This window comes from Promicromonospora thailandica (assembly GCF_024171955.1).
GTDB lineage: Bacteria > Actinomycetota > Actinomycetes > Actinomycetales > Cellulomonadaceae > Promicromonospora > Promicromonospora thailandica.
In genome coordinates this window covers 459,558-512,562 of the sequence record NZ_JAMTCS010000002.1, presented here as the reverse complement: position 1 = coordinate 512,562, position 53,005 = coordinate 459,558, and the positions used below count along the sequence as shown (strand labels likewise).

General features: G+C 73.6%; 33 protein-coding genes (1 of these 33 running past the window's edge). 5 read left to right on the top strand and 28 right to left on the bottom strand.

Features of this window, described 5'->3' with window-relative positions; translation table 11 throughout:
- From APR03_RS05360 to APR03_RS05265, 20 genes are all read right to left on the bottom strand, one after another.
- The coding region (locus APR03_RS05360) for an Ig-like domain-containing protein (protein ID WP_253833438.1) at positions 1 to 4,902 on the bottom strand (4,902 nt) is incomplete at its 3' end.
- A gap of 179 nt (positions 4,903 to 5,081) precedes the next feature.
- Entirely contained in the window at positions 5,082 to 11,153 is a 6,072-nt protein-coding gene (locus APR03_RS05355; protein WP_253833436.1) for an Ig-like domain-containing protein, read from the bottom strand.
- A 103-nt stretch (positions 11,154 to 11,256) separates the two neighbouring features.
- On the bottom strand, positions 11,257 to 17,385 hold the full coding sequence (locus APR03_RS05350; protein ID WP_253833434.1) for an Ig-like domain-containing protein: 6,129 nt from the start codon (positions 17,383 to 17,385) through the stop codon (positions 11,257 to 11,259).
- 171 nt (positions 17,386 to 17,556) lie between these two features.
- Complete coding sequence (locus tag APR03_RS05345) at positions 17,557 to 18,645, bottom strand: polyprenyl synthetase family protein (RefSeq protein WP_372494764.1); 1,089 nt, start codon at positions 18,643 to 18,645, stop codon at positions 17,557 to 17,559.
- Complete coding sequence (gene nuoN / locus APR03_RS05340) at positions 18,642 to 20,399, bottom strand: NADH-quinone oxidoreductase subunit NuoN (RefSeq protein ID WP_253833432.1); 1,758 nt, start codon at positions 20,397 to 20,399, stop codon at positions 18,642 to 18,644. The genes APR03_RS05345 and nuoN overlap by 4 nt, the downstream gene beginning before the upstream one ends.
- On the bottom strand, positions 20,396 to 21,982 hold the full coding sequence (locus APR03_RS05335) for an NADH-quinone oxidoreductase subunit M (RefSeq protein ID WP_253833429.1): 1,587 nt from the start codon (positions 21,980 to 21,982) through the stop codon (positions 20,396 to 20,398). Before APR03_RS05335 ends, nuoN begins: the two co-directional genes overlap by 4 nt.
- Before the next feature lie 11 nt (positions 21,983 to 21,993).
- Positions 21,994 to 23,925, bottom strand: a complete 1,932-nt coding sequence (nuoL, locus tag APR03_RS05330; protein WP_253833480.1) for an NADH-quinone oxidoreductase subunit L — start codon at positions 23,923 to 23,925, stop codon at positions 21,994 to 21,996.
- 69 nt (positions 23,926 to 23,994) lie between these two features.
- Positions 23,995 to 24,294 carry an NADH-quinone oxidoreductase subunit NuoK gene (gene nuoK, locus APR03_RS05325; protein WP_253833428.1) on the bottom strand — a complete coding sequence of 100 codons (300 nt, stop codon included), beginning with the start codon at positions 24,292 to 24,294 and terminating at the stop codon, positions 23,995 to 23,997.
- The gene (locus tag APR03_RS05320; protein WP_253833426.1) at positions 24,294 to 25,094 is read right to left on the bottom strand and encodes an NADH-quinone oxidoreductase subunit J; all 801 of its coding nucleotides are present in this window, start codon (positions 25,092 to 25,094) and stop codon (positions 24,294 to 24,296) included. The genes nuoK and APR03_RS05320 overlap by 1 nt, the downstream gene beginning before the upstream one ends.
- The gene (gene nuoI, locus APR03_RS05315; protein ID WP_275977168.1) at positions 25,091 to 25,951 is read right to left on the bottom strand and encodes an NADH-quinone oxidoreductase subunit NuoI; all 861 of its coding nucleotides are present in this window, start codon (positions 25,949 to 25,951) and stop codon (positions 25,091 to 25,093) included. Before nuoI ends, APR03_RS05320 begins: the two co-directional genes overlap by 4 nt.
- 25 nt (positions 25,952 to 25,976) lie before the next feature.
- Positions 25,977 to 27,272: an NADH-quinone oxidoreductase subunit NuoH gene (gene nuoH / locus APR03_RS05310; RefSeq protein ID WP_253833423.1), complete on the bottom strand. Its 1,296-nt coding sequence runs from the start codon at positions 27,270 to 27,272 to the stop codon at positions 25,977 to 25,979.
- A complete protein-coding gene (locus APR03_RS05305; protein ID WP_253833422.1) occupies positions 27,272 to 29,848 on the bottom strand; it encodes an NADH-quinone oxidoreductase subunit G in 2,577 nt (858 codons plus the stop codon). Before APR03_RS05305 ends, nuoH begins: the two co-directional genes overlap by 1 nt.
- The gene (gene nuoF, locus APR03_RS05300; protein ID WP_253833421.1) at positions 29,848 to 31,191 is read right to left on the bottom strand and encodes an NADH-quinone oxidoreductase subunit NuoF; all 1,344 of its coding nucleotides are present in this window, start codon (positions 31,189 to 31,191) and stop codon (positions 29,848 to 29,850) included. Before nuoF ends, APR03_RS05305 begins: the two co-directional genes overlap by 1 nt.
- On the bottom strand, positions 31,188 to 32,021 hold the full coding sequence (gene nuoE, locus APR03_RS05295; protein WP_253833420.1) for an NADH-quinone oxidoreductase subunit NuoE: 834 nt from the start codon (positions 32,019 to 32,021) through the stop codon (positions 31,188 to 31,190). The genes nuoF and nuoE overlap by 4 nt, the downstream gene beginning before the upstream one ends.
- Positions 32,018 to 33,367: an NADH-quinone oxidoreductase subunit D gene (locus APR03_RS05290; protein WP_253833419.1), complete on the bottom strand. Its 1,350-nt coding sequence runs from the start codon at positions 33,365 to 33,367 to the stop codon at positions 32,018 to 32,020. Before APR03_RS05290 ends, nuoE begins: the two co-directional genes overlap by 4 nt.
- On the bottom strand, positions 33,367 to 34,131 hold the full coding sequence (locus APR03_RS05285) for an NADH-quinone oxidoreductase subunit C (RefSeq protein ID WP_253833418.1): 765 nt from the start codon (positions 34,129 to 34,131) through the stop codon (positions 33,367 to 33,369). Before APR03_RS05285 ends, APR03_RS05290 begins: the two co-directional genes overlap by 1 nt.
- Positions 34,128 to 34,679 (bottom strand): NuoB/complex I 20 kDa subunit family protein, encoded by a 552-nt coding sequence (locus APR03_RS05280; protein ID WP_253833416.1) that lies wholly within the window; start codon positions 34,677 to 34,679, stop codon positions 34,128 to 34,130. The genes APR03_RS05285 and APR03_RS05280 overlap by 4 nt, the downstream gene beginning before the upstream one ends.
- Positions 34,680 to 34,762: 83 nt before the next feature.
- The gene (locus APR03_RS05275) at positions 34,763 to 35,122 is read right to left on the bottom strand and encodes an NADH-quinone oxidoreductase subunit A (protein WP_020016036.1); all 360 of its coding nucleotides are present in this window, start codon (positions 35,120 to 35,122) and stop codon (positions 34,763 to 34,765) included.
- Positions 35,123 to 35,161: 39 nt separating this feature from the next.
- Positions 35,162 to 36,466 (bottom strand): geranylgeranyl reductase family protein, encoded by a 1,305-nt coding sequence (locus tag APR03_RS05270; RefSeq protein ID WP_253833414.1) that lies wholly within the window; start codon positions 36,464 to 36,466, stop codon positions 35,162 to 35,164.
- A 175-nt stretch (positions 36,467 to 36,641) separates the two neighbouring features.
- A complete protein-coding gene (locus tag APR03_RS05265) occupies positions 36,642 to 37,337 on the bottom strand; it encodes a demethylmenaquinone methyltransferase (RefSeq protein ID WP_253833413.1) in 696 nt (231 codons plus the stop codon).
- Between the two features lie 106 nt (positions 37,338 to 37,443).
- On the opposite strand from APR03_RS05265, the gene APR03_RS05260 reads away from it, so the two are divergent.
- On the top strand, positions 37,444 to 38,898 hold the full coding sequence (locus APR03_RS05260) for an isochorismate synthase (protein ID WP_253833412.1): 1,455 nt from the start codon (positions 37,444 to 37,446) through the stop codon (positions 38,896 to 38,898).
- 60 nt (positions 38,899 to 38,958) lie between these two features.
- Here the strand turns inward: APR03_RS05260 and APR03_RS05255 are convergent, their stop codons facing one another.
- Together APR03_RS05255 and APR03_RS05250 are read right to left on the bottom strand one after the other, a co-directional pair.
- Positions 38,959 to 40,788, bottom strand: coding sequence for a DUF6114 domain-containing protein (locus APR03_RS05255; RefSeq protein ID WP_253833411.1), 1,830 nt, complete (start codon positions 40,786 to 40,788; stop codon positions 38,959 to 38,961).
- A complete protein-coding gene (locus tag APR03_RS05250) occupies positions 40,779 to 41,372 on the bottom strand; it encodes a DUF6230 family protein (RefSeq protein WP_253833410.1) in 594 nt (197 codons plus the stop codon). Before APR03_RS05250 ends, APR03_RS05255 begins: the two co-directional genes overlap by 10 nt.
- A gap of 125 nt (positions 41,373 to 41,497) precedes the next feature.
- Here APR03_RS05250 and APR03_RS05245 point away from each other — a divergent pair, with 125 nt between their 5' ends.
- A complete protein-coding gene (locus APR03_RS05245) occupies positions 41,498 to 42,127 on the top strand; it encodes a TetR/AcrR family transcriptional regulator (protein ID WP_253833409.1) in 630 nt (209 codons plus the stop codon).
- Positions 42,128 to 42,158: 31 nt separating this feature from the next.
- Here APR03_RS05245 and APR03_RS05240 read toward each other — a convergent pair whose 3' ends face one another.
- From APR03_RS05240 to APR03_RS05225, 4 genes are all read right to left on the bottom strand, one after another.
- Positions 42,159 to 42,671, bottom strand: a complete 513-nt coding sequence (locus APR03_RS05240; RefSeq protein WP_253833408.1) for a GNAT family N-acetyltransferase — start codon at positions 42,669 to 42,671, stop codon at positions 42,159 to 42,161.
- Between the two features lie 122 nt (positions 42,672 to 42,793).
- A complete protein-coding gene (locus tag APR03_RS05235; protein ID WP_253833406.1) occupies positions 42,794 to 44,470 on the bottom strand; it encodes a trypsin-like peptidase domain-containing protein in 1,677 nt (558 codons plus the stop codon).
- Positions 44,471 to 44,594: 124 nt separating this feature from the next.
- Positions 44,595 to 46,331, bottom strand: coding sequence for a 2-succinyl-5-enolpyruvyl-6-hydroxy-3-cyclohexene-1-carboxylic-acid synthase (gene menD / locus APR03_RS05230; protein WP_253833404.1), 1,737 nt, complete (start codon positions 46,329 to 46,331; stop codon positions 44,595 to 44,597).
- Complete coding sequence (locus tag APR03_RS05225) at positions 46,328 to 47,305, bottom strand: o-succinylbenzoate synthase (RefSeq protein WP_253833402.1); 978 nt, start codon at positions 47,303 to 47,305, stop codon at positions 46,328 to 46,330. Before APR03_RS05225 ends, menD begins: the two co-directional genes overlap by 4 nt.
- A 205-nt stretch (positions 47,306 to 47,510) precedes the next feature.
- Here APR03_RS05225 and APR03_RS05220 point away from each other — a divergent pair, with 205 nt between their 5' ends.
- Positions 47,511 to 48,479 (top strand): 1,4-dihydroxy-2-naphthoyl-CoA synthase, encoded by a 969-nt coding sequence (locus APR03_RS05220; protein ID WP_253833399.1) that lies wholly within the window; start codon positions 47,511 to 47,513, stop codon positions 48,477 to 48,479.
- A 10-nt stretch (positions 48,480 to 48,489) separates the two neighbouring features.
- Here APR03_RS05220 and APR03_RS05215 read toward each other — a convergent pair whose 3' ends face one another.
- Positions 48,490 to 49,587 carry a DUF3048 domain-containing protein gene (locus tag APR03_RS05215; protein WP_253833397.1) on the bottom strand — a complete coding sequence of 366 codons (1,098 nt, stop codon included), beginning with the start codon at positions 49,585 to 49,587 and terminating at the stop codon, positions 48,490 to 48,492.
- Positions 49,588 to 49,692: 105 nt separating this feature from the next.
- On the opposite strand from APR03_RS05215, the gene APR03_RS05210 reads away from it, so the two are divergent.
- Positions 49,693 to 50,901 (top strand): AMP-binding protein, encoded by a 1,209-nt coding sequence (locus tag APR03_RS05210; RefSeq protein WP_253833395.1) that lies wholly within the window; start codon positions 49,693 to 49,695, stop codon positions 50,899 to 50,901.
- Between the two features lie 64 nt (positions 50,902 to 50,965).
- Complete coding sequence (locus APR03_RS05205) at positions 50,966 to 51,835, top strand: 1,4-dihydroxy-2-naphthoate polyprenyltransferase (RefSeq protein WP_253833393.1); 870 nt, start codon at positions 50,966 to 50,968, stop codon at positions 51,833 to 51,835.
- 13 nt (positions 51,836 to 51,848) lie between these two features.
- On the opposite strand, the gene APR03_RS05200 is transcribed toward APR03_RS05205, so the two are convergent.
- A protein-coding gene (locus APR03_RS05200) for a SpoIIE family protein phosphatase (protein WP_253833391.1) crosses the window boundary here: on the bottom strand, positions 51,849 to 53,005 show its 3' portion. Its footprint extends 469 nt past the window's final position; the window shows 1,157 of its 1,626 coding nt (coding positions 470-1,626); its start codon lies off the right edge, out of view — the gene reads right to left on this strand; it ends in the stop codon at positions 51,849 to 51,851.

The window sequence follows — 53,005 nt, the reverse complement described above, 5'->3', positions numbered from 1 at the left end:
CTCCGGTGCGGACGGGTCGCTCCAGTCGGACGGGTCGGGCGCCTTGTTCTTGGCCTGCACGCTCACCGTGTACGCGGTGCCGTTCTCCAGCCCGGTCCAGGTGATCCGGCCACCGGTCTGGCACGTCTTCTGGGTCACGCCGTCGGTCGGGGCAGGGCTGATCTCCAGGTTGACGCACTCGATGGGCGAGCGGTCCGTGTAGCTCCGGTTGGTCCAGCTCACGATCAGCGCGCTGTCGTCGAAGTCGAGCGTCGGCGGCTCGGGCTTGTCCGGCTTCTCGTCCGGGCGCGCCTCACGGGACCGGGGCGACGGCTCGGAGTCGCCCACCTCGTTGGTCGCCACCACCGTGAAGGTGTACTTCACGTTGTTCTTCAGGCCGTCGAACGTGCACGTCGTGGTCGCGCAGGCGTGCTCCTGACCGGTGTTGGTCCGCAGCGTGTAGCCGGTGATGTCCGCGCCGTTGTTGTTCGGCTGGTCCCAGCTCAGCACCACCGTCTCCGAGCGCACCTCCTCCACCCGCGGCGCACGCGGCGCCTCGGGCCGCCCCAGCACGGTCAGCTTGAGCACGCCGTCGACCTGGCGGTCCGGGTCCTTCGTCGCGTCCTGCACCGTGTAGCGCACCATCATGACGCCGTGGAACTCGGCACCCGGGGTGACCACGACCTCGGAGTCGGTGAACGTGACGCCGTCGGCCACACCCGTCTCGACCACGGCACCGGTGAGGGTCCGCTCCTTGCCGGGGAACGGGTTGGTGTCGTTCTCGAGCACCGGCACCGACACCGACCTGCCCTGGTGGGCGTCCGGTACCTCGTCGGGCGTGGTCTGGATGAGCGGACGGGTCGAGCCCACCACCTTCACCGTGAGCTGGGCCTCCACGGGCGGGTTCCAGCCGTCGGCCACCGTGAACGGGATCGTCTGGGTGGTGCCCTTCGGCACCGACGGCTCCGCCTGGGCCGTGACGGCGCTGCCCGACGCGGTCGCCGTGACGCCTTCGCCGCGGGCGACCTCGTAGGTCAGGTCGTCCTTGTCCGGGTCCTTGACGTACCGGGACAGGTCGACCGTCGCCTCCTCGCCCGCCGCGACCTCGAGCACCGCGGTGCCCGTGATCTTCGGCGGCATGTTCTTGGCCGGGGTCACGTCGATCAGGAGGGTCAGCACGGCGGTCAGGCCCTCGGGGTCGTCCGGGCCGGAGCCGTCGGTGACCTCGAAGGTGACCGAGGCCGCGCCCGCGTAGTCCGCGGCCGAGGTGTACACGACCGTGTCGGCGTCGGTGACCGAGACGCTGCCCTCCAGCGCCTTGACCGTCTTCTCCTCGGTGATGCGCGGCTCGCGGTCCTCGCGGACCACCACGTAGTCGGCCAGGTCGATGGTCAGCGGCTCGCCCGTCGTGGCCTTGAGCGGCTTCAGGCCCGGCTTGACGTGCGGGCGCGACTGGTCGCCCGGCACCCGCACGAACGCCTTGGCCTCCAGGCCGTCCATGTCGGTCACGGTGTACGTGATCACCTGCGCCGAGGACCCCAGCTCGATCACGAGCTGCTTCTCCTCGGTCACGGTCACGCCCTCGAGGCCCTCGGCGACGGAGACGTCGAGCTCCGCGGCCACGCCGTCCGGGTCCACGTCGTTGGCCAGCACGTTCACGGTCACGCTCGACGAACCCTGGACGTCGTCCGCCGTCACCACGTCGTCCGTGGCGACCGGTCGCAGCAGCGGGGCCTCCCGGTCCACGTCCACCGTGATCGCACCGCTCGCACGGGCCTGGAACGTGTCCTGGACACCGTAGTAGAAGGAGTACGCGGCCTCGTCGTCGGGCGCCGTGAGCACGACGTCGTCCTCGACGGCCTTCGGCTTGATGCCGCTCTCCTCGGTGCCCTCGAACCCCTTGGCGAAGAGGCCGATCTGGTCACCGTCCGGGTCCGAGTCGTTCTCCAGCGCCTGGATCGCCACGGTGCGGCCGGGCCGGACCGTCGTCTCGTCGTCCTCCGCCTGCGGCGGCTGGTTGGTCGCCGGCTTGGGCGCGATGCCCACGCGCACCAGCCCCTCGGCGGGTGCGCCGCGGGTGTCGGTCACCTGGTAGGTGAACGTGTCCAGGCCCGGGGTGTCGGACGCCTTGTAGTCGATGAACCCCTCGACGATGGTGGCCGTGCCCTTGCTCGGCGCCCCGGAGATCGAGCTCAGGGTCACGTGGTCGCCGTCGGGGTCGGTGCCGTCCAGGGGCAGCGGGATGCGCACGACGCCCTCGGTCAGCACGCGGGCCTCGACGTCGGGCAGCTGCGGGGCGGTGTTGGAGTCCTCGTCGACGACGGTGATCGTGACCTGGGCCGAGTCCTTCTGGCCGTTGCTGTCCACGACCTCGTAGACCGCGTGCACGGTCCCGGCCTCGTCCCCGGCGCGGAACCGCACCGTGTCCTGCGAGACGAAGGCCTCGCCCGCGCTCGCCGGCGGGGACTCCTGCAGCTCGTCGTTGACGCGCAGCTCCAGGCCGTCGGGGTGGGTGTCGTTCTTCAGCACCGGGATGGTCACCACGTCGCCGGTGTGCACCGTGGCCGTGTCCGGTCCCGCCTCCGGCGGCCGCAGCGCCGCCGGCGCCGGGATCGGTACCACCCGGACCTGGCCGGAGGTGGTGCCGCTGCCGTTGCCCACCGTGTAGTCGATGGTCACCGGACCGCTGAGGCGCTTGATCTCGGAGACCTTGAGCACCTGGTGGTTGAGCACCGCCACCTTGACCGGGGAGTCGTCCGGCGTCTCCACGCCCTGGACCACGAGCACGCCGCCGGCCGGGTCGGTGTCGTTGGCCAGCACGTCCACCAGGGCGGTGCCGCCCGTGGGCAGCAGCACCTGGTCGGAGACCGCCACCGGCACGCCACCCTGCTCGGGCGGGGTCACCACGTCCACGCGGACCAGGCCGGTCACCGGCTTGGGGCCGTCGGTCACCTGGTAGGTCACGTCGTAGGAGCCGGGCTCGTCGCTCACGAACTTGAACGTGCCCGCCGTCGCGTTCGTGGTGATCTCGGCCTTCTGCTGCTCGGTGACGCTCGTCAGGCGCAGCTTGTCGCCGTTGGGGTCGTAGTCGTTCCTCAGCGGCTCCACCGTGACCGGCTCACCCGCGAGCACCGTCACGTGGTCCTGTACCGCCACGGGCTCCACGTTGCTCGCGATCACGTCGATCTGGAGCGTGCCCTCGACGGGCAGGTTCTGCGCGTCCGACACGGTCACGTCCACGATCTTGCGGCCCACGGTCGTGCCACCGTCGCGGAACTCGATGGTGCCGTCCGGGCGGAACCGCACCTCGTCCAGCGGGTCCGCCGTGGACGCGTTCGAGAGGAACAGGTCGTCCCCGTCCGGGTCCCTGAAGTACGGCAGCACCTTGATGGTGCCGAGCCCGCCCTGGCCCACGCGGAGCACCGGCTGGCCGGGCTGCACGGGAGCGTGGTTCTCCTCCAGGGGCACCACCTTCACCGTGACCGACGCGTAGGCCGTCCCGCCCTCGCGGCCGTCGTCGACCTGGTACTTGAACGTGGTGCTGCCGGTCGCGTCGGCCGGCACGTCCGCCTGCAGCGCGGCGCCGTCGAGCACCCGGTCCACCGTGGCGTCGCCCGTGACCTTGCCGTCGACGGACACCGTCATCACGTCACCGTCGGGGTCCACGTCGTTGCCCAGCACGTTCAGCACCGTGGTGCGGCCCGGACGCACGCCGATCACGTCGTCCTTGGGCTTCGGCGCGCGGTTCGGCCTGCTCCGGTCGGCCACGAGCTGGTCCACCTGCTCGGGCGTCGTCTCCTCGGACTCCGTCTTCTCACCCTCGGCGTCCTCGGGCATCTTGAGGTCCCAGTCATCGACCTTCTGGAAGTCGTCGGCCGCCATCCACAGGGTGCCGTCGGCCACGTCGTTGAGGACGATCAGGTTGCGGTTCACGCGGTAGACCAGCGTCGCGGCGGGGTCCACGCCCTCCAGGACCTCGTCGACGTCGTTGTCCGGCCCGGGGCAGTCACGCACCACCTGGCCGGACTGCGACCAGGCACCGTAGACGCAGTCGCCGAGCTGCACGGGCGCCGACGGGTTGCCGGACGCCGTGCGCCGCGTGGCGTCGCCACCGCCCAGCGGCTGCGACACCAGGCCGGACGCCGTCGCCACGACCACCACGTCGGAGTCCGCCGACGGCTGCTGCAGCATGGCCTGCGCGCCGTCGACGGCGACCACGTCGCCGCCGGGCAGCACGAGCTTCGCGCTCTTCTGGTCCAGCACCACAGGCTCGTCCCCCACGGCGGAGACCTGCACCTCGGCGCTCTGCCCCACCGGCAGCTCCGACTCCTCGACGTCCTCGGGGACGCCCTGGGAGCTCGTGGGCACGGTGTAGAGCGTGCCGTCGGCGGGCACCGCCAGGAACACGGTCCCGTCCTGGGACACGGTGAGCGCACCGCCCGGCCCGGCCTTGACGGTCGGCTTCATCTTCTTCTCGTCGAAGCTGGCCGAGTCGAACGGCAGCACCCACGCGTTGCCGGTCTCGGGGTCGTACACGGCGGTCGTGGCCGCCCCCGCCGCCACCTTCGCGCCGGCGGGGAACTTCATCGTCGATTCCAGCGAGAGCAGGGCGGGGTTCACCGGGCTCGCGGAGGAGTCGCCCAGGCTGCTCAGCAGCACCCGCTGCGCGTCCTGCTCCACGTCGAAGCTCGTCGAGTTCGCCAGCAGCGTGCCGTCCAGCGCCTTGGCCTCGTAGTTGAACCGGCCGAGCTTGCCGGACGCCGTCTGCGTCACCCACACGCCCGAGTCGTTGAGCTCGACATCGGCCGTCGCCTCGCCCTCGTAGAGGAGCGCGAAACCGACCAGTCCCACGCCGAACAGGGTCACCGCACCAATTGACGCCATCGACCGGCGGTTCTCCATCACGCGCGAGACAAAGCTCATGCGTCCTCCTTGATAATTCATTCATTTCCCCGACGACAGCCCGCCCGGACGACACACAGGCGCGACGGAAGCACCCTACCGGGGTAGTGGGTGAATCGTCCCGGACTTTCGTTGGGGAGGACTACCCATGCCGCTCGCGCAGATTGTATGGGTATATCTGATAAGCGGCATCGAAAAGGTCACCAGAGCAGGTGGTTGGACTCCCCCAGCTGCTGCGTCTCCACCCACGTGTACTCACCCGTGTAGCCGTGCATGCAGTCCGACTGGCCCGACCAGTTCCCGTTGGCGTCGGTGCGCAGCGGCACACCCCACGCCTGGCCCCACCACTGGCCCTGCTCCCACCGCGGGAAGTACACCTGCCCGGCCGAGTTGTGCTCGGTCGACAGGCAGCGCATCGTGAACGCCGTGTTCGGCTCCCAGCCGGTGATGCTCATGTTGATCCAGCGGCACGCCGCACCCTGCCGGCAGCCCGACGAGCCCGAGGCGTCCGCACCCTTCGAGATCGTGAAGCTGCGGTTGGCCGGGTTCGGGTTGGTACGTCCGCTGCCCGTGCCCGACGCGCCGCACCCGGCGACGTTGCAGGCCTGCGCCTCGAGGCTGTAGCTCGTGCTGTGCGCCGGCCCGACGTCGACCGTGCCGCCCGACGCCCCGAGGTTCTGCCAGCCGCCGCCGTTGACGCGGTAGCGCATCGACTGCACGGCACGGCCGCCGTTGCTGCCCGGGGGCGAGACCGTGAACCGGCCCTCCGACGAGGACCGCAGGGCCCAGGACACGCCCGGCGCCCCCGGCGTCGTGTACGGGGTCACGGCGTTGGAGCTCGCCGTCCAGGCCGAGCACGTGTACTGGTTGCACGCCCGCACCTGGAAGCGGTACTCCGTGCCGTTGGACAGGCCCGTGACGGTGTACGGCGAGGATGCGGTGCGCGCGGCGACGCCGTTGCCCTGCACCTCGTACCGGTGCGCGGGCCCTCGGAAGTCGTCCGACGCGATGCCGCTCCACCGCACGACGGCCTGCCCGCTCGTGGTGCTGCCGAGCTCGGCCGTGGGCGTGCCCGGCACGGTCGGCTGGCCGTACGGCACCTGCTCGGGCGACCGGTCGCTGACGGGCGACGTGCCGGCCTTGTTCTCCGCGGCCACGGCGAACGTGTAGGACGCCTCGGGCGACAGACCCGACACCACGCGCGACGTGCCCGTGACGGGCTGGGTCTCCTTCTTCGCGCCGTTCTCGAAGACGTCGAGGTGGTAGCGCGCGACCGCGTCACCGTTGTTCGCCGGCTCGGTCCACGAGACCGTGATCTGGCCGCCGAGCGCGTTGTCGACCCGCTGGGCGCTCGGCGCGGCGGGCTGCGCGGGCGGCGCGGCCGGCACCTCCGGCGCGGACGCGTCGCTCCAGTCCGACGGGTCGGGCGCCGCGTTCACGGCCTGCACGACGACGGTGTAGGCCGTGCCGTTGGCCAGGCCGTCCCAGACGGTGCTCGTGCCGGTGACACAGGACTTCTGGATCACGCCGTCCGCCGGGGCCGGGCTGATCTCCAGGTTGACGCACTCGATGGGCGACCGGTCCGTGTAGGCCCGGTTCTCCCACGCGACGGTGAGCGAGGAGTCGCCGAACGTCAGCGTCGGCGGCTCCGGCTTGTCCGGCTTCTCGTCCGGCCGGGCGTCCTCGGAGGGGGCCGACGGGTCGGACTCCCCCACCTCGTTGGTGGCCGTGACGGTGAAGTTGTAGACCACGTCGTTCTTCAGTCCCGTGACCGTGCAGGTCGTGGACGGGCAGTCGGTCGAGCCGCCCTGCCCGGTGCGCGCGGTGTACCCCGTGATCTCCGCGCCGTTGTCCGAGGGCGCGTCCCAGGACAGCACCACCGTGCCGGACCGCACCTCCTCGACCCGGGGTGCGCGCGGCGCGTCCGGCCGGCCCAGCACCGTCAGCCGGACGGTGCCCTCGACCTCCCGGTCGGGGTCGTCCGTCGCGTCCGCCACGCGGTAGCGCACCACCATCGTGCCCACGAAGGTCTCCGCCGGCGTCACCACGACGCCGGAGCCCGACGGCTCCGCGTAGCCCTGCCCCGTCTCGACGGCCGCGCCGACCACGGTGAGCGGCTCCTCCGGGAAGGGGTTGGCGTCGTTGGCCAGGACGTCCACCGGGGTCTCCTCGCCCTGGTGCGCGTCGGTCACCTCGTCCGGGTTGGCCCGCGCCAGGGGGCGCGTCGAGGCCACCACGCTGACGGCGAGCTCGCCCGCGACGGGCGGGTGGCCGCCGTCCGACACCGTGAACGGCACGGTGACGCGGGTGCCCTTGGGCACGGAGGCCTGTGCCTGGGCGAGCACGGTCGCGCCCTGGGTGCCGAACGTGAGGCCGTCGGCCGAGCCCGTGACCTCGACGGTCAGCGGGTCGCCCTCGGGGTCGACCACGACGCGCGACAGGTCCAGCGCCGACTCCTCGCCCGCGGCGACCTCCAGCAGGGCGGTGCCGCGGATCTCCGGCGGCTGGTTGCGGCTCGCGCGCACGTCGATGGGCAGCGTGAGCACGGCCGTGCGCCCTTCGGGGTCGTCCGGACCGTCACCGTCGGTCACCTCGAACGTGACCGCCGCCCGGCCCACGTAGTCCTCGTCCGAGGTGTAGGTGAGCGTCGTCGGCCCCGTCACCTCGCGGGTGCCCTCGACAGCCGTGACCTTCTCCTCCACCGTGAACCGCGGCTCGTGGCCCTCGGCCACGAGCACGTGCTCGGCGATGTCGATCTCGAGGGTCTCCCCCGCGAACGTGCGCAGCGCCTCGACCGGCTGGCGCAGGTGCGGCAGCGAGCCGTCACGCGGTACGCGCAGGAACGCCTTGGCTTCCAGGCCGTCCAGGTCGGTCACGGTGTAGGTGAGCACCCGCGGCTCCTCACCGAGAGCCACCGTCACGTCGCCGTCCTCGCCCAGCGTGACGCCCTCGGGCGTCTCGCCGTCGGCGCCCGGCACCGCGACCTCCAGGTCCGCGGCCACGCCGTCCGGGTCGGTGTCGTTGCGCAGCACGTCCACGGTGACCGTGTCCGACGTGACGTCGGCGGGCGGCACCACGTCGTCGCGGGCCACCGGCCGCAGCAGGGGCGCGTCGTCGGCCACCTCGACCGTCACCGAGCCCGTCGCCCGCGCGGCGTAGGTGTCCTCGATGCCGTAGTAGAAGGTATGGGTGCCCTCGTCGTCCGGCGTGGTGACCACGACCATGTCGTCGACCACCCGCGGGTCCAGGGCGTCGGCACCCTCGAACGACTTCGGCACCAGGCCCACCTGGTCGCCGTCGGGGTCAGAGTCGTTGGCGAGCGCGTCCACCGCGACGTCGCGGCCGGGCCGCACGAGCGTCTCGTCGTCGCCCGCCGTGGGCGGCTGGTTGGTGCCCGGCGGCCGGGCGACGCCGACCGCGACGGTGCCCTCGGCGGTGGCACCGCGCGTGTCCGTCACGGAGTACCGGAACTCGTCGGCCCCCGCCGCGTCGCGCGACGCCTCGTACTCGAGGAAGCCGTCCACCAGGCGCACGGTGCCCTTCGACGGCGGCGCCGACAGCCCGTCGAGCGTCACGTAGTCACCGTCCGGGTCGCTGCCGTCGAGCGGCAGCGGGATGCGCGTCACCGCGCCGGCGAGCACGCGTGCCGTCGTGTCCGGCGGCTGCGGCGCCGCGTTCTCCAGCGTGTCGGTCACGTTGATCGTGACCTGCGCCGAGTCCTTCTGACCGTTGCTGTCGCGCACCTCGTAGACCAGGTGCGCCGTCCCGGCCTCGGAGCCCGCCCGGAACCGCACCGTGTCCTCGGAGACGAAGGCCTCGCCCGTCTCGGGCTCCTCGACCAGGTCGGGTGCGAGGGTGAGCTCCAGCCCGTCCGGGTGGGCGTCGTTCCGCAGCACCGGGACGGTCACGATGTCACCGGTGTGCACGGTCGCCTCGTCCGGTGCCGCCTCCGGGGGACGCAGCTCGGTCGGCGCCGCGATCGGCACCACCCGCACCTCGCCGACCGCTGTCTGCGTGCCGTTCGACGCGGTGTACCGCAGCGTCACGGGCTGGTCGAGCCGCTCCGTCTCGGCCACCCGCAGCACGTGGTGGTCGAGCACGACGGCGGTCACGCCCGGGTCCGCCTCGACCGACGACGCCACCAGGACGCCGCCCGCCGGGTCGGTGTCGTTCGCCAGCACGTCGACGAGCGCCGAGCCACCGGCCGGGAGCAGCACGGTGTCGGCCACGACCACCGGCGGGCCGGCCTCGTCCGGCGGCGGCAGCACGTCGATCCGCACGAGTCCCATGGTCGAGTCCGGGCCGTCGCTGACCTGGTAGGTGATGTCGTAGCTGCCGGGCTCCTGGCTCACGAAGCGGAACGTGCCGGCCGCGTAGTTCTCGGTGATCGTCGCCGGTGCCTGCTCCGAGACGCCCACCAGCCGGAGGCGGTCGCCGTTCGGGTCGGTGTCGTTGCGCAGCGGGTTCACCGTCACCGGGTTCCCGGCCAGCACCGACACGTGGTCGGCGACGGCGACGGGCGGCTCCTGCGTCGCGATGACGTCCACCAGCAGCCGGCCCTCGCCCACCTGGTCCAGGCTGTCCGACACCGTCAGGTCCACGATCTTGCGGCCCGTGGTCGCACCCCCGTCCCGGAACTCGACCGTGCCGTCCGGCCGGAACCGCACCTCGTCGGTCGGGTCGGCCGTCGTGGCGCTCGACAGCACCAGGTCGTCGCCGTCCGGGTCGCGCCAGAACGGCAGCACCTTGATGGTCGCGTCGCCGCCCTGGGCCACGCGCAGCACGGGCTCGCCCTTCGGCTCCGGCGGGGCGTTCTCGCTGAGGGGCACGACCCGCAGGCGCACCGTGGCCTCGGCGGTGCCGCCGCGGCCGTCGTCGACCGTGTAGTCGAAGCTCACGGTGCCCGACGCGGTCGCGGGGACGTCGGCCTGCAGGGCGGCGCCGTCGAGCACGCGGGCGACCCTGACGTCCGCCGCCGGGCCCGTCTTCACGGCGGCGGTCATCACGTCGCCGTCCGGGTCCAGGTCGTTGCCCAGCACGTCGAGCACGGTGGTCCGGCCCGGCCGCACGCCCATCGCGTCGTCCTTCGCCTGCGGCGGCCGGTTCGGCTTGTCGCGCTCGGCCAGGAACTGGTCCACCATCTCGGGCGTCGTGGTCTCCGACTCGACCTTCTCGCCCTCCGCCTCCTCGGGCATCTTGAGGTCCCAGTCGTCGACCTTCTCGAAGTCGTCCGCCGCCATCCACAGGGTGCCGTCGGCCACGTCGTTCAGCACGATGACCTTGCGGTTCACGCGGTAGGCGAGCTCGCCCTCGGCGCCCTCCAGCCGCTGGTCCACGTCCCGGTCGGTGCCCGGGCAGTCCCGCACCACCAGACCCGTGCCCGACCAGGCCCCGTACGTGCAGCCGCCCAGCTGCACGGGCGCCGCCGGCGTGCCCTCGCCGCGGCGCGTGGTCGCGTCCCCGCCGCCGAGCGGCTGGGTCACCAGGCCCTTCGGCGTCGCGACGACGACGTCGTCCGCCCTCGCCGACGGCTGCTGCAGCCGCGCCTCGGCGCCCCCGGCCACGTCCACGACGTCACCGCCGGGCAGCACCAGCGTGGAGGCCGTCCGGTCCAGCACCACCGGCCGGTCGCCGACGGCGGTCACCTCGACCTCGGCGCCCTTGCTGACGCGCAGCTCGGACTCGTCCACCTCGCCCGGCGCACCCGCCGCACCGGTGTGCACCGTCACCAGCCGCCCCTGCGCGGGGACGGCGGCGAACACCGTGCCGTCCGTCGCGACGGCGAGCCGGGCGCCCGGCGCGAGCTCCGCCGTCGGGTCCAGGTCCGCTTCGCTGAACTGCGCCGCGCCCTCGAACGGCAGCACCCACAGCCGGCCGTCGTCCGGGTCGAGCACCGCCGTCGTGGCACCCCCCGAGGCCACGACCGCGCCCGCCGGCACCGTCATCGTGCCGTCGAGGGCGAGCTGTGCCGGGTCCACCGGGTTCGCGGTCGCGGCGCCCGGATCCGTCATGAGCACGCGGTAGGCCGCCTGCTGCACGTCGAACGTCGAGGAACCGGCCAGGAGCGTGCCGTCCAGGGCCTGCGCCTCGTTGTTGAACCGGCCCAGCAGACCGGCCGACGTCTTGGTGACCCACACGCCGGAGTCGTCCAGGTCGACCTCCGCCGTGGCCTCCCCCTGCTGCAGCACGGCGAGGAGCACGAGCGTCCCGGTGAACAGCGCCACCACCCCTGCGGACACCGCCGAGCGCGGCGACACGTTCAGTCCAGGCACAGGTCTTCCCCAACTCGTCGTCATACAGCGGTGGCGGAAGCCTATCGGTCGCCTGTGACAACCAGTGAGCCCGTCCGGGACGGCCGGCGGGCGAGACCGCCGTTCACCAGACCACCGGCGTCGCCGTGCCCCAGTTGTACGAGTAGACGTAGACCTCGACACCCGGGGTCCCCCAGGCGCAGGGCAGCTCACCCGTGAAGCTCCCGTCCGCATCCGTGCGGAGCTTCCTGCCGTCGCGGGTCGTCTCGAAGGCCAGGTTCCCTCCGGCAGTCGGCGCGAACCGCTCACCTGCCGCCGAGCAGGCGGCGCCGAAGTCGAGGTTCGGCTGCGCACCGCGCAGCCGCAGGCCGAGGTAGGCGCACGTGGACCGGGTGCAGGTGGTGCCGTCGTCGTTCGTGAACCCCACGGCGCTCGCCCCCTTGTAGGACGTGAGGGTCCGGCCGCTGTCCGTGTCCCCCGTGCTCCCGCTTTTGCGCGCCCACTCCCCGCACCCGGCGGCGTTGCACAGCCGCGCGCGCACCGTGTAGCTCTTGTTCGCCCCCGTGGGCACGTTCACCTGGTAGAAGTGGTCGCCGTTCTGCCAGGCGTCGGAGAGGTTCTCGCGCATGCCCTCGCGCGTCGCGTCGCCGCTGAGCCGGAACTCGATGCGGTCGACCCGGCGCCCGCCGTTGCTCGGGGCCGCCCAGATGCGGAAGTTGCCGTCGTCGCCGAGGTCCTGGAACCAGTCGATCGGCGGGGCGCCGGGCACCGTGTACGGGTTGACGGCGTTCGAGCGCGCCGTCCAGGCCGAGCACGTGTGCGCGTTGCAGGCACGCACCTCGAACGTGTGGTCCTGGCCGTTGGCGAGGCCGCCGACGGTGGTCGGCGAGCCGGTGGCGTCCTTCGTCGCCGAGCCGTCCGCCCGCACCTGGTAGTACGGGTCCTTGCCGCGGAAGTCGGTGATCCCCGACCAGGTGACCCGGGCCTTGCCGTTGGTGTCCCCGCTGATCAGCGCGGCCCTGGGCGGGCCGGGGACCGCCGGGGTCCCGTACGGCTCCAGCACCGCCGACCGCGGGCCCGTGGGGGACGTGCCCGCCTTGTTCCGTGCGGCCACCGCGAACTGGTAGCCCGACCGCGGGTCCAGCCCCTGCAGCTTCTGGGACGTGCCGCTGACGACCCGGGTCCCGGCGGGCTCGCCGTCCCGGTAGATGCTCAGCGTGTACTCGATGACCGGCGCCCCGTTCGTCGCGGGCGCCGTCCAGCGCACCGTGACCTGCCCGCCCACCGCGGTGTCGACCCGGGTCGCGCGCGGCGCGGCCGGGCGGGCGGGCGGCGCCGCCGGCGTCTGCGGCGCCGACGCGTCCGACCAGTCGGAGGGGTCGGGTGCCGCGTTCCGCGCCTGCACGCGCACCGTGTAGGCCGTGCCGTTCGCCAGCCCGTCCCACACCGTGCTCGTACCGTCCAGGCACGTCTTCTGGATCCCGCCCGCCGGCGGCGCCGGGCTGATCTCCAGGTTCACGCACTCGATGGGCGACCGGTCGGTGTAGGAGCGGTTCTTCCACGTCACGGTGAGGCGCTCGTCGCCGAAGCTCAGCGTGGGCGGCGCGGGACGGTCCGGCTTCTCGTCGGGCCGGGCCTCCTCGGAGGGGCCCGACTCCCCCGACGTGCCCACCTCGTTCCGCGCCGCCACGGTGAACGTGTAGGCCTGGTCGTTCGTCAGGCCCGTGACCGTGCAGGTGGTGGTGGGGCACGTGGTCGTCCGGCCCGCCCCGGAGCGCACGCGGTACTCCGTGATCGGGGCACCGTTGTCCGGCGGCGGGTCCCAGCTCAGCACCACGGTCCGGGAGCGCACCTCCTCGACGGCTGGCGGCCGCGGCGTCTCGGGCGCGCCGAGCACCGTGACGCGCGCGACGCCCTCGACCTCGCGCGTCGGGTCACCGGTCGCGTCCGCCACCCGGTAGCGCACCACGGCCACGCCGTGGAAGTCGGCCGGCGGCGTGACGCGCACGCGGTCGCCCGCGGCCTCGACGGCGGCCCGTCCGGACTCCAGGTGGGCAGCGACCAGCCGGAGCGGCTCCTCCGGGAACGGGTTGACGTCGTTGGCCAGCACGTCCACCGTCGTCGTCTCGCCCTGGTGCCCGTCCGGGACCTCGTCGGTGGTGGCTCGCGCGAGCGGGCGGGTCGAGGCGACGACCGTGACGCCGAGCTGCCCGGAGACCGGCGGATGGTTCCCGTCGGAGACGGTGAACCCCACGGAGGCGCTGGTGCCCTTCGGCACGTCCGGGGCCACGGTGACCCGCACCGTCGTCCCCGTGGTGGCCAGGCTGAGCCCGTCCCCGCCGGGCCCGGCCGTCACGGTGAGCGGGTCCCCGTCGGGGTCGGTCACGAACCGGGACAGGTCGAGCGCGGTCTCCTCGCCCGCCGCGGCCTCGACCCGGGGCGTGCCGGCGATCTCGGGCGCCTCGTTCGCCCCCGGCAGCACCTGCAGCGGCAGGGAGAGCACCGCCGTGCGGCCGTCCGGGTCGTCGACGCCGGCGCCGTCGGTCACCTCGAACGTCAGCGCGGCCGGACCGGAGTAGTCCCGGTGCGCGGTGTAGGCGACCCGCGTGGGCCCGGTCACCTCGTGGTCGCCCTCGGTCGCCGCCACCTCGGCCTCGTCGGTGATCCGGGGCGTGCGGCCCTGCGCCACCACCACGTAGTCGGCGAGGTCCAGCTCGGCCGGTACGCCCGCCGTGACCTCGACCGGGGCGAGGCCCTCGCGCAGCCGCGGCGGCGTGCCGTCGCGCGGCACCCGCAGGAACGCCTTCGCCGTGAGGCCGTCCGGGTCGGTCACCTCGTAGGTGACGACCTGCGGCCGCGCGGTCAGCGGCACCACCACCTCGCCGTCGTCCGACACGGTGGCGCCGTCGGGGCCCGCGCCCGGCACCGTGACCACGAGGTCGGCGGCGAGCCCGTCCGGGTCGGAGTCGTTGCCGGTGACGTCGACCGTCACGGTGGACGACGTGACGTCCTCCGGGGCGACGGCGTCGTCCCGCGCGACCGGGCGCAGGAGCGGCGCGTCCCGCGCGACGTCGACCGTGACCGCGCCCGTGGCCCGGGCCGCGAACGTGTCCTCGATGCCGTAGTAGAACGTGTGGGTGCCCTCGTCCTCGGGGGCCGTGACCACGACGAGGTCGTCCGCGACCTCGGGCGACAGCTCCGGCGCGCCCTCGAACGAGCGCGGCACCAGGCCCACCTGGTCGCCGTTCGGGTCGGAGTCGTTCGCGAGCGCGTCCACGCCCACGGTGCGGCCGGGCCGCACAGACAGCTCGTCGTCCACCGCCAGGGGCGGCTGGTTGACCTGGGGCGGGCGGGCCACGCCCACGCGCACCGTGCCGACGGCGGTCGCGCCCCGCGTGTCGACGACGGAGTACGTGAACCGGTCCTCACCGGAGGCCGTCGCGGCCGCCTCGTACTCCAGGGCGCCGTCCACGACGTCCACGGTGCCGGCGCGGGGCGCCGACGCGACCGCGTCGAGCCGGACGTGGTCGCCGTCGGGGTCGCTGCCGTCCAGGGGCAGGACGATGCGCGTGGTCGCTCCGGCCAGCACCCGTGCCGTGACCTCGGGCGGCTGGGGCGCGACGTTCTCGTCGTCGTCCACGACCGTCACCGTCACCTGGGCCGAGTCCCGCTGCCCGCCCGGGTCCGCCACCTCGTAGACCAGGTGGACCGTGCCGCTCTGCTCCGGTCCGGCCTTGAACCGCACCGTGTCCTGGGACACGAAGGCCTCGCCGTCCTCCGGCAGCTCCACGAGCTCCTCGGCGAGCGTGAGCTCCAGGCCGTCGGGGTGGCTGTCGTTCCGGAGCACCGGGACGGTCACGACGTCGCCCGCGTGCACGGTCGCGTCGTCCGGCTCGGCCGTCGGCGGGCGCGGCGACGTCGCGGCGGGCACGGGCACCACGCGCACCTGGCCGACGGCGGTGCCGGTGCCGTTCGCCACCGTGTATTCCAGCGTGACGGGCCCGTCCGGCCGCCGGGCCTCGGCCACCCGCAGCACGTGGTGGTCGAGCACGGCCGCGGTGACCGGGGCGTCGTCGGGCACCGTCACGGACTGCACCACGAGCACGCCACCGGCCGGGTCGGTGTCGTTCGCCACGACGTCGACGAGCGCCGACCCGCCGGCCGGCAGCAGCACCGTGTCGGTCACCGTGACGGGCGAGCCGCCGCTCTCCGGCGGTGGCAGCACGTCCACCCGCACCAGACCGAGGGCCGCGTCCGGGCCGTCGCTGACCCGGTAGGCCAGGTCGTAGCTGCCCGGCTCGTCGGACACGAACCGGAACGAGCCCGCCGCGAAGTGGGGTGTGATCGTGGCCGGGGCCTGTTCCGCCACGTCGACCAGCCGCAGCCTGTCGCCGTTGGGGTCGGTGTCGTTCACCAGGGGGTGCACCGTCACGGGCCGGCCCGCGGTGACCGCGACGTGGTCGCCCACCGCGACCGGTGGCTCCTGCGCCGCGACCACGTCGACCAGGAGCCGGCCCTCGCCCACCTGGCCGGTGCTGTCCGCGACCGTGAGGTCGACGAGCTTGCGGCCCACCGTGCCGCCGCCGTCGCGGAACTCGACCGTGCCGTCCGGGCGGAACCGCGTCCGGTCCGCGGGGTCGGTGGTCGCCACGCTCGACAGCACGAGGTCGTCGCCGTCCGGGTCGCGCCAGTACGGCAGCACCTTGACGGTGGCCGACCCGCCCTGCGCCACCCGCAGCACCGGCTCGCCGTCGGGCTCGGGCGGCGCGCTCTCGCCGGGCGGAGCCACCCGCAGCCGCACGGTGGCGTCCGCGGTGCCGCCCCGGCCGTCGTCGACCGTGTAGGTGAACGCCACCGAACCCGACGCATCCTCGGGCACGTCCGCCTGGAGCGCCAGCCCGTCGAGCACACGGTGCACGGTCACGCCGCTCGCCGCCGACGGCGGCCGGGCCACCGCCACGGTCATCACGTCGCCGTCCGGGTCGGTGTCGTTGCCCAGCACGTTCAGCACGGTCGTGCGGCCCGGGCGGACGCCGAGGTCGTCGTCCTTCGGCGTCGGTGCGCGGTTCGGCTCGTCCCGGTCGGCCACGACCTGGTCGACGAGCTCGGGCGTCGTCGACTCGGTCTCGGTCTGCTCGCCGGTCGCGTCCTGGGGCATCGTGAGGTCCCAGTCGTCGACCTTCTCGAAGTCCTCCGCGGCCATCCACAGCGTGCCGTCCGCCACGTCGTTGAGCACCACGACCGAGCGGTTGACGCGGTAGGCCAGCTCGCCGTCGGCACCCTCCAGGTACTCGTCGACGTCACGGTCGGCTCCCGGGCAGTCCCGGACCACCTGCCCGCTGCCCGACCAGGCGCCGAACGTGCAGGCCCCCACCTGGACCGGGGCCGCCGGGATGCCCTCGGCCGCCCGGGTGGTCGCCTCCCCGCCGCCCAGCGGCTGGGCGACCAGCCCGGTGGTCGTGCCGACCATGACGGACCGTGCCTCGGGGGACGGCTGCTGCAGCCGGGCCTCGGCACCCCCGGCGATCTCCACGACCTCGCCGTCGGGCAGCACGAGCGCGGACGCCGTCCGGTCCAGCACCACCGGCTCGTCGCCGACCGCCGTGACCTCCAGCTCGGCGTCGTCCGCGACGGGCAGGTCGCTCTCGGTCATCTCGCCCGGCGCACCCTGCCCACCCGTCGCCACGCGGTACAGCGTCCCCTCGCGCGCGACGGCGACGAACACCGTGCCGTCGGTGGCCACCACGAGGCGCCCGCCGGGGCCGACCTCCGCCGTCGGCTCCAGCTCCGCCTCGTCGAAGGCCGTGACGCCGTCGAACGGCAGCACCCACAGGCGCCCGTCCTCGGGGTCGAGGATCGCCGTGGTGCGGCCGCCGGACGCGAGCTGCGCGCCGCGCGGGGCACGCACGGGACCGGCGAGCGTGAGCTGGGCGGGGTCGACGGGGCTCGCCGTCGACGCGCCGTCGTCGGTCAGGAGCACGCGGTACTCCTGCTGCTGCACGTCGAACGTCGAGGACCCGGCGAGCAGCGTGCTGTCGAGGGCGCGGGCCTGGTCGTTGAACCGGCCCAGCCGCCCCGACTCGGTCTGGGTCACCCAGACGCCGGAGTCGTCGAGGTCGACCTCCGCCGTCGCCTCGCCGTCCTGTGCGAGCGCGAGGGCGATCAGGGCCCCGGTGAACAGGACGACCAGCGCCCAGGACACGACGAAGCCGGCAGTGAACCTGAACCGCTCCTCGACCGCGTCCGCCACCACGCCCCCCTGGTACCGACCAGCATCCTAGCCACGCGCCCCGGCCCCGGCCCTCCTCACCTTCGAGACCGAGGTTGCTTCGCTCTGCGAGCCGGCACAGCGAAGCAACCTCGGTCTCGAAGAGGAGGTCCGGCCGCGGCGCGCCGGAGCCCGCCCGCGACGCGCCGCGCCCGCTCAGACCGCGCGGTCGGCCAGGACCTGGGCGAACTGCTCCAGCGAGTCCTTCACCGGGCCGTCCGGCAGCGGCGCCAGCTCCGCGGCCGCGGCGCGCGCCCAGCGCACGGCCTGCTCCCGGGTCTCCGCCAGCACGTCGTGCGCACGCAGCCGCTCCACCACGGCGGTCAGCGCCTCGTCGGAGGACAGGTCGCCGTCCAGCGCGGCCAGCAGGTCCCGGTCCTCGTCCGTCGCCGCGTCCGACTCGACCCGCTGCCGCAGCAGCAGCACCGGCATGGTCGGCACGTGCTCGCGCAGGTCCGTGCCCGGCGTCTTGCCCGACGTCTCGCCCGACGAGGCGACGTCGAGCACGTCGTCGGCGAGCTGGAAGGCCACGCCCACCTTCTCGCCGTAGGCGCCCACGGCCTCGATCTGCTCCGCCGGCGCCCCGGCGAGCATCGCCCCCAGCCGGGCCGACGTCGACAGCAGCGACGCCGTCTTGTCGGACAGCACCTGGAGGTAGTGGTCCACCCGGTCCGCGCCGTCGTCCGGCCCCATGGTCTCGTGGAGCTGGCCCAGGCACATGCGCTCGAACGTCCGGGACTGCAGGATCACCGCCTCCGGACCGAGCTCGGCCACCCGCGCGGAGGCGCGGGCGAACAGCATGTCGCCCACGAGGATCGCCACGGAGTTGCCCCACACCATGTGGGCCGCGGGCGCCCCGCGCCGCATGGGCGCGGAGTCCATGACGTCGTCGTGGTACAGCGAGGCCACCTGCGTCAGCTCCACGACCACCGCCGCGTCGACGACGCCGGGCGCCGCACCGTCGCCGAGCTCGCCCGTCAGCAGCGTCAGCAGCGGCCGGAACCGCTTGCCGCCCGCGTCGATGAGGTGCCGGGAGGCGCCGTCGGCCAGCTTGTCCGCGCTGGCGACGGCCTCCAGCAGCGCCTCGTCGACCACCGTCAGCCGGTCCGCCAGGCGGGACGCCAGCTCGGGGTCGGTGATCGGCAGCCCGAGCGCGGTCGGGTCGGGCGGGTTCGACGAGCCGGCCGGGGACGACGTCGTGGGCGTGCCCGACGTCGTCCGGGGCGGCAGCGGTGCGGAGGTCACGGCACGAACTTACTTGCCTGTTCCACCAGACCGAGAACCGGGGACGGGAAAACGCCGAGAATCACTGTGACGACCGCGCACACCGCGATGGCCACGGCGGCCGGCCCGCGAGAGCGCACCACCGTCACCGCGACCTGCTGCGAGGCCGTGACCTGCGGCGTGACCAGTGTCGCAGTCCCGACGCCGGCCGGGGCGCCGGAGGCCCCCGCACCCTCGCCGAGGTCCTCCGCGTCCGGCACCCGCTCCGGGACGGTCTCGTCGTCCGCCCGGCGGAACACCATGACCACGAGCAGCCGCAGGTAGAACGCGACGGCGACCACCGACGCGAGCACGCCCAGCACCGCGAGCCACCACAGACCGCCGTTCGTCGCGCCGCTGAACGCCCCGAACTTGGCGATGAACCCGGCGGTGAGCGGGATGCCCGCCATGGACAGGAGGAACAGCGCGAACGCGGCGGTGAGCCACGGCGCCTTGCGGCCCAGGCCGGCCCACTGCGCGATCTCCGTGGCCTCGCCGAGCACCACGCCGTCGTCCTCGACCGGGCCGTTGTCCTCGCCCGAGGTGGCCCCGACCCGGCGCTCGCGCACCAGCGTCACCACGCCGAACGCGCCGATCGTGGCGACGCCGTAGGCCAGCAGGTAGAACAGCGTCGAGGCCTGCACCTCCGGCCGGAAGCCCGCGACGCCCACGAGCAGGAAGCCCGCGTGCGCGATCGACGAGTAGGCCAGCAGGCGCTTGACGTCGGACTGGACGGAGCCGACGACCGTGCCGACCGCCATGGTCAGCACGGCGACGACGACGATCACGGCCTGGAGCTGCTGCATGGTCTCCGGGCTGACCGCCCCCACACCGATCGTGATCCGGTACAGCACCACGACGAGCGCCGCCACGGCCGCCACCTTGGTGCACGCGGCCATGAAGCCGGTGATCGGTGTGGGCGCCCCCGTGTACACGTCGGGCGTCCAGGCGTGGAACGGCACCGCGCCCACCTTGAACAGCAGGCCCACCGTCACGAGCAGCACGCCCGCCACCAGCAGCACGGTCATGCCCTCCAGCGGCAGTCCGCCCTGCTGCACCCGCTGGGCGATCACCAGCAGGCGCACCGTGCCGGCGAACCCGTAGATCAGCGCCACGCCGAAGATGAACAGCGCCGAGGCGAACGCGCCGAGCAGGAAGTACTTGGCCGCGGCCTCCTGGGACAGGAGCCGGCGCCGGCGCGCCGTCGCGCAGAGCACGTACAGCGGGAGCGAGAGCACCTCGAGCGCGATGAACATGACGATCAGGTCGTCCGTGGACGCGAAGAGCATCATGCCGCCGGCCGCGAACAGCAGCAGCGGGTAGATCTCGGTCTGCTCCAGCCCCGAGCGGCGCGCCAGGTCCTCGTACGACGTGCCGGGCACCGCGGAGGCGGACGGCGCGAACGCGTCCTGCCCGGTGCTGGTGCGGTCCGCCACGACGAGCACGCCCAGGAAGGCGAGCGCGGCGACCAGGCCCTGCGTGCCGAGCGCGAACGGCGTGAGGGTCACGCTGCCGCCCAGCACCTGCACCGGCTGCGCCACGATCTGCGGCCACAGCACCGCGACGACGGCGAACCCGCCGGCCAGCGCGGCCAGCGTCAGCACGATCTGGGTGGTGCGGCGGGCGCGCGCGGGCACGAAGGCCTCGACGAGGATGCCCACGACACCCGCGCCCAGCACCACCAGGAGCGGTGCGAGGGCGAGCCAGTCGATCTCGGGCGGCACGAACGTGGTCACTTGTCGCTCCCCATCTGCGCGGCGGCGTCCGCCGGTTCGTCGACCGCCGTGACGGCGGCCACCGACTGCTCGGCGGGCGCGTCCACGTAGGTCAGGGCAAGGCTCGGCACCAGACCGAGCACCAGGAGGCCGGCCACGAGCGGCGCGGCGACGACGCGCTCACGCACCCGCAGGTCGGGCAGGGCCTCCAGCCCCGCGGCCGGCGCCCCCGTGAAGATCTTCTGATAGGTCAGCAGCACGTAGACGGCCGCGAGCACCACGCCGGGGATCGCTGCGATCGCCCAGGCGGCCGACCCGGCGGGCGAGCCGCCGAACGCACCGATCAGCACCATGATCTCGCTGACGAACGTGGCCAGGCCGGGCAGCGACAGCGTCGCCAGGCCCGCCACGAGGAACGTACCCGCGAGCACCGGGGTCACCGACCGCAGCCCGCTGTAGGCCGCGATCTTCTGCGACCGCTCCGGGTGGCGGGACACGAGGAACCCGGCCACGAGGAACAGCGCGCCGGTGGCGAGGCCGTGGTTGAGCATCATGAAGCTCGACCCGGCGGTGCCCAGCGGCGTGAACGTGAAGATGCCCAGGATGATGAAGCCGAAGTGGCTCACCGAGGTCCAGCCGACCAGCCGCAGCAGGTCGGTCTGCATGATCGCCATGATCGCCCCGTACAGCACCGACACCACGGCGAGCGCGATCACGAACGGTGCCGCCCAGCGGGAGGCCTCCGGGAACAGCGGCAGGCACAGGGTCAGCATCCCGAAGGTGCCCACCTTGTCCAGCACGCAGATCAGGAGGGTCGACGTGCCGGGCGTGGCGTTGCCCGCCACGTCGGGCAGCCAGCTGTGCACCGGGACCATCGGGGCCTTGATCGCGAAGGCGATGAAGAACCCGACGAACATCAGGCGCTCGGCCACCGTGCCGAGGTCCACCGCGGTGAGCTGGCCCACGAGGAACGCCTGCCGCGGGTCCACGCCCGCGTCGACCGCGAGGAAGTACAGCGCGATCACCGCGGCGAGCATGATGAGCCCGCCGCCCAGGCTGAACATCAGGAACTTCACGGCCGCGCGACGCCGTCCGGCGCCCTGGCCGAACCCGCCGATGAGGAAGTAGGCCGGGATCAGCATGGCCTCGAACAGCACGTAGAAGAGGAACACGTCACGCGCGCTGAACACGGCCACCATGAACGCCTCGAGCAGCAGCACGAGCGCCACGAACCGGCGCAGGCGCACCTCGTCGCGGCCCTGCTCGCGCCAGGCGGCGAGCAGCACGAGCGGCACCAGCACCACGGACAGGGCCACGAGCAGCAGGCCCACGCCGTCGACGCCCACCGCGTAGGACGCGCCGATCTGCGGGATCCAGGCGTGCTGCTCGGCGAGCTGGTGCTCGGCCGCGGCACCCGTGTCGAACGCCAGGAAGGCCCCGACCAGCAGGCCCACCTCGACGAGCGAGAACACGAGCGCCAGCGGGCGGGCCAGGCCGGTCCCGCCGCCCGCGGGCCCGGTGCGTCGGCGCACCAGTGCGCTCAGGCCCACCACGGCGGCGCCGACCAGCGGCCATGCGACGAGCACGGTCAGCCAGGGAAACATCTCTCCTCCGATCACTGGGCACCACCCAGGCCTCCACCGAGCTGGATGACCAGCCAGGCGACGACGGCGATCACGAGGACACCGCCCGCCATGCCGGCGGCGTACGAGCGGACGTACCCGGTCTGCGCCTTGCGGAACATCGCGCCGAACCACGAGACGGCCAGGGGCAGCACGCCCCATCCACGGTCGACGACGTCCCGGTCGCCCACCTGCACCAGGCGGGCCACGCCGTGCGCCGGCAGCACCACGAGGGTCTCGTTGGCGGCGTCCTGGTACAGGTCCTTGCGGGCGGCCCGGGTCAGGAACGAGCCGCGGGGCGCCTCCTCCGGGACCAGGGCGACCGCGTACATGCGGAACGCGAGGGCCGCGCCGAGCACCACCAGCACGAGCGTGACGGTGATGATCGCGGGCACGGGCAGCACCGGCTCGTGGTGCTCGGCGTGCCCCACCACCGGCTCGAGCCAGGTGGTGAACGTGCCGCCGATGCCGAGCACGGCGCCGAGCGCGGCGGAGCCGACGCCCAGGAACACGAGCGGCCACCACATCAGCGGGGAGCCCTCGTGCGGGTGCTGGTTCTCGGTCCAGCGCGGCCGGCGTCCGCCGAACGTCATGAAGAACAGGCGGGTCATGTAGAAGGCGGTGATCGCGGCGCCGAGCACGGCGACGGAACCGAACACCCACGCCCGCCACGGCTGCCCGTCCACGGGCACGAACGCGGCCTCGATGATCCCGTCCTTGCTCCAGAAGCCGGAGAACGGCGGGATGCCGAGGATCGCGAGCCACCCGAGGCCCATCGTGATCCAGGTGATGGGCAGGAACCGCGACAGCCCGCCGAAGCGGCGCATGTCGGTCTGGTCGCCCATCGCGTGCATCACCGAGCCCGCCCCGAGGAACAGGCCCGCCTTGAAGAAGCCGTGCGTGAGCAGGTGGAAGATCGCGAACGCGTACCCCGCCGGGCCGAGGCCCGCCGCGAGCATCATGTAGCCGATCTGGGACATCGTCGAGGCGGCCAGCGCCTTCTTGATGTCGTCCTTCGCGGTACCGACGACCGCGCCGAACAGCAGGGTCACGGCGCCCACGACGACGACGACGAGCTGCGCCGTCGGCGCCGCCTCCAGGATCGGGCCCGAGCGCACCATGAGGTAGACGCCCGCGGTGACCATGGTGGCGGCGTGGATGAGCGCGGACACCGGCGTGGGGCCAGCCATCGCGTCGCCGAGCCAGGCCTGCAGCGGGAACTGCGCCGACTTGCCGCACGCGGCGAGCAGCAGGCACAGGCCGACGGCGGTCGCCGTCGTCTCGGAGAGCCCGCCGGCCGCCGGGAGCACGTCGGCGAAGCTCACGCTGCCGACGGTCGCGAAGAGGATCGCCATGGCGGCGATGAGCCCCATGTCGCCCACGCGGTTCATGACGAACGCCTTCTTGGCCGCCACCGCGTTCTCGCGGGCCGACGGCCGTCCGGTGTCCCAGAACCCGATGAGCAGGTAGGACGCGACGCCCACACCCTCCCAGCCCACGAACAGCAGCAGGTAGGAGTCGGCGAGCACCAGCGTCAGCATGGCCGCGACGAACAGGTTGAGGTACGCGAAGAACCGGCGCCGGTCGACGTCGTGGTCCATGTAGGCCACGGAGTACACGTGGATGAGCGTGCCCACGAAGGTCACGAGCATCACGAACGTCAGGGACAGCGGGTCCAGCCGGAGGCCGAGGTCCACGTCGAGACCGCCCGCGGACAACCACGTCCACAGGCCGTGGTCGACCGCGCGCTCCTCGGGCGGCGTACCGATCATGCGGAACATCAGGATGAAGGCGACCACCGCGGAGGCAGCGGAGGCCGCCACGCCGAGCCAGTGGCCCCAGCGGTCGGTGGCCCTGCCGCCCAGCAGCAGCACTGCCGCGCCGATCAGCGGGAAGCCGACCAGCCAGGGGGCGAGCCCGATCACGTCGTTCACTGTCTCCCCCTCAGAGGATCTTCATGGTGGGTGAGTCTGCGGTTCCGCTGCACCTTCGCCTCACCCACGGAGCAGGTTGACGTCGTCGACCGAGGCCGAGCGCCGGGTACGGAAGATCGTCACGATGATGGCCAGGCCGACGACGACCTCGGCGGCGGCGACGACCATGACGAAGAAGGCGAGCACCTGGCCCGTCAGGTCGCCGTGCATCCGGGCGAAGGTGACGAAGGCGAGGTTGGTCGCGTTGAGCATGAGCTCGACGCCCATGAACACGACGATCGCGTTGCGGCGCAGCAGCACGGTGGTCGCCCCGATGGCGAACAGCACGGCGGCCAGCACCACGTAGTTGGTGACGTCCATCAGGACTCCTCCTCGGTACCGCGGTCCGCCTGGTTCTCCACCAGCGCGACGGCGGTGTGCGGGGCGGGCCGCTCCTGGCCCCGGATGCGCAGCACGCGCGACACCGACTGCGGGACCTGCTCACCGTCCGGGCCGAGCGCAGGGGTGTCCATCGCGTTGGAGGTGGCGTAGACGCCGGGCGAGGGCAGCGGGGTGAGGGTGACGCCCTGCGACAGCGCCTTGACGCGGGCCTCCGCGACCGTGCGCTGGTTCTGCTTCGGCGTGAGCCGGCGCCGGTGCGTGAGCACCAGCGCGCCGACGGCGGCCGTCACGAGCAGCACGCCCACGGCCTCCATGGCCAGCACGTAGTCGCCGAACAGCACGCGCGCCAGCGCCTGCGGGTTGGCGACGCCGCCCGGGTCGCCCCCGGCGAGGCCGACGCCGGGCGGGAAGGCCGCCCGGCCGACGACGCCGCCGAGCACCAGCGCGAGACCCAGCCCGATGAGCAGACCCACCCAGCGCTGACCGCGGATGGTCTCGGTGAGCGAGTCGGACGCGTCGACGCCGACGAGCATCAGCACGAACAGGAACAGCATCATCACGGCGCCCGTGTACACGACCACCTGCACGACGCCGAGGAAGGGCGCCTCCTGCGCGATGTACAGGATCGCCATGCTGACCATGACGAACACGAGGCACATCGCGGCGTGCACGGCGCGCCGCACGAACAGCAGGCCCAGCGCGGCGAGCACCATCAGCGGCGCGACCACCCAGAACAGGACGGTCTCCCCGCCCGAGATCTCCAGCCCGGCGGGGGTCATGCCGTCACCTCCGTGCGCGACGGGAGCCCCGTGAGGTCCGACTCGCCGACGGAGCCGGGCTCGCTCGTCGAGCGCGCCCCTGTGGTCGAGCCCGCGTCGTCCCGCACCGAGCCGACGGCGGCCGCGCCCGCGGACCGCTCCGCCGCGCCGGGACCCTCGTCCGGGCGCAGCTCGTGCTTGCGCGGGGTCGGCGCCGGCGCGGTGCCCGAGACGACCGCCTCGGCGGCGTCCAGGGTCTCGTCGTCGGGCCGCGCCTCGCGCACCCAGGCGACCTGCGCCGCCGTCGGGCCGAGCACGTCGCCGCTGTAGTAGTCGGTGTCCGTGGTGCCCTCGACCATGGGGTGCGGGGCCGCGAGCATGCCCTCCGACAGCGGGGCCAGCAGGTCCTGCTTCTCGTAGATCATGCCCGCGCGGGAGTTCCCGGCCAGCTCGAAGTCGTTCGTCATGGTCAGCGCCCGCGTGGGGCACGCCTCGATGCACAGCCCGCAGAAGATGCAGCGCAGGTAGTTGATCTGGTAGACGCGCCCGTACCGCTCGCCGGGGCTCATGTGGGCCCCGCCGGAGTCGTCGGCCTTGACCTGGCGCCCCGCGTTCTCGGGCAGGTCCGCGTTGGACGCGCCCTCCACGTAGATCGCGTCCGCCGGGCAGGCCCACGCGCACAGCTCGCAGCCGATGCACTTCTCCAGCCCGTCGGCGTACCGGTTGAGCTGGTGGCGCCCGTGGAACCGGCGCTGGGTCGGCTCCTTCTTGCGCGGGTACTGCTCCGTGACCGTGGGCCTGAACATCGACGACAGCGTCACGCCGAAGCCCGCGACGGGGGCGAAGATCTCTCCGAGCGCCCCCGGCTGGGGCCGCAAGGGCTGGTAGTCACCCGGCTCTGTGCTACTCACCGGTGACCTCCTTTCCGAACCGCTTGGACGGGGGCAGCTTCTCGCCGGGCAGCGGGGGCACGGGGAAGCCGCCGGCGAACGCGTCCACCGTCTCCTTCTCCGCCTCGCCCGCCGGTGGCGCCTTCTTCTCGGGCCAGAACCACATGACGGCCACGAAGACGACGGCGGCGCCGACGATCACCGGGATGAACTGCTGGTAGGTGACGCCCTGCACGCGCTGCAGCCACTGCACGACGGCCAGCACGACGACCCACGCGAGCGCGACCGGGATGAGCACCTTCCAGCCGAACACCATGAACTGGTCGTAGCGCAGGCGCAGCAGCGTGCCGCGCACCCACACGAAGACGAACATGACGGCCCACAGCTTCACGAGGAACCAGATGATCGGCAGCCAGCCCTCGTTGAGCGCGCCGCCGAGGAACCCCTCGGGCACGGGCGCGCGCCAGCCGCCCAGGAACAGGGTCACGCAGACGGCGGAGACGTTGAGCATGTTGATGTACTCCGCCAGGAAGAACCAGGCGAACTTCATCGACGAGTACTCGGTCATGTAGCCGGAGACCAGCTCGCCCTCGGCCTCGGGGAGGTCGAACGGCAGGCGGTTGGTCTCGCCGATCATCGAGATCACGTAGATCACGAAGGCGGGCGCGAGCGGGATGAACCACCAGATCTGGGTCTGGCTCGACACGATCTGCGACGTCGACATCGACCCCGCCATGATGAACACGCTCACCAGCGACAGGCCCATCGCGAGCTCGTAGCTGATCACCTGCGCCGTCGAGCGCACGGAGCCGAGCAGCGGGTACGTCGAGCCGGAGGACCAGCCGCCGAGCACGATGCCGTACACGCCGAGCGACGCGGCGGCCAGGATGTAGAGCGTCGCCACGGGGAAGTCGGTGAGCTGCGCCGGGGTGGTCCAGTCCGTCCAGGGGAACGGGAGGCTCGGCCCGAACGGGATGACGGCGAAGACGAGCAGCGAGCAGAACACCGAGATCATCGGCGCCAGCAGGTACACGAGCTTGTCGGCCCGCGTGACCGTCATGTCCTCCTTGAGCAGCAGCTTCATGGCATCCGCGAGCGACTGGAGCAGGCCGAAGGGCCCGTGCCAGTTGGGGCCGGGCCGCACCTGCATGCGGGCCACGACCTTGCGCTCGAACCAGATCGCGAAGAGCACGCTGGTCAGCAGGAAGACCACGATGAGCACGGCCTTGACGATCGAGGCCCAGATGGTCTCCTGCGAGAAGTCGGCGGCGACGCCGGGCGCCGCGGCCGCGAGGATCGCGTGATCCATCACCCCTGCCTTTCCGAGTTGTCAGACGTGGGGGCCACCGGGGCGACCTGTGCCGCTGACACGTCGACGAGGTCGCCCGCGGCCGCGCCGAGGGTCGCGTGGACGCGGCTGCCCACGCTGTTCAGCGGCAGCCAGACGACGCCGTCGACCATGCCCGCGGTCACCGCGACCGGCACCTCGACCCGCCCGCGCGACGTGCTGACGGCGACGCGGCCGCCGTCGGCCACCCCGAAACCCTCCGCCGTGGCCGGCGACAGGCGCGCGACCGGCTGCTTGGCCGTGCCGGCGAGGAACTGCTCGCCGTCCTGACCGCGGCCCGCGTCGAGCTGCAGCCGCCAGGTGGCGAGCACGGCCTGGCCGGGGCCGACCTGCGGCGCGGCCGTCCGGACGTCCTGCGGGGCGGCGACGCGGTCGCCGGACCACGCCTCCTGCTGCGTCATCGCGATCGACAGGTGGGCCTCGGCGGGCGTGGCCGCCTGCAGGTCCACGCCGAGCTGCTGGGCCAGCACGTGCAGCACGCGGTGGTCCGGCAGCGCGTTCGACTCGAGCGCCGCGCCGAAGGACCGCACGCGGCCCTCCCAGTTCCAGTACGAGCCGGCGCGCTCGACGGGCGGCGCCACGGGCAGCACGACGTCGGCCCGCTCGGTCACCTCCGAGGCGCGCACCTCGAGGCTGACGACGAAGCCCGCCGCGTCCAGGGCCGCGCGCGCGGCCTCCGGGTCGGGCAGGTCGCCGAGCTCGACGCCGCCCACCAGGGCCCCGCCGAGCGCCCCCGACGCCAGGGCGTCGAGGATGCCCGCGGTGTCGCGGCCGGCCTCCGCCGGCACCTCGGCGCCCCAGGCCTGCGCGACCTGGGCCCGCGCCGCGGCGTCCGTGACCGGGCGGCCGCCGGGCAGGAGCCCCGGCAGCAGGCCGGCCTCGACGCCGCCGCGCTCGCCCGCCCGGCGCGGGATCCACGCCAACCGCGCGCCCGTCGCCTCGGCGAGCCGCAGGGCCGCCGCGTACGCGCCGGGCGAGCCGGCGAGGCGCTCGCCCACGAGGATCACGGCACCCGGCTGGGTCAGGGCGCTGGTGTCGACGTCGCCCGCCTGACCGCTGCGCAGGCCGTCCAGCCACTCGGACTCGGTGCCCGGCGCCGCCGGGAGCAGCGTGCCGTCCAGGCGGAGCAGGCCTCGCGTGGCGTAGGGGGCGATCGAGAAGATCTTCGTGCCCGACCGGGCCGCCTTGCGCAGCCGCAGGTAGGTGACGCCCGCCTCCTCCTCGGCCTCCAGCCCGGCCAGCAGCACGGCGGGGGCCTTCTCGAGATCGCCGAACGTGACGCCCATGCCCGAACCCGCCACGGCATGGGCCAGGAACGCGGCCTCCTCGGCGGAGTGCACGCGGACCCGCTGGTCCACGTCGTTGGTGCCGAGCGCCGTCCGCGCGAACCGGGACCACGCGAACGCGTCCTCCACGGTGAGCCGGCCGCCGGGCAGCACGCCGACGCCGCCGTCCCGGCGCGCCGCGGCCAGGCCGGCCGCCGCCACCTCCAGGGCCTCGACCCAGGACGCGGGCCGCAGCTCACCGTTCTCGCGGACCAGGGGCGTGGTGAGGCGGTCGGGCGCGCTCTGCCACGTGAAGGCGAAGCGGTCCTTGTCGGTGATCCACTCCTCGTTCACCACCGGGTCCTCGCCCGAGAGGCGGCGCAGCACCTGGCCGCGGCGGTGGTCGATGCGGATGGCGGAGCCGTTGGCGTCGTGCTCCGCGATGCTCTCGGTGCTGACCAGGTCGAACGGCCGCGACCGGAACCGGTAGCCCGCGCCGGTCAGCGCGCCCACGGGGCAGATCTGCACCGTGTTGCCCGAGTAGTACGACGAGAACGGGCGCCCGGAGCTGTCCGTGGCGGCCTCGCCGACCGGACGGTCCACCGGGCCGGTGCTCGACTCGGCGCCCGCGAAACCGAGCACGTCCTCGTCGAACCGGCCGATCTGCTGGTGCGCGCCGCGGTCCTGCAGCGCGATGAACGCGTCACCGGCGATCTCCTCGCTGAACCGCGTGCAGCGCTGGCACAGCACGCAGCGCTCGCGGTCCAGCAGGATCTGCGTGGACAGGGCGATCGGCTTGGGGAACGTGCGCTTGACGTCGACGAACCGCGAGTCGGTGCGGCCGTTCGACATCGCCTGGTTCTGCAGGGGGCACTCGCCGCCCTTGTCGCAGACCGGGCAGTCCAGCGGGTGGTTCATGAGCAGCAGCTCCATGACACCCTGCTGCGCCTTGTCGGCCGCGGCGGAGGTGTGCTGCGTCTTGACCACCATGCCGGGCGCGACCGTCATGGTGCACGACGCCTGCGGCTTCGGCATGGGCCGCACGTTGCCCTCGCGGTCGGGCATCGCGACCTCGACGAGGCACTGCCGGCACGCGCCCGCGGGGGCGAGCAGCGGGTGGTCGCAGAACCGCGGGATCTGGATGCCCGCCTGCTCGGCGGCCCGGATGATGAGCGTGCCCTTGGGCACGCTCACCTCGGTGCCGTCGATGGTGAAGGTGACCAGCTCGACCGGTGCGGCCTCGGTGCTGGTGTCGTTGGACGTGACGGTCATCAGTGACCTCCCGCCCCGGCGCCCGTGAGGGCTCCGGGGGTCCGAGTCTTGGGGGTGTACGGGAAGAGGGCCGACGCGCTCGGGTCGAACGGGCAGCCGTGCCCGTCGATGTGCGCCTGGTACTCGTCCCGGAAGTGCTCGATGCTCGACGTGATGGGCGACACCGCGCCGTCACCGAGGGCGCAGAACGCCTTGCCGAGGATGTTGTCGCACAGGTCGAGCAGCAGCTCGAGATCGCCCTCGGCGCCCTCGCCCGCCTCGATGCGGTGCAGCACCTGCTTGAGCCAGTAGGTGCCCTCGCGGCACGGCGTGCACTTGCCGCACGACTCGTGCGCGTAGAAGTCCGTCCACCGGGACACGGCCCGGACCACGCACACCGTCTCGTCGAAGATCTGCAGCGCGCGCGTACCGAGCATGGAGCCCGCCGCGCCCACCGACTCGTAGTCCAGGGGGGTGTCGAGGTGCTCCTGCGTGAAGATGGGCGTGGACGAGCCGCCCGGCGTCCAGAACTTCAGCTCGTGACCGGCGCGGATGCCGCCCGAGAGGTCGAGCAGCTCGCGCAGCGTGATGCCGAGCGGCGCCTCGTACTGCCCGGGCCTGGTCACGTGGCCCGACAGCGAGAACAGGCCGTGGCCCTGCGACTTCTCGGTGCCCATCGAGGCGAACCAGTCGGCCCCGTTGGCGACGATCGCGGGGACCGACGCGATGGACTCGACGTTGTTGACCACGGTGGGCCGCGCGTACAGGCCCGCCACGGCGGGGAACGGCGGCTTGAGCCGCGGCTGGCCGCGCAGGCCCTCGAGCGAGTCGAGCAGCGCGGTCTCCTCGCCGCAGATGTAGGCGCCCGCGCCCGCGTGCACCGTGACGTCGAGGTCGAAGCCCGAGCCCTGGATGTTCTTGCCCAGGTAGCCGGCCCGGTACGCCTCCTCGACCGCGCTCAGCAGCCGCCGGTAGACGTGCAGGACCTCACCGCGCACGTAGATGAACGCGTGGTCGCAGCCGATCGCGAAGCTCGTGATCGCCACGCCCTCGATGAGGTGCTGCGGGCTGGCGAGCATGAGCGGGATGTCCTTGCAGGTGCCCGGCTCGGACTCGTCGGCGTTGACGACCAGGTACCGCGGGCCGCCGTCGGGCGGGGGCAGGAAGCCCCACTTCATCCCCGTGGGGAAGCCCGCGCCGCCGCGGCCGCGCAGGCCCGAGTCCTTCACGGCCTGCACGATCTCGGCCGGCTCCATGCGCAGCGCCTTCTTGAGCCCGCCGTAGCCGCCGGCGCGCTCGTAGGTGGCCAGGCGCCAGGAGCGGTCCTTGTCCCAGGTGTCGGTGAGTACCGGTGTGAGCGTCACTTCGCGTCCTCCCCGGGCTTCTTGTCCTTGCCGACCGAGGCGTCCGACGCCGTCGCGGGCTTGCGCTCGGCCGACGAGCCGGGCGTGCCCACCGGCGGGCTGGTCTGCCCGGCGGCCCCGTCCGCGTCCCCGGCCGCCGAGGCCTCGGGGGCGGTCCAGCCGCGCTCACGGGCGATCTGGAGGCCGGCCAGGGTCGGCGCGCCCGCGCCCACGCCCTCGTCGGCGCGGCCGTCGGGGAACCCGGCCAGGACCCGGCTCATCTGCTTGAACGAGCACACGGACGCGGCACCGCGGGTGGGGACGACGTCCTCGCCGAGGATCAGCTTGTCCGCGAGCGCCGTCGCCGACTCGGGGGTCTGGTTGTCGAAGAACTCCCAGTTGACCATCACGACGGGCGCGTAGTCGCAGGCGGCGTTGCACTCGACGCGTTCGAGCGTGATGGCGCCGTCGGGCGTGGTCTCGTCGTGGCCGACACCGAGGTGCTCGCTGAGCTCGTCGAAGATCGCGTCGCCGCCCATGACGGCGCACAGCGTGTTGGTGCACACGCCCACGGTGTAGGTGCCGTTGGGGTGGCGCTTGTACTGGGTGTAGAAGGTGGCGACGGCGGAGACCTCGGCGGCGGTGATGCCGAGCATCTCGGCGCAGAACAGGATGCCGTCGCGGCTGACGTACCCGTCGACGGACTGCACGAGGTGCAGCATCGGCAGGAGCCCGGACCGGGGGTCCGGGTAGCGCGCCATGATCGCCGTGGCGTCGGTGGTCAGGGACGCGAGGGTCTCGGCGTCGTAGCGGGTCTTCGTCGTGGGCTGCTCCACGGGCTCTGCCGTCATCGGTCCACACCTCCCAGCACGGGGTCCAGGGACGCGACGGCGACGACGACGTCGGCCACCTGGCCGCCCTCGCACATCACCGACGTGGCCTGGAGGTTGTTGAACGAGGGGTCGCGGAAGTGCGCGCGGTAGGGGCGGGTGCCGCCGTCGGACACGACGTGCACGCCGAGCTCGCCGCGCGGGTGCTCCACGGTCTGCCATGCCTGGCCGACGGGGACGCGGAAGCCCTCGGTGACCAGCTTGAAGTGGTGGATCAGGGCCTCCATGGAGGTGCCCATGATCTTCTTGATGTGCTCCAGGGAGTTGCCCTGGCCGTCGGCGCCGACGGCGAGCTGGGCCGGCCACGCGATCTTCTTGTCGGCCACCATGACGGGCTCGCCCTCGGTGCGGTCGAGCCGGTCGAGGGCCTGCTCGATGATGCGCAGCGACTGGTAGCACTCCTCGACGCGGAGCACGACGCGGTCGTAGCAGTCGGCGCCCTTCGAGGTGGGGACGTCGAAGTCGTAGGTCTCGTAGCCGCAGTACGGGTTGTCCTTGCGGACGTCGTACGGCAGGCCCGTGGACCGCAGCACCGGGCCGGTGACGGCGAGCGCCATGCACCCGGAGAGGTTGAGCACGCCGACGTCGGTGAGGCGCGCCTTGAAGATCGGGTTGGCGAGCATGAGGTCGGTGAGCTGCTTGAGGTAGCCGCGCACCTTCGTCAGCGCCTCGCGGGCCTGGGTGGTGAAGCCCTCCGGGGTGTCGACGGCGACGCCGCCGGGCCGGATGTAGGCGTGGTTCATGCGCAGCCCGGTGACGGCCTCGAAGAGGCGCAGGATCTCCTCGCGGGCGGTGAACCCGATGGTCATGACGGTGGTGGCGCCCATCTCGTTGCCGCCGGTGCCGACGCAGACCAGGTGGGAGGAGATGCGGTTGAGCTCCATCATGAGCACCCGGATCACGGAGGCCCGCTCGGGCACGTCGTCGGTGATGCCGAGCAGCTTCTCGACGGCGAGACAGTAGGCGGCCTCCTGGAACAGGGGCGCCACGTAGTCCATGCGGGTGCAGAACGTGGTGCCCTGCGTCCACGTCCGGAACTCCATGTTCTTCTCGATGCCGGTGTGCAGGTAGCCGATGCCGGCGCGGGCCTCGGTGACGGTCTCGCCGTCGATCTCCAGCATGAGGCGCAGCACGCCGTGCGTGGACGGGTGCTGGGGGCCCATGTTGACGACGATCCGCTCCTCGCCGATCGCCTCGCGCGCGATGTCGTCCCAGTCGCCGTCGCCGTACGCCTCGAACGCGCGCACCGTGGACGACATGTCCTCGTTGCCCGCGGGGCGGGTGGCGTGGGGGGCGGGAGCGCTCATCAGTAGCTCCTCCTCGTGTCCGGCGGGGGCACGGTGGCCCCCTTGTACTCGACGGGGATGCCGCCGAGGGGGTAGTCCTTGCGCTGCGGGTGGCCCACCCAGTCGTCGGGCATCTCGATGCGCGTCAGGGCGGGGTGGCCGTCGAAGACGATCCCGAAGAAGTCGTAGGTCTCGCGCTCGTGCCAGTCGTTGGCCGGGTACACGGACGTGGTCGACGGGATGTGCGGGTGCTCGTCGGGTGCGGCGACCTCGAGCCGCAGGCGCCGGGAGTGCGTCACCGACGTCAGGTGGTAGACGGCGTGCAGCTCGCGGCCGGTGTCGTGCGGGTAGTGCACGCCGCTGACGCCGAGGGAGAGCTCGAACCGCAGGTCCTGGTCGTCGCGCAGCGCCTGGCAGACGGCGACGAGGTGCTCCCGGGCGACGTGGATCGTCAGCTCCGCCTGGGGCGCCTCCGCGCTGTCGGCGCCGTGCAGGTCCACGACCACCTTCTCGACGGCCTCGGAGAACCCGGGTCCGCCGGTCGCGGTGCCCTCCTCGAGCACCTCGGCGAGGATGTCGACCACCTGGTCGAACCAGCCACCGTACGGGCGCGCCGACGGCCCGGGCAGCGCGACGGGCGTCACGAGGCCGCCGTACCCGGACGTGTCGCCGGAGCCCTGCACGCCGAACATGCCCCGCTTGACCTCGACGACCTCGAGCCGCGTGGCTTCCTCCGGTCGCTCGACGACGGCGTGCTGGTCGCCGCCCGGCGTCACGTCGCTCATCGCAGCAGCCCCTTCATCTCGAAGGTGGGCGTCGCCTCCAGCGCGGCCGCCTCGGCGGCGCGCGCCGCCTCGAGGCGGTTGACGCCGAGCGGCGCGTTCTGGATGTGGTCGTGCAGCCCGAGGATGGCGTTGATCAGCATCTCCGGGCGCGGCGGGCAGCCGGGCAGGTAGATGTCGACCGGCACCACGTGGTCCACGCCCTGCACGATCGCGTAGTTGTTGAACATGCCGCCCGACGACGCGCACACACCCATGGAGAGCACCCACTTGGGCTCGCTCATCTGGTCGTACACCTGCCGCACGACGGGCGCCATCTTCTGGCTGACCCGGCCGGCGACGATCATCAGGTCGGCCTGCCGCGGCGACGCGCGGAAGACCTCCATGCCGAACCGGGACAGGTCGAACCGGGACGCGCCCGCCGCCATCATCTCGATGGCGCAGCACGCCAGCCCGAACGTCACCGGCCACAGCGAGGCCTTGCGCAGGTACCCCGCGAGGTCCTCGATCGTCGTCAGCAGGAACCCCGACGGCGCTTCCTCGACACCCATGTCCCCTCCTTGTGCCGGGCCCCGCCCGGCGTCGCTGCCCGGCACCACGAGGCGCCCGGCGTGAAGTCTGTGCAGACCGGCCGTCAGACCCAGTCGAAGCCGCCGCGCCGCCACTCGTAGACGAACGGCACGGTGATCAGCGCCAGGAAGGCCAGCATCGCCACCAGGCCGAACGTCGCGAGCGTCGTGAAGTCCACGGCCCACGGGTAGAGAAAGACGACCTCGATGTCGAAGACGATGAACGTCATCGCCACCAGGTAGTACTTGATCGGCAGCCGCCCACCGCCCACGGCGTGCGGCGTCGGCTCGATGCCGCACTCGTACGAGTCGAGCTTGGCGCGGTTGTACCGCTTGGGGCCGATGATCGCGCTGGCGGCGACACCGCCCAGCGCGAGGACGGCCCCGATCGCCATGAGGATCAGGATCGGTACGTAGGGGTTCATGCTGTGCCCTTCATGAATGTGCCCTGGGGAACGTGGTGCTCATGCGCTCGGGACCACCCGGGTCAGGCCCGCGATGACCCGGTCGACCCAGTCACCGCCGTGCGGCTCGTAGCAGTCGGACAGGAGCTTGAGCGTGAACTGCATGACGACCTTGCGCGGCAGGCCGTACCGCACGCAGACGCGCATGATCTCCGGGTGCTCGATGAGCCGCACGAACCAGCGGCCCAGCGTGTAGTACCCGCCGAGGTCGGCCCGCATGCGGTCGCCGTAGGTCGCGAGCGTGGCCTCCCGGGCCGCGTCCGTGCGCTGGTGCCGGGCCTGGCTGATCGCCTCGGCGGCCACCCGCCCGGCCTGCAGGCCGTAGGCGATGCCCTCGCCGTTGAACGGGCTCACCATGCCGGCGGAGTCGCCGGCCAGGAGCACGCCGTCCGCGTACAGCGGGCCCCGGTTGAAGCCCATCGGCAGCGCCGCGCCGCGGATCGGCCCGCGCTCCGGCTCGTGCACCAGGTCCCAGCCCTCCGGCGCGCTCTTCTCCAGCCACGTCTCCATGAGGCGCCGGTAGTCGATGCCCGCCTTCGACTGGCGCGCGGGCGTCGAGGCCACGCTGCCCAGGCCCACGTTCACCGTGCCGTCGCCGAGCGGGAAGATCCAGCCGTAGCCCGGCAGCAGGTCGCTCCTGCCCGGCTCGCCGTCCCACAGCTCCAGGTGCGACTCCATGAACGGGTCGTCGTGGCGCGGGGTGCGGTAGTACGCGCGGACGGCGGTGCCCATGGGGCGGTCGTCGCGGCGCTCGCGGCCGATCCCGAGCGCGAAGCGGGAGCTGACGCCGTCGGCCGCCACGACGACGGGGGCGCGCAGCTCTTTGACCGCGCCCTCGGCGCGGCCGCGGGCGTCGAGCGGCTGGGCGGTCACGCCGGCCACGCGGCCGTCGTCGTCCCGGAGGGGGCCGGTGACCTTGGTGCGCTCCAGGAGCTTGGCGCCCGCGGCCTGCGCGTGCTGCGCCAGCGTGTGGTCCAGCGACATGCGCGCGCGGGCCATGCCGTAGCCGGGGTAGGTGGTGAGGGTGGGCCAGTCCAGCTCGTACGAGCGGCCGCCGCCGTGGACGCGCAGGCCGCGGTTGCGGATCCAGCCGTCCTCCTCGCGGGTCGGCACGCCCATCCGGACCAGCTCGGCCACGGCGCGCGGCGTCAGGCCGTCTCCGCAGATCTTGTCCCGGGGGAACTCGCCCTTCTCCAGGAGCAGCACGTCGAGGCCCGCGGCCGCGCACCAGTGCGCGGTGGACGAGCCGGCCGGCCCGGCGCCCACCACGATGACATCCGCGTCGTCGCGTCGCTCTCTTCGCACGTTCACCCCCGTTGGGAACCCGCTGCCGTGGTCGTTGCTGACCTCGTTGCGCGGGGTTCGACAGGGCTTGATGACAAGCCCTTGTGAACCCTGTCACAACACCGACACCCTAGCCACACTTAGGGGGGATTGTGTAGGAAGGTTCCCCTTACTTGGGGCGGGGGCGGAGCGGGGGTCAGGACCCGCGGACCGCGCGGTGCAGCGCCACGACGCCGCCGGTGACGTTGCGGTAGGCCGCGTGCTCCCAGCCCGCCTCCAGCATGAGCCTCGCGAGCTCGACCTGGGTGTGCCACCCGCGGATGGACTCCGCGAGGTAGTCGTACGAGCCCTTGTCGCGCGTGACGGCGCTCGCCACCACGGGCAGCGCCCGCATGAGGTACTCCTGGTACACCGTGCGGAACGGGGCCCACGTGGGCGTGGAGAACTCGCAGATCACCACGCGCCCGCCCGGGCGCACCACGCGCCGCATCTCGCGCAGCGCCGCCACGGTGTCCACGACGTTGCGCAGGCCGAAGCTGATCGTGACCGCGTCGAAGGACTCGTCGGCGAACGGCAGCCGGGTGGCGTCGCCCGCGACGAACGGGAGGTCGGGCCGGCGCTTCTTGCCCACCTGCAGCATGCCGATCGAGAAGTCCGACGGGACCACGAACGCGCCGTCCGCCGCGAAGGGCTCGCTGCTGGTGCCCGTGCCCGCCGCCAGGTCGAGCACCCGCTCGCCCGGCATCGCCGCGACCGCCTCGACCGTGAGCCGGCGCCAGCGCCGGTCCTGGCCCAGCGAGATGAGGTCGTTGGTCAGGTCGTAGCGGGCGGCGATCCCGTCGAACATCGACGCGACCTCGGCCGGCTTCTTCTCCAGGCTTGCGCGGGACATGCCGTCATCGTGCCACGTCCGGGGACGGGCGGGACCCGGACCGTGCCGCTGTGACCTCCGCTACGGGCCGTCCCCGCGCCTCCCGCGGGTGCTTATCCTGAGGCCGATGACCGTTTCACCTGCCGGCGGCGCGCCCGGTGCGCCCACCGCCGCCTACGAGTCCTGGCCGGCGCAGGAGCCGCTCCCGTCCGACGACGCCCCCCGTGGCGCCCCGGACGGCCCGCAGCTCGTGGTCCGCACGGTCGCGATCGACGACCTGCCCGAGGGCCGGACCGCGCTCGTCGACCGGCTGCCCGACGGCAACGCCCTGACCTGGGTGCGCCACGGCGACGGGCTCGCGGGCTGGGGCGAGGCCCTGCGCTTCGAGACCTTCGGCCCGGGGCGCTTCGCCGACGCCGACGACAAGTGGCGCCAGGTGCTCGACAAGGCCCTCGTGCACGACGACGTGCGCCTGCCCGGCAGCGGCCTGGTCGCGTTCGGCAGCTTCGCGTTCGACGACGTCTCGCCCGGTGACGAGGAGGAGGACCCCGCGCGGGCCAGCGGGGTACTGATCGTGCCGCGCGTCGTCGTCGGACGGCGGGGCGAGCACGCGTGGCTCACCACCGTCTCCCTGGTGGGCGACCGGTCCGCGCCCGTGGGCGAGGACCTGCTGTCCGCCTACCCGCACCGGCCGGTCACCGGGCCGGGGCGCGTGGTCCTGGCCGACGGCGCCGTGGGGGCCGCCGACTGGCCCGGCGTGGTCGCCGAGGGGATCGCGCGCATCCAGGCGGGCGAGCTGGAGAAGGTGGTGCTCGCGCGCGACGTCGTGGCCTCGACCGAGCACCCCGTCGACGCCCGCCACCTGCTGGGCCGCCTGGCGGCCGCGTACGACGCGTGCTGGACGTTCAGCGTCGACGGCATGGTGGGTGCGACCCCGGAGCTGCTGGTGCGCAGCGAGAAGGGCCTCGTGGCGTCGCGCGTGCTGGCCGGCACGATCCGGCGCGAGCACGGCGGCGACACCCCGGACGCGCAGGGCGACGACGCCGACCTGCTGCGGGCCGCCCAGCTCGCCCGGTCGTCGAAGGACCTGGAGGAGCACGAGTTCGCCGTGCGGTCCGTGGCCGCCGCGCTGGAGCCGTTCTGCTCGTCCATGAACGTGCCGGAGGCGCCGTTCGTGCTGCACCTGCCGAACGTCATGCACCTGGCCACCGACGTCACGGGCGTGCTCACCGACCAGGGCGCGACGTCCGGGCGGCGTCCGCCGTCGTCGCTCTCGCTCGCCGCGGCGCTGCACCCGAGTGCCGCCGTCTGCGGCACGCCCACCCAGGCCGCCCGCGGCCTGATCCGCGAGATCGAGGGCCTGGACCGGGCCCGCTACGCGGGGCCCGTGGGCTGGGTGGGGGCCGACGGCGACGGCGAGTGGGGCATCGCCCTGCGCTCGGCCGAGATCTCGGCGAAGAACCCGCGGCACATCCGGCTGTTCGCGGGCTGCGGCATCGTGGCGGCCTCGGACCCCGCGGCAGAGCTCGCGGAGTCCGAGGCCAAGCTGGAGCCCATGCGCTACGCCCTCGCCACCCGCTGAGTGCGGGATGTTCGCCCTTTTCCGTGTGCCAGAAGGGCGAACATCCCGCACTCAGCGATGTCAGCCGATCGGGTTGGTCGGGTCGCCCCAGACCTGCTCGCGGAACGTGTCCCACACCTGGACGTCCGACGTCGCACCGAGGAAGCCCATCCGCGCGTCGGTGGCCGTGAGCAGCAGCTCGATGAGCGACGCGCCCTCGAGCACCTTGGTCGCGACCTCCAGCAGGTCCTGGCCGTCGGGCAGGTTCGCATGGATCGACGACACGTACATGTGCGCGTCGCCCTCCAGCGAGACGAAGCTCGCCCGCGTGTCCGTGCCCGCCACCGTGCCGTGGTCGTAGGCGTACGACTTGAGCCAGAACCCGTCGACGACGACCTTGTCGGCCGAGATCTTGATCGCGTCCCTGCGGCCGCCACCGTCACCCTTGACCGGCACGTTCGCCAGGCCGATGCCGTTGATGCCGGTGAGCGGGATCGTCAGGTCGCGGCTCTCCAGGTCCGCCGGGAGCGAGAAGACGTTGCCGTCCTCCGTGGCGCCGCACTGGCCCGGCAGGTCCACGTTGAGGTCGAACTTTCCGCCGAAGCTCACCTTCACGCAGGTGCCGAGCTCGGTCTGCAGCGCCTCCTCGATGGTCTCCTGCGGGTCGATCTCGCCGCACGGGTCGGACGGCGCGGCGTCGGCCGCCTCGGGCGGCACCTGACCGTCCTGCGTCGGCTCGGCGCAGTCCGCCGGGTCGTCGCCCGCGGGCTCGTCTCCGTCAGCCTTGCCGGCGCCCGCGCTGTCGTCCGCGCCGGGCGTGCCGGTGCCGTCGCCCGTCGCGCCGCCGCCCGCGTCGCCGCCTGCCGGGTCGGTGGTCCCGGCGCCGTCGCCCGGGTCCTCGGTGCCGCCGGTACCCGGCTCCTCCGTCTCACCCGTGCCCGGCTCCGCGGTCTCGCCCGCCGACGGCGACGCCGACGGTTCCGGGTCCCCCTCGTCGTCGCAGACGTTGAAGACCACGCACCAGAACGAGTCGTCCGACGACGTGGTGGCGTCCGACGTGCTCGACGCCGACGCGGGCAGGCTCATGCCGCCCAGCGCCATGGCGCTCGCCACCACGACCGCCGCCGACTTCTGGGACAGCTTCCGCAGCGCCCCGCTGAGGGACTCCGGGTCGGGAGCGGGTCGCTCGCCGTCGGTGGCGTCGCCGCTCGGGTGGACGCTCGAGGCGTCGTCGGCGGGCGCCGTGCTGTCGGGCGCCGTGCTGTCGCCGGTCGTCGCGCCGTCGTCCGCGCCGTCGTCCGCCCCGTCGTCCGCACCGGGCGCAGCGGTCGGGGACGCGCCGTCCGCTGCCCTGTCTGCTGCGCCGTCTGCTGCGCCGTCTGCTGCGCCGTCTGCTGCGCCGTCCGCGGGCCCGCCGGCCGTGTCGTCAGCGGGGTCGCCGGCTGTCCCATCGGCCGCGTCGCCCGTCGCCTCGCCGCTCTCCGGGGCCGGGGTCGGCGCCCAGGACACGACGATCACGCCGCCGACGACGCCCAGCAGGAACCCGATCACCCAGCCGCCGAGGTTCACGCCCGCGATCGAGTAGACCGAGATGGCGAGCGCGATGACGCCGTAGAAGATCCGGTGCACGGGCTGCGCGATCGAGAGGATCCCGAGCAGCACGAGCGCCAGCGGCAGGATCGTCGCCTGCGCGCCCTCCACGCCGAACTGCAGCACGATGTTCATGCCGAGCTGGTCCAGCTTGATCGGGCCGGACACGAGCATCTCCAGGCCAGCGAGCGCTACCAGCACACCCCCGACGAACGGCCGCTGCCTGCGCCAGGGACGGAAGTCCCTGCGCCAGCCGGCGAGCCGAGCACGCAGTCCGGGGCGGCCGGCGGGCGCCTGGCCGTCACCCGGACTCAGAAGCACTCGGTGCCGTCCGTGATCTTGAGGCTGAGGTCCGTCAGCTGGAAGACGGCGGCCTGCGTGCTCCAGGACACCTGCTCCAGGTTGGAGATGTCGACGGTGTCGGAGTCCATCGCGAAGTCGCCGGCGTCGCCCTTCTTGGCCGTGTTCACGGTCGAGGCGTCCACGCCGATGCGGATGTTCTTGAAGACGGCGGTGCCCGACAGGTCGTTCATGCCGATCTGCAGGTCGGTGGCCTTGGCGGGCTCCTTGCCGGTCCCGGCGGAGATCAGCAGGCCGACCTTGCCGAGCGGCGTGTCCTGCACGACCGACTGGCACAGGTTGTAGAGCTGCGCGTCCTTGATGTTCGCGATGGCGGCCGGGTGCTGCGTGCCGTCCGACGCCGTGGCCACGCCCGCGTACTGCGAGAAGCCGGTGCCGGCGAGCTGGTCCGCGCCGATCTTGAACTCGCTGCCGGAGATGGCGAACGAGACGGGCACCGCGCCCTGCGCGACCCCGCCGAGCAGGACGCTGGCGGCGATCGTGACCGGGATGACTGCGAGCGCCACGCGACCCTTGCGCGACCTCGTGAGCGTGCTGAGCTTCATTGGTGTTCCCCTCATGCCAATGTGAGCGACCGCGTCGTCGCCCCGGGCGACGTTAGCGCGATTACTGAGTCACCGTCAATTGTGGCCGCGACGGCGGCCGAAAGCATGCCCGATATGCTCGACACATGGCAACAGCCCGACGTACGCGCCTGCGCCCAGAGGAACGTCGCAACCAGCTCGTGGCCCTCGGGGTCGCCACCCTCGCGGACCGCCCCCTGGCCGAGGTCACCGTCGAGGAGATCGCCGCCGAAGCGGGCGTCTCGACGGGTCTCGTCTACTACTACTTCGGCTCCAAGAACGGCCTGCACCACGAGATCGTGCGCCGTGCCCGGGACTCGATGCTGCACGCCTCCGAGCCGCACCCCGAGATGCCGCCGCGGGAGCGGCTGGTCAGCACGCTGACCCGGCTGGTCGCGTACGTGCGCGAGCACGGGCCCACGTTCTACTCGCTCGTGCGCGGGGCCGCCAGCGGTGACGAGGAGGTGCGCGCCGTCATCGAGGACGCCCGGCGGGAGCAGACCGAGCGCGCGCTCGCCGTGCTGCTCGAGCTCGGCGTGCCCGACACCGAGCTGCTGCGCATCGCCGTGCGCTCCTGGGTGGCCCTCGCCGAGCAGGCGCTGGTGGACGGCGGCATCAACTCCGACCTCGCCGCCGAGGAGCTCGTCGGCTACCTGGAGCGCAGCCTCGGCGGTGTCGTCACCGCCGTCGTCCCGGGTGCCGCGGAGGCCCTCGCCGGGGCGCCCTCGCTGCGCTGACCGGCGTCGCCGGCCGGCGCGGCCCGACCGTTCAGAGCGGCTTGACCATGAGGAGGCAGGGGTCGCCGGCCCACAGGTCGGCGAACTCCTCCACCGGGTGGAATCCGCACGCCGCGTAGAAGGCGCGGGTCTGGTCGAAGCCCGGGTCGGCCGCCGAGGGGCCCAGGGTCTTGACGCTCAGCACGCGCACCCCCTGGGCCCGCAGGTCGTCCTCGACGCGGCCCAGGAGGGTGCGGCCGATCCCGGTGCGGTGGTGCTTGCGGCGCACGGCGAGCAGGTGCACCTCGGCCGACGTCGGGTAGCGCTGGTCGAGCAGCAGCACGCCGAGCACGTCCGCCGCGGGCACTGACCCGCCGTCGGCGCCGACGTCGTCCGAACCCGGCTCGGGCGGGGCCACGGCCACGTAGTTGGGGAACCGGGCGGCCGCGTCCACGTACTCGTGCGTGAACCGGTCGATGCCGAACCATTCGGGTAGCTCCTCGAGGATGTCGTGCGCTGCATCCGACCTGCCGAGGGTCCTGACCACGGTGTACGTCCCAGACACGCGGACCAACTTAGACCGGCCGCGCACGATTCACCCGGCGAACGCGAATACGCGCCGGGCCGGATTCTGTGGTCCGGCCCGGCGCGTGTCCGGGCGGCCGGCGGTACGGCCGGCGGGTGCGCTCAGCGCTGGTTGTCGAAGAAGTCCTGCAGCCAGTCCGGGATGTTGTTCGGGCTGCTCTGGTCGGAGCCGCCCTGCTGCTCCTGCTGACCCTGCTGCTGGTCCTGGGAGCCCTGCCCCTGCTGCGTGTCCGACTCCTCGCGGACGGCGAGCGTCACGGTGACCTCCTGGGTGCGGCCGTCCCGCACCACGGTCAGCACCGACTTGTCGCCGGCTGCCTTCTCCCGCACGAACGCGGTCAGCGACGCCGAACCGTTCACGGGGTCGCCGTCGATCGCCACGATCACGTCGCCCTGCTGGATGCCGGCCTCCCCCGCCGGCGAGTCCGCGACGACCTCCTGGACGCCCGCGCCGCGCCGGGTGACGCCGTCGGCCGTGGCCTCCGCGTCGGACAGCGTGACGCCGAGGAAGGCGTGCTCCGCCGTGCCGTCGGCCGTGAGCTGGTCGCCGATCTGCGAGGCGAGGTTGGACGGGATCGCGAAGCCGAGGCCGATCGACCCCGAGCTGTTCGACGAGCCCGACAGCGTGGCGATCGACGACGTGATGCCGATGACCTCGCCGGACGCGTTGAACAGCGGGCCGCCGGAGTTGCCGGGGTTCACCGCGGCGTCGATCTGGATCGCGTTGGTGACCACCTGGTCGGACCCGTCCTCGGCGCTGGCCGTGACCGGGCGGTCCAGGGCGGACACGATGCCGGTCGTGGCGGTGTTGGCCAGGCCCAGCGGGTTGCCGAGCGCCATGACCGGCTCGCCCACGGCGACCTGGTCCGAGTCGGCGAACGTGGCGGGCTTCAGGTCGGACGGCGGGTCGGAGAGACGCACCACGGCGAGGTCGGAGGTCGGGTCGGTGCCCACGATCTCGGCGTCGTACACGCGGCCGTCGCTCAGCGTGACCTGCAGGTTCTGCGCACCGGACACCACGTGGTTGTTGGTCAGCACGTGACCGTCGGAGTCCAGCACGACGCCGGAACCCTCCGCGCCGCCCCGCTGACCCTCCACCTGGATGGACACCACGGACTCCTGGACGGCGGCGGTGACCTCGGTCCAGTTCGGGTTGTCGACCGTGGAGCTGTTGACGGGCACGCTCCGGTTGTTCGACTGGCCGACGTCCGCCAGGGAGGCCGCGTCGTCGCCGCCCGAGACCGCGATCGCGCCCGCGGTCCCGAGGCTCGCCAGCAGCGCGGCGGCCGCCGCCGCGCCGACCACCGGGACCCAGGTGCGGTTGCGCGCGGGCTTCGGCTCGTCCGACGCCGTCGCGGGCACCGCGTAGGGGTTGGTGTAGCCGGAACCGCCACCGGGCGCCGGGGCCGAGCCGACGGGGATCGACACGGGGGCGGGGGTCTGCGCCGCGGGGGCGTGCATCGCCGGCACGTGCGCCGGCGGCGCGGGGTGCCCCGACTGAGCCGGTCCCACCTGCGCGGGCTCCGTCTGTGCCGGTGCCGTCCGCTCAGGCCCCGTCTGTGCCGGTGCCGTCTGTGCCGGTGCCGTCTGTGCCGGGTGCGAGGGTCCCGGCTGCGCGGGCGCCTGATCCGTGGCAGTCGGCTGCGCCGGGGCCGCGTCCTGCCCGGGGTTCTGCGCCGGCAGGTGCTGGGTCGGCGGGGTCGCGGGCAGCTGCTGGGTCGGCTGCACGACGGGCGCCTGCTGGTCCGGCCGCGGAGTGGTGCTGTTCTCGTCGTTCATCGGTGACCCTCCTTGAAGTCACCACCAGTTGACACCCGCATCCTTGCCTCACCCTTGGACGAGTCTGTGAGTTCCCTGCAAGCCCTGAAGCGGCCCGGCGCACGCCCGATCCCGGCCGCGCGGCTCAGGCGACGTCGGAGATGCGGCGCGTCAGGGCGCGGGTCTCCGCGAAGCGGTCCACCCGCGGCACGCGCACCTCGATCACCTGCACGCCGTGGCTCGGCGCCTGCAGCGCGTGCCGGAGCGTCGGCACGTCCTTCACGAGCTGGTGGTCCACGCCGTACCCCGCGCACAGCTGCGCCAGGTTCGACCCGTGCGGCGTACCGAACACGCGCTCGAACGTGGCGCTCGCGGCGACGTCGGCCTCCGCCAGCGCGCCGTGCTCCAGCGTCGCGAAGATCGAGCCGCCGTCGTCGTTGACCACCACGATCTCCAGGTCCACGGGCGGCTCGTCGGGCCCCCGGAGCAGGCCGCCGACGTCGTGCAGGAACGTCAGGTCGCCCAGGAGGGCCCGGGTGCGCAGGCCGCGCCGGGCCGCGGCGAGCGCGACGCCCACCGAGGTAGACACCGTGCCGTCGATGCCCGCGAGACCCCGGTTGGCGAGCACGGCGGGGCCGGGGCCGTCCAGGTCGAGCACCAGCTCCAGGTCGCGCACCGGGTTGGACGAGCCCACCACCAGCAGGTCCTCCGGCCCGAGCACGGCGGCCACGGCCCGGGCGACGGACAGCGCCGTCGGGCCGCCGGCGACCGCCTCGTCGGACGTCACCTCGTCCAGGACGCGGCGGGCGCGCTCCCCGGCGGCCCGCCACCACTCCAGGAACGGGCTCGCCGGCGCGCCGGCGTCCTCGTACCAGGACTCCGCGAGACCGGGCAGCACGACGGCGGCGTTGCGGGCGGCGTCGGGCCACGGACCGGAGCCCGGCGCGACCACCGTGACCGCCACGGACCGGCGGCCGAGGAGCCGCTGCACCGGCCGGGACAGCGTGGGGCGCCCGAGCACGACCACCTGCTCGATGCCCTCGGCCACCGCGCCGGAGGCCAGCAGCGCTCGGTAGCCCGTCACTGCGTTGGGGCCGCCGGTCGCACCCGACGACGGCTCCGCGAACAGCGGCCAGCCCTGCGCCTCGGCGAGGCGACGGGCCCCCGGGCCGGCCCCGTCACCCGCCACGACGACGGTGCGGGTGGCGTCGCCCGGCAGCGCCGGGGACCCCAGGTGCTGCGCCACCGCCGGCACCACGAGCGGCGCGTCGGGCTTGGGGTAGCCCTCCTGCGCGGGCAGGCCCGGCAGCAGGGACGTGGGCGCCAGCGGGTCGCGGTACGCCAGGTTCACGTGCACCGGCCCGGGGTACCCGGACCGGAAGCCCAGGGCGGCGTCGACGGCGCGCGCGGCGACGTGGCGCAGGTCCCGGTGGTCGTCCGCCACCTCGCGCTCGCCCGGCGCCGGCACGTCCACCGCGAACCGCACGGCGGACCCGAAGATGCCCACCTGGTCGGTGGTCTGCGACGCCCCGGTGCCGCGCAGCTCGTGCGGCCGGTCGGCGGTGAGGAGCAGCAGCGGCAGTCCCGTGTGGCTCGCCTCCAGCACGGCCGGGTGCAGGTTCGCGACCGCCGTGCCCGACGTCGTGACGACGGCGACCGGCGCACCCTCCGACGCCTTCGCCAGGCCCAGCGCCAGGAACGCCGCGTCCCGCTCGTCGATGCGCACGTGCAGCGTGACCCGCGCGGACCCGGCGGCCTCCGCGGCGGCGTAGGCGAGGGGGGCGCTCCGGGAGCCGGGCGCGAGCACGATGTCCTGCACACCCCGGCTGACCAGGTCGGACACCAGGGCGCGGGCGGCGGCCACGGCGGGCGGGATGGTCATGCGTCCTCCAGGATGCGGGTGAGGCGGTGGTAGCGGGCGAGCCAGCGCTCCGTCGTCGGCCGGTCGGCGGGTGCGGCCGCGAGCGCCTCGGGTGACGGTGCGGGGCGGCGGACGGGGAGCGCGCCGTCGACGGGCAGCAGGGGCTGGTCGACGACGTCGTGCGCGAGGAGCTGCGACGTGGCGAGGCCGCACGCGTAGGGCAGCTCGGGGAGCGCCGCGGCGAGGGCGACGCCTGCGGCGAGGCCGATCGAGCTCTCCAGCGCGGACGAGACGATGACGGGCAGGCCGACCTGCTCGGCGAGGTCGAGGCACGCGCGGACGCCGCCGAGGGGCTGGACCTTGAGCACCACGATGTCGGCGGCCTCCTGGCGCACCACGCGCAGCGGGTCGGAGGCGCGGCGGATCGACTCGTCGGCGGCGACGGGCACGTCCTGCTTGCGGCGCACGAGGGCGAGCTCGTCGACGTCGGCGCAGGGCTGCTCGACGTACTCCAGCCCGCCGGCCGCGCGGTCGATCTCGGCGAGGTGGGTCAGGGCCTGGTCGGGGGTCCAGGCGGCGTTGGCGTCGACCCGGATGGCGCCGTCGGGCCCGAGCGCCTCGCGGACGGCGGCGACGCGCTCGGCCTCGGCGCCCACGGGTTCGAGGGTGCCGTCGGGGCCGCGCTGGGCGACCTTGACCTTGGCGGTGCGGCAGCCGCCGGAGGCGAGCACGATCTCGCGCGCCCGGTCGGGTCCGACGGCGGGGACGGTGACGTTCACCGGGACGCTCTGCCGCACGGGGTCGGGCCAGCCGACGGTCGCGGCCTCGAGGGCGGCGCGCAGCCAGGTCGACGACTCCTCGTCGTCGTAGTCCCAGAAGGGCGACAGCTCGCTCCAGCCGGCGTCGCCGCGCAGGAGCACGCCGTCGCGCACGTCGATCCCGCGAAAGCGGGTCCGCAGGGGTGTGGACCAGACGAGGGGTTGACCGAGGAGCACGCCCCCAGGCTACGGCGGCTCCCGCCTCCTCGGCGCACGCCACCACCTGACGTCGGTCCCCTGTCTCCACCCGCGCTCGGAGTTCGGTCGGATGTCACGAGATCGGTAGTTCGGAGGACCGATCTCGTGGCATCGGACCGAACACACGGGCTGACCCATGGCAAGGGACCGAAGCCGCCGCCCGCCCCCAACTAGGCTGGGCCGCGTGAGCACCAGCACCGAACTGCCCCGACAGGTCTCCGAGACGTTCGACCCGCAGCGGTGGCGCACCGTGGCCGGGTTCGAGGACCTGACCGACCTCACCTACCACCGCGGCGTGGACCGCAGCGGCACCGGCCCCGACGGTACGGCGCCGCGCGACCTGCCCGTGGTGCGGGTCGCGTTCGACCGGCCGGAGGTGCGCAACGCGTTCCGCCCGCACACGGTGGACGAGCTGTACCGGGTGATGGACCACGCGCGCATGACCTCCGACGTCGGCACGGTGCTGCTGACCGGCAACGGCCCCTCCCCCAAGGACGGCGGCTGGGCGTTCTGCAGCGGCGGTGACCAGCGCATCCGCGGCCGCGACGGGTACCGGTACGCCGAGGGGGAGAACGCGGACACCATCGACCCCGCCAAGGCCGGCCGCCTGCACATCCTCGAGGTGCAGCGCCTCATGCGCACCATGCCCAAGGTGGTCGTCGCGGTGGTGGACGGCTGGGCCGCGGGCGGCGGGCACTCGCTGCACGTCGTGGCCGACCTCACGGTCGCCTGCCGGGAGCACGGCAGGTTCAAGCAGACCGACGCCGACGTCGGCTCGTTCGACGCCGGGTACGGCTCCGCCTACTTCGCCCGCCAGCTCGGCCAGAAGCGCGCCCGCGAGGTCTTCTTCCTGGCCCGCGAGTACTCGGCCGACGACGCCGAGCGCTGGGGTTCCGTCAACGAGGTGGCTGAGCACGCGGACCTCGAGGGGCTGGCCCTGGAGTACGCCCGCATCATCGCGACCAAGTCGCCGCAGGCCATCCGCATGCTCAAGTTCGCCTTCAACGCGGCCGACGACGGCATCGCCGGCCAGCAGGTGTTCGCCGGCGAGGCGACCCGCCTGGCGTACATGACGGACGAGGCCGTCGAGGGCAAGGAGGCGTTCCTGGAGCGCCGCGACCCGGACTGGTCGGCCTTCCCGTACTACTACTGAGCAGGCCCGCTCACCGCGGAGTCCACGTGCCCGTGCCCGCCGGGACCAGCTCGATCCACGTGTTCCCCGGGTCGAGCTGCGCCTCCTTGCCGTTGCGGGTGCGCAGCACGATGGGTGACCTGTGGTCCTTCTTGGACCAGCGCACGGTGATGCTGTGTCCCATGGAGACCAGGGTGCCGATGCCGCCGCTCCCGGCCAGGCGGTGCTCGGGCACGGGCGCGCCGGCCGGGTCCACGAAGTTCGTGTTGAACACCTCCGTGGAGAGGATCACGACGTTGCGCGCCGAGTGCCGCCGTCCGCCCGCGGTCACCGACGGCACACCGCCCTCGCTGCGCAGGTAGCGCCTGCTGTGCGCGTCCCAGGTCCACACGGTGCGCTGCGCCCGGGACAGCCGCACGTCCACCGCCGGCGCGGGGCTGCCCGCCCGGGGCGCGGTGCCCTGCCCGGGCTTGCGGGCGTACCGGAACTGGGCGGGCGGCGGGCTGGTGCGACCGCCGTCGGCCCGGGCCGCGAACGTCGCCACGTCGCCGAGCACGTTGTGCGGCGCCGGCCGCCCCGGGTCGCGGGCGAAGCCCGGGTCGCCGTCGTCGTTGCTGAGGGTCTGCGTGCCGTACCGCTGGACCGCCGCGATGAACGGCCCCTGGCCACCCGAGAAGGCCAGGACGCCGTCCAGCGGCGCCACGATCGCCGCGTCCATGGGCCGCACCGAGCGGACGGGCTCCACGACGTCCGGCAGCGTCGAGTGGTAGGTGGCCACGAACCGGGTGATGCCACCCTCGACCACCTCTTCCCAGACGATGTCCGCCTCCGCCAGCCCGCGCTGCGGCCGGGCCTCCACCGAGTTCTCGATCTTCACCGAGACCGCCGGCCGGTCCGCGACCTTCTCGGTCCGCACGCCGGTGAGCGGCCAGACCAGGGGCACGTCCGGCTTCGGCGGCCGGTGCCGGTCGCCGCGCACCGGGGCCTGGACGGTCGCGGTGGGCGTCGGCAGCGGCTCCGGAGGAGCACCCGCACCGCACCCCGTGAGCACGAGCCCGGCCGCCAGCACCGCCACGAGCGCGGCACCGGCACCCCGCGCGGCGCGGCGCGCAGTCCAGCGGATCGTCATCGACCCTCCTCCGCGGCAGTCCGCGCCCAGGCGCACCCTGGGACGTGGCGCACACCTTACCCACGACCGCGTCCCGCGCCCCCGCGGCACGCTTACGCTCGTGACGTGCCCACGAACCACCCGGCGGCCGCCGCCGCGTTCCCGGCCGTGATCGACGCCGTGCGCGCCGCCCTCGACGGCGGCCCCGCCTTCGCGCCGCAGCCCCGCACCGGCGACGGCCCCCTGCCCTCCGGCACCGCACTGGTGCTGCGCACCTCCGGTTCCACGGGAAACCCCCGCGAGGTCGCCCTGAGCGCCGCCGCCCTGCGCGCGTCCGCGCAGGCCACGCACGAGCGCCTCGGCGGCCCCGGACGCTGGCTCCTCGTGCTGCCGCCCACCCACGTGGCCGGCGTCCAGGTGATCACCCGGTCCGTCGTCGCGGGGACCGAGGTCCGCACGGGCACGACCGACCGGTTCACCGCCGGCGGCTTCGCGGAGCTGGCCGAGGACTTCCTCGCGCGCGGCACGGCAGGCACCCGGGCCTACGTGTCGGTCGTGCCCACCCAGCTGCACCGGCTCGTCGACGCGGCCGACGACGGCGCCCCCGCGGGCCTCGCCGCCCTCGCCCGGTTCGACGCCGTGCTCGTCGGCGGCGCCGCCACGCCCGCCCCGCTCCTGGCCCGGGCCCGCGCCGCGGGCGTCCGGGCGGTCACCACCTACGGCATGTCCGAGACCAGCGGCGGCTGCGTGTACGACGGCGTCCCGCTCCCGGGCGTCCGCGTGCGCCTGACCGACGCCGGCGTCATCGAGCTCTCCGGCCCGATGCTCGCCGAGGGCTACGTGGGCGACCCCGACGCGACCGCCGCGGCGTTCCGCACCGACCCCGACGGCACCCGCTGGTTCCGTACCTCCGACCTGGGCCGCCTCGACGGCGTCCGGCTCACCGTGCTCGGCCGGGCCGACGACGTCGTGGTCACCGGCGGCGTGAACGTCGCCCCGGCGGCCGTCGAGGCGGCGGTCGCGGAGCACCTGGCCGAGGTCGGCACGCCGGGCGAGGTGTGCGTCGTCGGCGTGCCCGACCCCGAGTGGGGCCAGGCGGTGGTCGCCGTCGTCACACGCGGGACGGGACACGAGACCGGGGACGACGGCCTCCGCCGCGACGACGGTCTGCTGGCCGGGCTCCGCGCCGCCGTCGGGCAACGCCTCGGGGCCGCCGCAGCGCCGCGCCGCGTCTACGTCACCACGTCCCTGCCCGCGCGCGGGCCGGGCAAGATCGACCGCCGGGCGGTGCGGGACGCCGTCGTCCGGGCCGAGCGGGAACCCGTGCGACCATGACTTCGTTCCTCCGCCAGGAACCCACCCTCCCCACGAACACCCCTCACGAACGAAGGACACGCTGATGGCGACTGCCGCCGAGTGGATCTCCGGGGCGCGGCCCCGCACGCTGCCGGCGGCGGCGGCCCCGGTCATGGTGGGCACCGGCGCGGCGGCCCAGATCGACGCCTCCGCCTGGCTGCCCGCCCTGCTCGCCCTGGGCGTGGCGCTGGCGCTGCAGGTCGGCGTCAACTACGCCAACGACTACTCCGACGGGGTGCGCGGCACCGACCTGGACCGGGTGGGGCCGATGCGTCTGACGGCCTCCGGTGCGGCCGCCCCGGGCGCGGTGAGGCGCGCGGCGTTCGCGGCCTTCGGCGTCGCGGCCGTGCTGGGCCTGGCGCTGTGCGCGGTGACGGGCCACTGGTGGCTGCTCGCCGTCGGCGCGGTGTGCGTGGTCGCCGCCTGGTACTACACGGGCGGCCGCACGCCGTACGGGTACCGCGGGCTCGGCGAGGTCGCGGTGTTCGTGTTCTTCGGCCTGGTCGCGGTGCTCGGCACCACCTACACGCAGGCCGGCACCATCACGTGGCCGGCCGTGCTCGGCGCCGTGGGCGTGGGGCTCATCGCGTGCGCGCTGCTCATGGTGAACAACCTGCGCGACATCCCCACCGACGTCCTGTCCGGCAAGCGCACCCTGGCCGTGCGGCTCGGCGACCACCGCGCACGGCGGGCATACATCGCGATGATCTGGGTGCCGGTGCTGCTGGCCGCCGTGTGCGCCTTCTGGGCGCCGTGGTCGCTCGTGGTGCTGCTCCTGATCGGCCCCGCGACGCTGCTGTCGATCCCGGTGCTCGCCGGGGCGCGCGGCAAGCTGCTCGTCCCCGTGCTGGCCGGCACCGGCCTGTACGAGCTCGGCTACGGCCTGCTGCTCTGGTTCGGCCTGACGGCCTGATCGCCGCGGCGGCTCAGCCGTCCCACTCGAGCCGGAGCACGCACGCGTCGTCGTACTCGTTGAGCTCGCCGCCGAGCAGCGACGAGACGAGCTCGCCCGTCGCCACGCCCGGCGCGGCGGCCGCCGCGCGCGCGAGCTCCTCCAGGCCCGTGAGCAGGCCGCGGTCGTGCCGCTCGACCATCCCGTCGGTGTAGAGCCACAGCACGTCGCCGGCACGCAGCTCGACGGCGCCGGCGCCGGGAGCGGGGGCCCCGGGGTCGGTGGCGTGCCGCCCCGAGCGGTCCGCCACGACGGCCTCGGGCGGGCGCACCGGCGCGGCGGCCACGCCCAGGGGCATCCACCGGCCCTGCCACAGGAACTCGGCCTCCCCGTCGCGCCGGGTGAGCAGCGGCGGCGGATGACCCGCGCACGCGAAGGCGAGCCGCCCCGCCGTCACGTCCAGCTCGGCGTAGACCAGCGTCGACCCGAAGCCCACCCCGTGCCGCCGCACGAACCGGTCCACGCGCCGGAGCACCTCGGCGGGCCCGACGCCGCTCTCGGCGTGGCTGCGCACCACCGTCCGCAGCTGCCCCATCGCCGTGGCCGACCGGAGGCCGTGACCGACGATGTCGCCGACCGTGAGCGCCAGGGTGTCGTCGTCCACCCAGAACGCGTCGTACCAGTCGCCGCCCACCTGGAGCGTGCGCTCCGCGGGCCGGTAGTCGGTGGTGATGCGCGCGCGCTCGGTCTGAGGCAGGTTCTCGGTGAGCATGGCGCGCTGCAGCTCGTGCGCCACCGACACGCTCTGCTCGTGCAGCACCGCGCGGTCGAGCGCGACCCCGCCCTGCTGGCCGGTGGCGGCCAGGGCGCCCCGGTCCAGCGCGTCGTCCCCGGCGTGCGCCCGCGGCACGAGCACCAGCACGCCGTGCAGGGTGTCCGCGCCACGCAGCGGGACCACCAGATGGCCGTCGGACATCACCGTGATGTCGTCCGCCGCGGACCTCCCGCGACGCGCGACACCCGTCGCCGCCCGCAGCGCCGCGGCCGACTCCTCGGACTGCGGACCATGGCCCGACCACGCCCGCAGGGTGGGGGCACAGGCGCCGTCGACGAGCCACACCCACGCGGACTCCGCGCGGAACTCGCCGACCGCGGCGTGGACCAGCGCGTCACAGACGCCCTCGACGCCCG

Bases quoted from the DNA above. Each gene is read 5' to 3' on its own strand.
- APR03_RS05265 (WP_253833413.1), bottom strand. From the start codon at position 37,337: ATGTCCCGCGCAAGCCTGGAGAAGAAGCCGGCCGAGGTCGCGTCGATG.
- APR03_RS05285 (WP_253833418.1), bottom strand. From the start codon at position 34,131: ATGAGCGACGTGACGCCGGGCGGCGACCAGCACGCCGTCGTCGAGCGA.
- APR03_RS05280 (WP_253833416.1), bottom strand. From the start codon at position 34,679: ATGGGTGTCGAGGAAGCGCCGTCGGGGTTCCTGCTGACGACGATCGAG.
- APR03_RS05305 (WP_253833422.1), bottom strand. From the start codon at position 29,848: ATGACCGTCACGTCCAACGACACCAGCACCGAGGCCGCACCGGTCGAG.
- APR03_RS05275 (WP_020016036.1), bottom strand. From the start codon at position 35,122: ATGAACCCCTACGTACCGATCCTGATCCTCATGGCGATCGGGGCCGTC.
- nuoH (WP_253833423.1), bottom strand. From the start codon at position 27,272: ATGGATCACGCGATCCTCGCGGCCGCGGCGCCCGGCGTCGCCGCCGAC.
- APR03_RS05250 (WP_253833410.1), bottom strand. From the start codon at position 41,372: ATGAAGCTCAGCACGCTCACGAGGTCGCGCAAGGGTCGCGTGGCGCTC.
- APR03_RS05260 (WP_253833412.1), top strand. From the start codon at position 37,444: ATGACCGTTTCACCTGCCGGCGGCGCGCCCGGTGCGCCCACCGCCGCC.
- APR03_RS05335 (WP_253833429.1), bottom strand. From the start codon at position 21,982: ATGTTTCCCTGGCTGACCGTGCTCGTCGCATGGCCGCTGGTCGGCGCC.
- APR03_RS05245 (WP_253833409.1), top strand. From the start codon at position 41,498: ATGGCAACAGCCCGACGTACGCGCCTGCGCCCAGAGGAACGTCGCAAC.
- APR03_RS05205 (WP_253833393.1), top strand. From the start codon at position 50,966: ATGGCGACTGCCGCCGAGTGGATCTCCGGGGCGCGGCCCCGCACGCTG.
- nuoK (WP_253833428.1), bottom strand. From the start codon at position 24,294: ATGGACGTCACCAACTACGTGGTGCTGGCCGCCGTGCTGTTCGCCATC.
- APR03_RS05290 (WP_253833419.1), bottom strand. From the start codon at position 33,367: ATGAGCGCTCCCGCCCCCCACGCCACCCGCCCCGCGGGCAACGAGGAC.
- APR03_RS05235 (WP_253833406.1), bottom strand. From the start codon at position 44,470: ATGAACGACGAGAACAGCACCACTCCGCGGCCGGACCAGCAGGCGCCC.
- APR03_RS05215 (WP_253833397.1), bottom strand. From the start codon at position 49,587: ATGACGATCCGCTGGACTGCGCGCCGCGCCGCGCGGGGTGCCGGTGCC.
- APR03_RS05320 (WP_253833426.1), bottom strand. From the start codon at position 25,094: ATGACCCCCGCCGGGCTGGAGATCTCGGGCGGGGAGACCGTCCTGTTC.
- menD (WP_253833404.1), bottom strand. From the start codon at position 46,331: ATGACCATCCCGCCCGCCGTGGCCGCCGCCCGCGCCCTGGTGTCCGAC.
- nuoE (WP_253833420.1), bottom strand. From the start codon at position 32,021: ATGACGGCAGAGCCCGTGGAGCAGCCCACGACGAAGACCCGCTACGAC.